The 57,671-nt window shown below is 50.4% G+C and carries 49 protein-coding genes, 1 pseudogene and 1 riboswitch (1 of these 51 running past the window's edge); of the genes and pseudogenes, 18 read left to right on the top strand and 32 right to left on the bottom strand.

Features of this window, described 5'->3' with window-relative positions:
* The 7 genes from KK083_RS01910 to KK083_RS01880 all read right to left on the bottom strand — a co-directional run.
* Positions 1–102: the 5' portion of a LytR/AlgR family response regulator transcription factor gene (locus tag KK083_RS01910; protein WP_254160113.1), read on the bottom strand. 609 nt of this gene lie to the left of the window's left edge; the window shows 102 of its 711 coding nt (coding positions 1–102); the start codon lies at positions 100–102; its stop codon lies beyond the left edge, outside the window.
* Positions 77–1,168, bottom strand: a complete 1,092-nt coding sequence (locus tag KK083_RS01905) for a sensor histidine kinase (RefSeq protein WP_254160111.1) — start codon at positions 1,166–1,168, stop codon at positions 77–79. The genes KK083_RS01910 and KK083_RS01905 overlap by 26 nt, the downstream gene beginning before the upstream one ends.
* Positions 1,169–1,361: 193 nt before the next feature.
* Positions 1,362–2,027 (bottom strand): phosphate signaling complex protein PhoU, encoded by a 666-nt coding sequence (gene phoU / locus KK083_RS01900; protein WP_254160107.1) that lies wholly within the window; start codon positions 2,025–2,027, stop codon positions 1,362–1,364.
* A gap of 47 nt (positions 2,028–2,074) precedes the next feature.
* Positions 2,075–2,827, bottom strand: coding sequence for a phosphate ABC transporter ATP-binding protein PstB (gene pstB / locus KK083_RS01895; protein WP_254160105.1), 753 nt, complete (start codon positions 2,825–2,827; stop codon positions 2,075–2,077).
* A gap of 13 nt (positions 2,828–2,840) precedes the next feature.
* Positions 2,841–3,698 carry a phosphate ABC transporter permease PstA gene (pstA, locus tag KK083_RS01890; protein ID WP_254160101.1) on the bottom strand — a complete coding sequence of 286 codons (858 nt, stop codon included), beginning with the start codon at positions 3,696–3,698 and terminating at the stop codon, positions 2,841–2,843.
* The gene (gene pstC, locus KK083_RS01885) at positions 3,691–4,569 is read right to left on the bottom strand and encodes a phosphate ABC transporter permease subunit PstC (RefSeq protein WP_254160100.1); all 879 of its coding nucleotides are present in this window, start codon (positions 4,567–4,569) and stop codon (positions 3,691–3,693) included. The genes pstA and pstC overlap by 8 nt, the downstream gene beginning before the upstream one ends.
* A gap of 57 nt (positions 4,570–4,626) precedes the next feature.
* Positions 4,627–5,580 (bottom strand): PstS family phosphate ABC transporter substrate-binding protein, encoded by a 954-nt coding sequence (locus KK083_RS01880; RefSeq protein ID WP_254160099.1) that lies wholly within the window; start codon positions 5,578–5,580, stop codon positions 4,627–4,629.
* 508 nt (positions 5,581–6,088) lie between these two features.
* Here KK083_RS01880 and KK083_RS01875 point away from each other — a divergent pair.
* The 3 genes from KK083_RS01875 (at position 6,089) to KK083_RS01865 (ending at position 8,849) form a co-directional block, all read left to right on the top strand.
* The gene (locus tag KK083_RS01875; RefSeq protein WP_254160098.1) at positions 6,089–6,940 is read left to right on the top strand and encodes a UDP-2,3-diacylglucosamine diphosphatase; all 852 of its coding nucleotides are present in this window, start codon (positions 6,089–6,091) and stop codon (positions 6,938–6,940) included.
* Positions 6,937–7,935, top strand: coding sequence for a glycosyltransferase family protein (locus KK083_RS01870; protein ID WP_254160097.1), 999 nt, complete (start codon positions 6,937–6,939; stop codon positions 7,933–7,935). Before KK083_RS01875 ends, KK083_RS01870 begins: the two co-directional genes overlap by 4 nt.
* 224 nt (positions 7,936–8,159) lie before the next feature.
* Positions 8,160–8,849 carry a response regulator transcription factor gene (locus KK083_RS01865; RefSeq protein WP_254160096.1) on the top strand — a complete coding sequence of 230 codons (690 nt, stop codon included), beginning with the start codon at positions 8,160–8,162 and terminating at the stop codon, positions 8,847–8,849.
* 91 nt (positions 8,850–8,940) lie between these two features.
* Here KK083_RS01865 and KK083_RS01860 read toward each other — a convergent pair whose 3' ends face one another.
* Complete coding sequence (locus tag KK083_RS01860; RefSeq protein WP_254160094.1) at positions 8,941–10,119, bottom strand: glycoside hydrolase family 1 protein; 1,179 nt, start codon at positions 10,117–10,119, stop codon at positions 8,941–8,943.
* Between the two features lie 659 nt (positions 10,120–10,778).
* Here KK083_RS01860 and KK083_RS01855 point away from each other — a divergent pair.
* A complete protein-coding gene (locus KK083_RS01855) occupies positions 10,779–13,985 on the top strand; it encodes a SusC/RagA family TonB-linked outer membrane protein (protein WP_438834717.1) in 3,207 nt (1,068 codons plus the stop codon).
* 86 nt (positions 13,986–14,071) lie between these two features.
* On the top strand, positions 14,072–15,757 hold the full coding sequence (locus tag KK083_RS01850) for a RagB/SusD family nutrient uptake outer membrane protein (RefSeq protein WP_438834716.1): 1,686 nt from the start codon (positions 14,072–14,074) through the stop codon (positions 15,755–15,757).
* 126 nt (positions 15,758–15,883) lie between these two features.
* Here the strand turns inward: KK083_RS01850 and lepB are convergent, their stop codons facing one another.
* Both lepB and KK083_RS01840 read right to left on the bottom strand, forming a co-directional pair.
* Positions 15,884–17,011 carry a signal peptidase I gene (gene lepB / locus KK083_RS01845; protein WP_254160088.1) on the bottom strand — a complete coding sequence of 376 codons (1,128 nt, stop codon included), beginning with the start codon at positions 17,009–17,011 and terminating at the stop codon, positions 15,884–15,886.
* A 246-nt stretch (positions 17,012–17,257) separates the two neighbouring features.
* On the bottom strand, positions 17,258–17,647 hold the full coding sequence (locus KK083_RS01840) for a DUF1801 domain-containing protein (RefSeq protein ID WP_254160086.1): 390 nt from the start codon (positions 17,645–17,647) through the stop codon (positions 17,258–17,260).
* Between the two features lie 200 nt (positions 17,648–17,847).
* On the opposite strand from KK083_RS01840, the gene KK083_RS01835 reads away from it, so the two are divergent.
* Entirely contained in the window at positions 17,848–20,265 is a 2,418-nt protein-coding gene (locus KK083_RS01835) for an ABC transporter permease (protein WP_254160084.1), read from the top strand.
* 80 nt (positions 20,266–20,345) lie between these two features.
* Here KK083_RS01835 and KK083_RS01830 read toward each other — a convergent pair whose 3' ends face one another.
* The 5 genes from KK083_RS01830 to KK083_RS01810 form a co-directional block, all read right to left on the bottom strand.
* Complete coding sequence (locus tag KK083_RS01830) at positions 20,346–21,122, bottom strand: tail fiber protein (protein WP_254160082.1); 777 nt, start codon at positions 21,120–21,122, stop codon at positions 20,346–20,348.
* Positions 21,123–21,127: 5 nt separating this feature from the next.
* Positions 21,128–22,348, bottom strand: a complete 1,221-nt coding sequence (locus KK083_RS01825; protein ID WP_254160080.1) for a hypothetical protein — start codon at positions 22,346–22,348, stop codon at positions 21,128–21,130.
* A 451-nt stretch (positions 22,349–22,799) separates the two neighbouring features.
* Positions 22,800–23,708 (bottom strand): class A beta-lactamase, subclass A2, encoded by a 909-nt coding sequence (gene bla, locus KK083_RS01820; RefSeq protein WP_254160078.1) that lies wholly within the window; start codon positions 23,706–23,708, stop codon positions 22,800–22,802.
* A gap of 2 nt (positions 23,709–23,710) precedes the next feature.
* A complete protein-coding gene (locus tag KK083_RS01815; protein WP_254160076.1) occupies positions 23,711–24,766 on the bottom strand; it encodes a hypothetical protein in 1,056 nt (351 codons plus the stop codon).
* Between the two features lie 197 nt (positions 24,767–24,963).
* Complete coding sequence (locus tag KK083_RS01810; RefSeq protein ID WP_254160074.1) at positions 24,964–27,387, bottom strand: TonB-dependent receptor; 2,424 nt, start codon at positions 27,385–27,387, stop codon at positions 24,964–24,966.
* Between the two features lie 194 nt (positions 27,388–27,581).
* Between KK083_RS01810 and KK083_RS01805 the strand changes: the two genes are divergently transcribed.
* From KK083_RS01805 to KK083_RS01790, 4 genes are all read left to right on the top strand, one after another.
* Positions 27,582–29,858: a PAS domain-containing sensor histidine kinase gene (locus tag KK083_RS01805; RefSeq protein WP_254160072.1), complete on the top strand. Its 2,277-nt coding sequence runs from the start codon at positions 27,582–27,584 to the stop codon at positions 29,856–29,858.
* A 1-nt stretch (position 29,859) separates the two neighbouring features.
* Positions 29,860–30,294, top strand: a complete 435-nt coding sequence (locus KK083_RS01800) for a response regulator (RefSeq protein ID WP_254160070.1) — start codon at positions 29,860–29,862, stop codon at positions 30,292–30,294.
* 191 nt (positions 30,295–30,485) lie between these two features.
* Complete coding sequence (locus KK083_RS01795) at positions 30,486–31,385, top strand: hypothetical protein (protein WP_254160068.1); 900 nt, start codon at positions 30,486–30,488, stop codon at positions 31,383–31,385.
* A 271-nt stretch (positions 31,386–31,656) separates the two neighbouring features.
* A riboswitch (TPP riboswitch) is annotated at positions 31,657–31,749 on the bottom strand.
* A gap of 196 nt (positions 31,750–31,945) precedes the next feature.
* On the top strand, positions 31,946–32,404 hold the full coding sequence (locus tag KK083_RS01790) for a DUF6841 family protein (protein WP_254160066.1): 459 nt from the start codon (positions 31,946–31,948) through the stop codon (positions 32,402–32,404).
* A 23-nt stretch (positions 32,405–32,427) separates the two neighbouring features.
* Here the strand turns inward: KK083_RS01790 and KK083_RS01785 are convergent, their stop codons facing one another.
* From KK083_RS01785 to KK083_RS01760, 6 genes are all read right to left on the bottom strand, one after another.
* A complete protein-coding gene (locus tag KK083_RS01785; RefSeq protein WP_254160058.1) occupies positions 32,428–32,949 on the bottom strand; it encodes a GNAT family N-acetyltransferase in 522 nt (173 codons plus the stop codon).
* Positions 32,950–33,051: 102 nt separating this feature from the next.
* A complete protein-coding gene (locus tag KK083_RS01780; RefSeq protein WP_254160056.1) occupies positions 33,052–33,189 on the bottom strand; it encodes a hypothetical protein in 138 nt (45 codons plus the stop codon).
* Positions 33,186–33,569: a toxin-antitoxin system YwqK family antitoxin gene (locus KK083_RS01775; protein ID WP_254160054.1), complete on the bottom strand. Its 384-nt coding sequence runs from the start codon at positions 33,567–33,569 to the stop codon at positions 33,186–33,188. Before KK083_RS01775 ends, KK083_RS01780 begins: the two co-directional genes overlap by 4 nt.
* Before the next feature lie 16 nt (positions 33,570–33,585).
* Positions 33,586–33,888, bottom strand: coding sequence for a hypothetical protein (locus tag KK083_RS01770; RefSeq protein WP_254160052.1), 303 nt, complete (start codon positions 33,886–33,888; stop codon positions 33,586–33,588).
* A gap of 261 nt (positions 33,889–34,149) precedes the next feature.
* Positions 34,150–35,481, bottom strand: a complete 1,332-nt coding sequence (locus KK083_RS01765; protein WP_254160050.1) for a sigma-54-dependent transcriptional regulator — start codon at positions 35,479–35,481, stop codon at positions 34,150–34,152.
* 236 nt (positions 35,482–35,717) lie between these two features.
* A complete protein-coding gene (locus KK083_RS01760; RefSeq protein WP_254160048.1) occupies positions 35,718–36,851 on the bottom strand; it encodes a sensor histidine kinase in 1,134 nt (377 codons plus the stop codon).
* A gap of 184 nt (positions 36,852–37,035) precedes the next feature.
* Between KK083_RS01760 and KK083_RS01755 the strand changes: the two genes are divergently transcribed.
* Positions 37,036–37,443 carry a GreA/GreB family elongation factor gene (locus KK083_RS01755; protein ID WP_254160047.1) on the top strand — a complete coding sequence of 136 codons (408 nt, stop codon included), beginning with the start codon at positions 37,036–37,038 and terminating at the stop codon, positions 37,441–37,443.
* A gap of 137 nt (positions 37,444–37,580) precedes the next feature.
* Here the strand turns inward: KK083_RS01755 and KK083_RS01750 are convergent, their stop codons facing one another.
* From KK083_RS01750 to KK083_RS01710, 9 genes are all read right to left on the bottom strand, one after another.
* Positions 37,581–40,118, bottom strand: coding sequence for an aconitate hydratase (locus tag KK083_RS01750; RefSeq protein ID WP_254160046.1), 2,538 nt, complete (start codon positions 40,116–40,118; stop codon positions 37,581–37,583).
* 32 nt (positions 40,119–40,150) lie between these two features.
* Positions 40,151–40,666: a MarR family winged helix-turn-helix transcriptional regulator gene (locus KK083_RS01745; protein ID WP_254160044.1), complete on the bottom strand. Its 516-nt coding sequence runs from the start codon at positions 40,664–40,666 to the stop codon at positions 40,151–40,153.
* A gap of 254 nt (positions 40,667–40,920) precedes the next feature.
* A complete protein-coding gene (locus tag KK083_RS01740; RefSeq protein WP_254160042.1) occupies positions 40,921–41,166 on the bottom strand; it encodes an HTH domain-containing protein in 246 nt (81 codons plus the stop codon).
* Between the two features lie 68 nt (positions 41,167–41,234).
* Positions 41,235–42,335 carry a monodechloroaminopyrrolnitrin synthase PrnB family protein gene (locus KK083_RS01735; RefSeq protein ID WP_254160040.1) on the bottom strand — a complete coding sequence of 367 codons (1,101 nt, stop codon included), beginning with the start codon at positions 42,333–42,335 and terminating at the stop codon, positions 41,235–41,237.
* A 4-nt stretch (positions 42,336–42,339) separates the two neighbouring features.
* Positions 42,340–42,738, bottom strand: coding sequence for a hypothetical protein (locus KK083_RS01730; protein ID WP_254160038.1), 399 nt, complete (start codon positions 42,736–42,738; stop codon positions 42,340–42,342).
* Between the two features lie 488 nt (positions 42,739–43,226).
* The gene (gene folE / locus KK083_RS01725; RefSeq protein WP_254160036.1) at positions 43,227–43,928 is read right to left on the bottom strand and encodes a GTP cyclohydrolase I FolE; all 702 of its coding nucleotides are present in this window, start codon (positions 43,926–43,928) and stop codon (positions 43,227–43,229) included.
* Positions 43,888–44,298: a 6-pyruvoyl trahydropterin synthase family protein gene (locus KK083_RS01720; RefSeq protein WP_254160034.1), complete on the bottom strand. Its 411-nt coding sequence runs from the start codon at positions 44,296–44,298 to the stop codon at positions 43,888–43,890. Before KK083_RS01720 ends, folE begins: the two co-directional genes overlap by 41 nt.
* A 232-nt stretch (positions 44,299–44,530) precedes the next feature.
* The gene (locus tag KK083_RS01715) at positions 44,531–45,445 is read right to left on the bottom strand and encodes a PorP/SprF family type IX secretion system membrane protein (RefSeq protein ID WP_254160032.1); all 915 of its coding nucleotides are present in this window, start codon (positions 45,443–45,445) and stop codon (positions 44,531–44,533) included.
* A gap of 6 nt (positions 45,446–45,451) precedes the next feature.
* Positions 45,452–48,640 carry an FG-GAP-like repeat-containing protein gene (locus KK083_RS01710; RefSeq protein WP_254160030.1) on the bottom strand — a complete coding sequence of 1,063 codons (3,189 nt, stop codon included), beginning with the start codon at positions 48,638–48,640 and terminating at the stop codon, positions 45,452–45,454.
* Between the two features lie 518 nt (positions 48,641–49,158).
* Here KK083_RS01710 and KK083_RS01705 point away from each other — a divergent pair.
* From KK083_RS01705 to KK083_RS01695, 3 genes are read left to right on the top strand one after another with little or no spacing between them, the layout of a single operon-like run.
* On the top strand, positions 49,159–49,815 hold the full coding sequence (locus KK083_RS01705) for a phosphoadenylyl-sulfate reductase (protein WP_254160028.1): 657 nt from the start codon (positions 49,159–49,161) through the stop codon (positions 49,813–49,815).
* A 6-nt stretch (positions 49,816–49,821) separates the two neighbouring features.
* Positions 49,822–50,751 (top strand): NAD-dependent epimerase/dehydratase family protein, encoded by a 930-nt coding sequence (locus KK083_RS01700; protein WP_254160026.1) that lies wholly within the window; start codon positions 49,822–49,824, stop codon positions 50,749–50,751.
* 30 nt (positions 50,752–50,781) lie between these two features.
* Positions 50,782–52,371 carry a Na+/H+ antiporter gene (locus KK083_RS01695; RefSeq protein ID WP_254160025.1) on the top strand — a complete coding sequence of 530 codons (1,590 nt, stop codon included), beginning with the start codon at positions 50,782–50,784 and terminating at the stop codon, positions 52,369–52,371.
* A 259-nt stretch (positions 52,372–52,630) separates the two neighbouring features.
* On the opposite strand, the gene KK083_RS01690 is transcribed toward KK083_RS01695, so the two are convergent.
* Complete coding sequence (locus tag KK083_RS01690) at positions 52,631–53,434, bottom strand: class I SAM-dependent methyltransferase (RefSeq protein WP_254160023.1); 804 nt, start codon at positions 53,432–53,434, stop codon at positions 52,631–52,633.
* Between the two features lie 333 nt (positions 53,435–53,767).
* Between KK083_RS01690 and KK083_RS01685 the strand changes: the two genes are divergently transcribed.
* Positions 53,768–54,271 carry a DinB family protein gene (locus tag KK083_RS01685; protein WP_254160022.1) on the top strand — a complete coding sequence of 168 codons (504 nt, stop codon included), beginning with the start codon at positions 53,768–53,770 and terminating at the stop codon, positions 54,269–54,271.
* A gap of 152 nt (positions 54,272–54,423) precedes the next feature.
* On the opposite strand, the gene KK083_RS01680 is transcribed toward KK083_RS01685, so the two are convergent.
* The gene (locus tag KK083_RS01680) at positions 54,424–55,554 is read right to left on the bottom strand and encodes a glycoside hydrolase family 18 protein (protein ID WP_254160021.1); all 1,131 of its coding nucleotides are present in this window, start codon (positions 55,552–55,554) and stop codon (positions 54,424–54,426) included.
* A 295-nt stretch (positions 55,555–55,849) separates the two neighbouring features.
* Between KK083_RS01680 and KK083_RS01675 the strand changes: the two genes are divergently transcribed.
* From KK083_RS01675 to KK083_RS01670, 3 genes and pseudogenes are all read left to right on the top strand, one after another.
* On the top strand, positions 55,850–56,191 hold the full coding sequence (locus KK083_RS01675) for a PadR family transcriptional regulator (RefSeq protein WP_254160020.1): 342 nt from the start codon (positions 55,850–55,852) through the stop codon (positions 56,189–56,191).
* A 137-nt stretch (positions 56,192–56,328) separates the two neighbouring features.
* Positions 56,329–56,388 (top strand): annotated as a pseudogene (locus KK083_RS32815) (hypothetical protein); the annotation flags it as partial.
* An 87-nt stretch (positions 56,389–56,475) separates the two neighbouring features.
* A partial coding sequence (locus KK083_RS01670; protein WP_254160018.1) for an ABC transporter permease occupies positions 56,476–57,671 on the top strand: 1,196 nt, incomplete at its 3' end.

Raw genomic sequence — 57,671 nt, 5'->3', positions numbered from 1 at the left:
CAGCTGGCCGGCCACGCTCAGCAGGTCTATCCTGTCGATGTAGGAGCGCAAGATCTCCTGGGCGATAGGCTCGTCCTCAACGATAAGACACTTTACCTTCATATTGCTCACTTTGTTTTCGCTCCATCCGGACCAGTGCGATCTTCAGGATCACGAGGAAGCTCTCGGCATCGTCAACGATCTCCAGCGAATGATCGGGCCCGTAGACCAGTTCCAGCCGTCTTTTTACGTTGGTGAGCCCTATGCCGTGGGCGGAGGTCGAGACCGGCCGTGGCCCTTTACCATTCGCGATCTTGAATACCAGGTCGCTCTTGTATACCGACAGATCGATGTTTACCCAGGCATCCTTAATGGTCTCCGAGGCCCCGTGTTTAAAACTGTTCTCTACGAATGGAAAAATTACGAGTGGGGTAATGGCCAGTTCTTCGATGCCTTCCTGTACGTTGATGGAAACGGAGAGCCGCTCGGTGTACCGGAGCTTTTCCAGCGCAATATAATCGTGGATACATTTCAGCTCGAGCTGCAGCGGTATGGTAGCGCGATTGCTTTCGTGCAGCATGAACTGCAGGATGCCGGAGAGCCGGAGAATGGATTCCTGAGCATGCGCCGGATTTTTGGTTACAAGTCCGTAGAGGTTGTTCAGCGTGTTGAACATGAAGTGGGGATTCACCTGGTCTTTCAGCATTTTAAGTTCCGACTCCAGCTTGCTGTTCTCCATGGCGGCCACGCGCTTTTCGTTGTCATACCACAGCAGGCCGAGCTTCACCAGTATAAAAAGACATGCTTTCAGAAAGCAATACATGGCGCGCAGCATAATAGCCCGGTAATCCCACAGGCCGGCGTTAGTGGAATATGCGGAAAAAGCGATGAAAAGGAAATTACCAAGGATGCCGGAAAGAATGAACGCGATCACGCTAAGGCCGATGGCTTTCAGCGCGTTTTTGTCGCGCATGTACCGGGGCATCACCCAATACATCATGAAGTATGCGAAGAAGAGCTGGCTGGGCATCTCCAGCAGCGCCATTTTGAAGAACGCCTCAAAGTTCTCGTACCCCAGGCCAAAGACCACTACATCCAGCAGGTAAACCAGGATCCAGAAGATCACATGGCGCAAGACTCTGTTGCGGGGGAGAAGTATCGAAAGATCGTTATTGCCTGGGAAACGCATAGACTGTTCTTATCCAAAGATAATGAATTAGGAGTCTAAAGCTAGAAACCAGAAGTCAGGAGAAGCGGTCTATGTTTGGAATTTCAGTGTAACGAGCCTGTGAGCCAATGAATCGAAGCCATCCGGGGTAAGTATTCTCAACCCCTCCTGACTCCTTACTCCTGGCTCCTTACTCCTAGTCCTGACTCCTTCTTTATTTCTGGTCTTTCTTATGCTTCATCACCTTCGCCTCAATATGAAAGACGATCTCTTCGGCAATGTTCTTGGTGAGGTCGCCGGCGCGCTCGAGGTCGCGTGTGAGGGAGAAAAGGGTCAGCAGGATCTTTCCGCTTTCAGGATGTTCTTTGATCAGTTCAGCAGCGGTCTTGTAGGCTTCACGGTTGTATTTGTTGAGCTGCTCATCGTGCTTGGTGGTGTGCCGGGCCAGCTTGGTATCGGCTGTGTGGAGCGCTTCACCCATGTCTTTGAGCATGGACGTAAGCACGTCGAGCATGGCTTCAATGTTGTACTTTTCAATCCAGGTACCTGGAATGTCCCTGAGGTTATCTTTCAGGAATCTCGCCAGGCTTTTGGCGTTGTCACCGATGCGCTCGAGGTCGTTGGTGATCTTCAGCGTTGCCAGTACGAGCCGCAGGTCCGTGGCCACTGGTGTATAGAGCGCCAGGATGCTCTCGCAGTCACGGTCAATGGCCAGCTCCTGCACGTTTACCTTCCGCTCATCGGCGATGACCTCTTCGGCGATCGACAGGTCTTTTTTCTGGATGGCTTTTTTACACTTTGTCAACTGGTTCCTGACCAGCGAAAGCATGTCGAGGAGGTTCTCTTTTAATGCTTGTAATTCCGGTTCTATGGCTGGCATGATGATGCGTGGTTGGAGTGAAAAAAATGAATTTTGTTTTTTGTCTGTTATCCGAATCTGCCCGTGATGTAGTTTTCAGTTTGTTTGTTCCTGGGGTTGGTGAACAGCTCAGAGGTCTTGCCGTATTCAACGAGCTCGCCCAGGTAGAAGAACGCGGTGCGGTCGCTGATGCGTGAGGCCTGCTGCATGTTGTGCGTTACGATAACGATGGTATATTTCTCTTTCAGCTCGAAGATCAGCTCCTCGATCTTGGCGGTGGAGATCGGGTCGAGCGCCGAAGCAGGCTCATCCATCAAAATGATAGAAGGTTTCACCGCCAGGGTTCTGGCGATGCAAAGCCGTTGCTGCTGACCGCCGGAAAGGGAGAGGGCAGGCTTGTCAAGCTTGTCTTTCACTTCGTTCCAGAGGGCGGCCTGCTTGAGAGATTTCTCAACAGTGTCGTTGATCTCGTATTTGCTTTTGATGCCATGGATCTTTAACCCATAGGCTACATTCTCGAAGATGGATTTTGGAAAAGGGTTCGGCTTTTGGAACACCATGCCTACTTTGCGCCGCAGCTCCTCCACCCGCACTTTCTTGTCGTAGATATCTTTTCCGTCGATGTAGATCTTTCCTTTCTTGCGGAAGCTGTCAATGTAGTCGTTCATACGGTTCAGCGTGCGCAGAAAGGTAGACTTGCCACATCCGGAAGGACCGATAAAGGCGGTAACGGTATTCTCCTTGATGGTGATATCAATATCCTTTAATACGTGGTTGTCGCCGTAATAAACATTGATATTTTTAGCCTCTATCGGTTTCATGTGTCTAAGATACTTACCAGCTTACTTTTTTCTGCCACCTGTTCCGCAGGTAGACGGCAATACCATTCATTGCAAAGGTAATGATGAGCAGGATAATAATGGCGGCCGCGCCATTGACCAGGAACTCCTGCTGTGGCCGTGAGACCCAGTTGAAGATCTGGATCGGCAGCACTGTAAATTCATCCATGGGACTGTCTGCTACAAAGGGCACATAGGCAAGGGCTCCGATCACGATCAGCGGTGCGGTTTCTCCTACAGCGCGGGAGAGCGCGAGGATGATGCCGGTGAGAATTCCCCCGGAGGCGGCAGGCAACACCTGGTACCAGATGGTTTGCCATTTGGTGGCGCCCATGCCGTAAGAAGCTTCGCGTAATGAGTTCGGTACAGCCTTGATCGCTTCTCTCGTGGCTACAATGATAATGGGCAGGATGAGCAGCGCGAGTGTCAGGGCGCCGGCCAGCAGACTGCCACCGAGGCGCATCACACGGACGAAGATCTCGAGTCCCAGCAGGCCATAAATGATCGACGGAACACCGGCCAGGTTGGCGATGTTCAGCTCGATGATGTGGGCAAGCCTGTTCTTTTTTCCATATTCCTGCAGGTAGATGCCGGCAGCAACACCCATCGGAATGGCGATGATGGCGGTGAGGCCGAGGATCCACGCGGTGCCGGTCCAAGCCGTGAGGATCCCCGCTTTGGAGGCTCTGCGCGATGGGAGGTTGGTGAGGAAATCCCAGTCGATGCGCGTCAGGCCGTCGACGAGGATATTGCCGATGAAGATCAGCAGCATCACAATACCGAAGAAAGTGCAGCCGATGCCCACGTATTTGAAGGCGGTGTCGATGTTCCGGTTACGCTGGATGTTACTCATATTTTTCCTGATACTTTTTCTTGATCCAGAAGCTGACGTTGTTCAGCAGAAAGGTGAAGAAGAACAACGTGATGCCGGCGGCAAAGATGGTCTTGTATTCCATAGAGCCGTGCTCGACGTCGCCGAGACTCACCTGCACAATATAGGCGGTAATGGTTTCCACGGCCTCGCGCGGATCGAGGGTCAGTGTAGGTTGCTGACCTGCCGCGATGGCCACCACCATGGTCTCGCCGATAGCGCGTGCTATTCCCAGGATGATGGACACGAGGATACCGGAAGAGGCCGCGGGCACCACGACTTTAAAAGAGGTCTGGAATTTGGTGGCACCCATGCCATAAGAAGCTTCGCGCAACGACTTGGGTACTGAATACAGGGCATCTTCGCTCAGCGACGAGATCACGGGAATGATCATGATGCCCATCACAATGCCTGCCGACAGCGCGTTGAAGCTTCCTACCCCAGGAATGAACGACTGAAGGAAGGGCGTGACTACCGTCAGGGCAAAGAAGCCATACACTACGGTAGGCACCGCCGCCAGGATCTCGAGGATTGGCTTCACGGTTTGCCGGAAATTTTTGTGGGCATACTCGCTCAGGTACACGGCGATGATGATACCAACCGGCACAGCGGTGAAGATGGCGATGATGGTGGTGAGGAAAGTACCGGAGAGCAGCGGAAGGATGCCGTAACGTTTTTGTGTGAAGAGGGGAGTCCATTCGGTGTCGAACAGGAAATCTGCCAAAGATACCTCGCGGAAAAATCCCCACGACTCAGAGATCAGCACCCAGATGATACCGATGGTGGTGAGGATGGTGACGAGCCCGCTGAAGGCAAGACCATACTCGATTACTTTTTCACCTGATCTTTTCACAATATTCTGTAAACGCCTGCTATATCTTTTCCCACTGATGCGATCTTATGCAAGGCATTATTGCGCGGTGGAGAAGCCCTTGAACTTTGCCGACTCACGCTGATATTCTTCTGCTGTCAGCGGAATATAACCCACATCGGTCACCAGCGTGGCGGCATTGTTCAGGTAGAAGTTCACAAATGCCGATACTTCTGCGCGTTTTGCTGCGGCGTCTGCTACATAAACAAATACAGGCCTTGCCAGCGGTGCATAGGTGCCATCCTTGACCGTTTCAACAGAAGGTGTCACAGCGCCTTTTCCATTGTCGACAGGCACGAGCTTCAGCCTTTCTTTGTTCTCTTCATAATATGCCAGGCCGAAGAAAGCGATACCGTTCTTGTCGCCCGATACACCCTGCACCAGTACATTATCGTCTTCGCTTGCCGTATAGTCGCCGCGGCTCGAGCCGCTTTTTCCAACGATCGCTTCAGTGAAATAGTCATACGTGCCTGATGCAACGCCAGGGCCATAGAGGTGAAAATCCTCTGCGGGCCACGAAGCCCTGATCTGGTTCCATTTGGTGATCTTTTCCTGCGCTTCGGGCTCCCAGATCTTCTTGAGCTCTGCCACCGTGAAATGATCTACCCATGTGTTCTCTTTGTTGAGAACGATCACGAGGCCATCATAGGCTACTTTCAGGTCCACATACTTGATATTATTTTCATTGCAGGTAGTGGCTTCCTGCTCTTTGATAGGTCTCGAGGCATCGTTGATATCGATCTCACCACGTCCGAATTTTTTAAAACCGCCACCCGTTCCAGAAACGCCCACGGTCACTTTCACCTCGGGTTGTTCTGCCCTGAATTCTTCGGCAACAGCTTCGGTGATGGGATATACTGTACTTGATCCGTCAATTTTTATTTCACCCTGAAGCTTTTCCGTTTCACTTTCGGAGCTGTTTTTAGATCCGCAGGCGGTCAATAGTAAGCTCATCCCGATAGCGATCAGATAGTATCCTGGCCGAAAATTCATAGTGTTTGTTTTTTTAAATTCCTGGCAAAGGTACAGGCTCTCCCAGCATCGTTAAAGTTCCAATGTTAAGTTTGTGTTAAGTCAAAAGCGTAACATTAAGCTTCTGTTAAGTTAAGGCACCGTTAAAGAATAGTTAAGTATTTATTATTTCTTTTGCATTCCATTCAGAAAACAGCCCCAATTCAATGATTCTTTCAAACGGCTGTTCTTTAATGGTAAGCCTGGATTCAGTGTCCTTGCCTTTAACCATGTTGTATTGGTAGTGATTCAGGCTTGCGGTCATGAGATGTTAAGCAGCTGTTTATTGAGCTCATATACTGCCAGCGCGCTTTTCTTTCGAATGAACTGTCTTCGTTTTTGTGCAGATTTAATCGAGACGCTCTGTTCAGATATTAACAATTCCATAACCAAAACAAGGCATGCTGTTCTACACTAACCCGGTATATTTGAAACGTGAAGTTCCTCTTATTTTCAGCAAGTCTTTTAGCTGGTTATAACCCCGGTAACCATGGGAAGAAAGAAGCGTGATGTAGAGCTGGTTATATTGTCAGACATTCACCTGGGTACCTACGGATGTCATGCAGAAGAGCTGCTCCGGTATCTCAAATCCATCCGGCCCAAAAGGCTTGTGCTCAATGGCGATATCATCGATATGTGGCAGTTCAGCAAGCGTTACTGGCCCAAATCGCACATGCAGGTGATCAAGCACATCACCAGCCTGCTCACCAAAAATACCAGGATCACCTACCTCACCGGCAATCACGATGAAATGCTGCGGAAGTTTGCCGGCTTCAGGCTCGGGTCTTTCCGCATAGACAACAAAGCGCTGCTGACACTGAATGGAAAAAAAGCATGGATCTTTCACGGTGATGTATTCGACGTAACCATGCAGCACTCCAAGTGGCTCGCCAAGCTCGGCGCCATCGGATACGACACCCTGATCCTGATCAATACTATCGTGAACTGGATCATGAACAAGATGGGTCGTGAGAAGATCTCGCTTTCCAAACGGGTGAAAGACAGTGTGAAAACAGCGGTGAAGTTCATCAATAACTTTGAAAAGACGGCGGCTGACATCGCCATAGAGAACCAGTACGATTATGTGATCTGCGGGCACATCCACCAACCCGAGATGAGAAGGATCACAACAGAGAAAGGTGAGGTGATGTACCTTAATTCCGGCGACTGGATCGAAAACCTCACCGCCCTGGAATTCGATGGCACAGACTGGCGGATCTACCGCTACCAGGACGATAAACACGCACAATCTGTAAAACTTCCTAAACGCCTGAAAAATAATCTGGACAACGATCTTATATTTAAGGATCTTGTAAACCAGTTTTTAACGGTAAAGAAGTGAAAATACTCTACGCTATTCAGGGCACAGGCAACGGTCACATCGCCAGGGCCGAAGACATTGTACCTATCCTTCAACAGCTTGGCAACCTTGACCTTTTCGTGAGCGGTGCCCAAGCTGACATCAAACTTTCCTACCCCGTAAAATACAAGTCGAAAGGGCTCAGCTTTTATTTCGGTAAAAGTGGTGGCGTAGACCTGGTTAAAACATTCCGGCGCAACAGCTCCAAGGCGGTGTACAAGGAGATCAGGGATTTTCCCGTTGAGAAATATGACCTTGTGATCAACGATTTCGAGCCGATCTCGGCGTGGGCGTGTAACAGGAAGCAGGTACCCTGCGTGGCGCTCAGTCACCAGTCGTCATTGCTGTCGCCACAATCGCCGCGGCCCAAAAGCTTCGATCCGGTGGGAGAGTGGATCCTGAAGAACTATGCGCCCGCCAAAGCGCACGTCGGTTTTCACTTCGCCCGTTTTGATAAGAACATTTATACACCGGTGATCCGTGCCAGGGTGCGCGAGGCCAAGGTTCAGGATAAGGGACATTACACCGTTTATCTTCCGGCGTATGACGACAAGAAGCTGGTTCCGTTGCTCACCAGGTTGTCTAAGGTAAAATGGCACGTTTTCTCCAAACATGCCAAGAAGCCTTATCACGTGGGCAAGCTTTCGGTTTACCCTGTCAACAACGAAGAGTTCACCATCAGCATGGCTACTTCCAGCGGTGTGTTATGCGGCGCTGGTTTTGAGACACCTGCAGAGGCCCTGTACCTGGGCAAAAAGCTGCTGGTGGTGCCGATGAAAAGTCAATACGAACAACACTACAACGCTGCAGCCCTGAAGCAGATGGGGGTGCCTGTGCTGAAGAAGGTCAAGAAAAAGAACATGGACAAGATCGAGGCATGGCTGGCTACCGGCGACAGGGCAACCGTTGAGTACAACAACATTGCGGAAGAAGCCGTGCAGCAGGCGCTCGCGCTCGGAGAAGCGATGCAGCATTAAAAAGTCCATAGTCGATGGTCCATAGTCCATAGTTAGGTGGAGTCGATTTTGACAATCGGGTTAATAGTCGAGCTTTGGAATGACCTTCGTCAATCACACTATGTGCCATGGGCTATCGACCATGGACCATGGACTAAAAAGATTAACGCCACCATAATCCTCCCATAAACGTCGCTTAATCATAACGTTGTACCTTCAGTCAATTGTTATGACAGGTACTACCTATGGCTGACCAGAAGCTGCTGCGGATCCTGGTTGTGGATGATGACGGCGATATTCTTGACCTCCTAAAATACAACCTCGAGAAAGAAGGCTTCAAGATAAAGACCCTGGCCAACAGCAAAAGAACGATTGCCGTTGCGAAAGAATTCTCCCCCGACCTCATCATACTGGACATCATGATGCCACACCCCAACGGCATCGAGCTCTGCCGCGAGCTTCGCAGCATGAAACGTTTTGAGAACACTTATATCTTCTTCCTTACAGCACGGTCTGAACGTTACTATCAGCAGGCAGCCCTGAACACAGGCGGCGACGATTACATTGAAAAAATGATAGGCCTGCGCGCCCTCACCTACAAGGTAAGCGCTGTGCTGAAGAACAATTTCATCATCCGCAAAAGTATACCTGAGCTCAGCATCGGCAGCCTGAAGATCAACCAGCGATCGGGGGCAGTGTGTTATCAGGATAACCAGATCCTCCTGAGCAGGCCCGAGCTGGAGCTGCTGTTCTTCTTTGCCCAGAACTCCAACAAGGTGATCACGCTGGATAACCTCGTTCACATCATCTGGGGCTCTGAAGTTTACCTGCACGATTCATCCGTTGAGCTCTACATCGATAACCTGAGAAGAAAGATCGGCCTCAACATCATTCAATGCCTGAATGATCACCGGTATAAGTTTATCATCCATTAAAAATGCATGTCCCGCAGATTTCGCAGATAACCGCAGATAAAAACGCATGCAATGATCTCGTTGATCAGCGTGATCTGCGGGAAAAAAAATGCTACAACTCTATTTCCCTACTGTACGCCAGCTTCGAGAACACATCGGCGCTTGGCTTCTTAAACCTGTCTTTGGTGACGGGGTCGCATCCATAGAGTCCGAACCGGTAGGTGGGGCCAAGGCTCCATTCGAAGTTATCCCAGGTGCTCCAGTGGTAATATCCACGCACGTCTACACCTTCCTGGATGGCCTCGTGTACCTGTCCCATGTAATCGTGAATAGCCTGCACGCGTTTGGTGTCATCGCCGGTGCAAATGCCGTTTTCTGTGATGATGATGGGTTTCCTGAACTGCTTCCAGTAGCGGAGCATACATTGCTTCAACCCTTGCGGGTAGTATTCCCACATGTCGTCATGGGGTTTGCCCAGCTTTTTCACTTTTTCAGGTGTGAGCAGATAAGTGATGGGGAAGGGATCGTGGCCTATTCTGGCGTAATAGCTCATGCCGAAGAAATCGGTCTGTTTAAAAAGAGACGGCGCATATTCCATATAGCACCAGTCGATGAACTTTGATGGCAGGTAACCTAATATATTCTCTGGTTCAAAAACGGTGCAGTTGTGCGAGATGCCCACCAGGGTGTTGGGATACTTATCTTTGATATAAGTGTACAGGTGCTCGTGTGCTGCCGCAATGTTTGTGATCACCCTTCTTGCTACGAGCATGTTCCTTCTGAAAGGTGGAAATTCTCCGGCCACCCATCCCATGCTCGTGTACAGGTTGGGCTCGTTGAAGGTATTCCAGCTTGAAACATAACCGCCAAACTCATCCACCACCTTCTTTGCGTAATCTACCCAGAGGGCGATGTTCTCTTTTTTTTGCCAGCCGCCTCGTTCGGCAAACCAGGCTGCGTTGGCAAAGTGATGGAGCACCATCATGATCTGCACGCCGCGCGATGTGAGCTTCTGCAGCAGGCTGTGGTACTCGCGTGTGGTCTCCGGATGCAGTTTTCCGAATGGTTCGCGCTGAAGGCGGCTCCACATCAGGCTCATCCTGTAATTGGGCGCCAGCGAGGCGATGATGGCGATGTCTTCATCATATCTTTTCTCATGGTCTGTGGTGCGGTCAAAAATATGTCCATCGCGGGCGCGTACGTTGTTCCAGTCATGGGCATAGGGCGTTTCGATCTGATAGGCCGAGGTGCTGGTGCCAAAGCGAAAGTTATCCGGAAACACAATTTTCATCGGCCGCAAAGATAGAAAAAGTCCACAGTCGATAGTCCACAGTCCACGGCCGGGAGATGTGACGTCGAATATGCGTACTTCGTATCCCGATAGCTATCGGGACATACCTCGTACTTTAAAGAAGTAGGCAGTAGGCAAATAAACAATAGGCAAACGCGAACTTAATACTGTACAGCCGTGTTCTGTGGATCCCAACACACACGCACATACACGCACTTATCTTTGCCATCACTTACCGTCAAAAAAAAGGCGACTATCGGAGAACGTGCAAAATTTGCACGCAATCGATTTAAATTTCTAAAGTAATCCTTATATTCCGGTAGGAAAGACTCTGTTGGTAATCCGTTGGCTAATACTTTCTGTTAGTCCTATTTCTTTTTTTCTCTAGTGTAGTTGATTGAACCGGGCTTGCATGCCTGGAAGTGTTCCGTATTCAGTTTTGTCGAACATGAATTGCACTTATGTTATACTATTAACCATTTTAATCTAGCCCTATGAAAAGAAAATTACGAATGACATGTGCGATCGCGATGTCGATCGGGTTCAGCTTTCTTCCCGGCGTGATGCGCGCAGGCACCGCGACGGGAAATCATCATGGTGACCCACCATCAGAAATGTCGGGTACCATTCCAGGACATGAATTTACCGCCCCTTCTTCCATGAATTACTTCCAGGAATTTACTATCAAAGGCAGGGTCACGGAAGAGGATGGCCAGGGGATACCCGGCGTGAACGTTCTCCTGAAAGGTACCTCCACCGGAACCACATCAGATGCCAATGGCGATTATACGTTGAACGTTTCCGACAGAACGGGTACACTGGTATTCTCCTTTATCGGCTACACCACGCAGGAAGTGAATATTGACAACCGCACCCAGATTAGCGTAACCCTGTTGGCGGATGTGATCTCGCTTTCAGAGGTTGTGGTAACGGGTTACGGATCTCAATCGAAACGTGATATCACCGGCTCCGTAGCCACCATCGACAACAAACAACTGCTGTCCACACCTTCTACCAACCTGGGGCAGGCTATGCAGGGTAAAGTTGCCGGTGTAACGGTAGGCAATGAGAACAGCCCCGGTGGCGGTGTTATGGTGCGGATCCGCGGCTTCGGTACCATCAACGATAACTCTCCGCTCTACGTGATCGATGGCGTACCCACCAAAGGCAACCTGAACACCCTTAACCTGAACGATATTGAATCCATGCAGATCCTGAAGGATGCCTCGTCTGCATCGATCTACGGTTCACGCGCAGGGAACGGCGTGGTGATCGTCACCACCAAAAAAGGAAAGTCAGGCAAGCCTGTGTTCACCTATGATATGTACGTTGGAACACAGCGGCCGGGCAAGCTCCTGAACATGCTCAACACCAATGAATATGCACAGCTTGTGTGGGAATCGCGAAGAAATGCGGGTGTTGTAGGCACCAACGGAAACCCAACGCATGCACAATTCGGTAACGGCGTTGATCCCGTGATCCCGGATTACATTTTCCCTGCCGGTGCTATGGAAGGAGACCCACGCGTAGCCCAGGATGCCAATGGCAATTATATCAACTACAGCGCGAACATAGACGGTGCCGATTTCAACAAGACCAAATGGCTGATCACCAAGGCGAACAAACAGGGTACAAACTGGCTGGACGAGATCTTTAACCCGGCGCCGATCCAGAACCACCAGATCGGTGTTTCCGGTGGCAATGATGGTGGACGTTATGCCCTGTCACTGAACTATTTCGATCAGAAGGGCCTGATGATCTACACCAATTTCAAACGTTACTCGCTGCGCGCCAATACGGAGTTCAATGTGAACAAACGGATCCGCGTCGGAGAAAATTTTCAGATCGCCTATAGCGAGAGGGTTGCCCAGCCCAACGGCAACAACCACGAAAGCAATCCTACCTCATTTGCATACCGCATTCAGCCGATCGTATCGGTGCACGATGTATCAGGTGTGAACTTTGGCGGTACCCGGGGCACTGACCTCGACAACTCGCGCAACCCCGTGGGCGACCTGTGGCGTAATAAAGACAACATCCAGAAAGAGGTACGTCTCTTCGGAAATGCCTATGCAGAGGTCGATATCCTCGAGAACCTGACCGCCAAGACCAGCTTTGGTGTGGACTACAATCTTTACAACTTCCGCAACTACACCATCCGCGACATCGAATCGGCCGAAGCAAGGGGATCCAACACCCTGCAGACCACCAACAACTATGAATGGACGTGGACGTGGTACAACACGCTGACCTATAGCCTGTCACTGGGCGATGCGCACCGCCTCAATTTCCTGATCGGAACGGAAGCCATCAAGGATTACTTTGAAACGTTCGACGCTCAGCGCACCAATTTTATCAATGACGCCCTCGACAACCGTTACCTGAACGGCGGTGCAGGCGGCCTGACCAATACCGGAACATCTTCCAACTGGGCGCTGGCTTCGGAGTTTGCCAAGGTCAACTATGCGTTGAAAGACAAATACCTGCTGGAAGGAACCATCCGCCGCGACCGTTCTTCACGTTTCGCACCGGAGTTTCGCTCGGCCGTATTCCCTGCTGTGAGTGCCGGCTGGGTATTATCAGAAGAGCGCTTTGCTGACAACTGGAGCTCATGGCTCGACAGGGCGAAGCTTCGCGTGGGTTGGGGACAAACCGGTAACCAGGAGATCGGTAACTACAACCCGTTCACCATGTTCGCGCTCAATCCCATCACATCGTACTATGATCTGAACGGATCACGTTCTTCGGCAATCCCCGGTTATGAGCTCGTCCAGTTCGGATACGTGAAAGCGAAGTGGGAGACCACTACTTCCACCAACATCGGCGCCGATGTGAACCTCTTTGGCGGAAAAGTAGATGCCGCCATCGACTGGTATACGCGCGAGACCTCAGACATGCTGTTCCCCGTGCAGGCTCCCCTCACAGCAGGTGTAGCCACTGTGCCGTTCCAGAACATCGGTTCAATGCGGAACCGCGGTCTGGATCTTTCCCTGAATTACAATGGCCAGGCTATGGGCAGCGATCTGACCTATACCATCGGTGGTAACTTCAGCACCTACCGTAACACCGTGACCCGTACCACTGGCGATGCCAACACACAATACTTCGGCATCAACGACGAACGTATCCAGAACTTCGTGGTAACCCAGCAGAACTACCCCATCTCTTCATTCTTCGGTTATACCATAGACGGTATCTTCCAGTCTGACGATGAAGCAGCAGCAGCGCCCGTGAACAACCTGGGCACCAACCAGAACAGGGCAGGAAGGTTCAAGTTCCGCGATGTGAGTGGCCCCGACGGTGTGCCGGATGGCGTGATCAACACGAAAGACCTGTCCATCATCGGCAACCCGCACCCCGATTTCACTTATGGTATCAACATCAATATCAACTATAAGAACTTCGGGCTGGTGCTGTTCGGCCAGGGTGTGCATGGCAACGACATCTTCAACTATGTGAAGTACTGGACCGACTTCCCCACCTTTGCAGGAAACAGAAGCACCCGCATGTTGTATGAATCATGGAGACCAGGCAAGACAGATGCTGTGCTGCCGCAGCTTACTTCCAGCGACCAGGTCAGCATCCTGCCTTCAACATACTACCTGGAAAGCGGTTCTTATTTCAGGATGAAGAACGTGCAGCTGACATATAACCTGCCGAAGACTTTATTGTCGAAAGTAGGTTTGGGCACTGCCCGCATCTATGTTCAGGCACAGAACCTGTTTACCATCACCAATTATTCGGGCATGGATCCTGAGATCAACCTCCGTACCTACACTTCCGGCAACGACCGGCAGATCGGTGTTGACGGTGGTGCCTACCCGACGGCGAAGCAGTATCTCGTAGGATTGAACTTAAGCTTCTGAGACCGTTTATGTGTTTAGATCATTCACAGAAAAAAATTACAGCGATGAAAAGAACAGCAATCATAAGTAGTATAATCATACTGAGTATGCTCGGCTCATGCTCGGATTCATTCCTCGACGTGAAGCCGAAAGCAGCGCTGATAGGCTCCAGCCTCGAGAACAGGGCTGTGGTGAACGCGCTGCTGGTGGGGGCCTATTCCCTGCTGGATGGCTGGGCAACAGCTGAAGGTGCATACCGCTCATACCAGGTGGGCGCAGATAACTGGGTGTATGGCAGCGTGGCGTCTGATGATGCTTACAAAGGTACGATCGCCGGAGATCAGCCGCCCATCTCGCTTATCGAGCAACACAACATTGCTTCCGATAACATTTACTTCCGCGGCAAATGGCGTGGCATGTACGATGGCATTGCCCGCTGCAACGATGTTTTGCAGATCCTGCCCAAAGCGCTCGATGTAACGGATGCAGAACGTGCACAGATCATTGCCGAAGCGCGGTTCCTGCGCGGCCACTATCATTTCGAGCTGAAGAAGATGTACAACATGGTGCCTTACATCGACGAGACCATCTACGATCCGAATAACCTGGAGAGCACCAAGATCCCCAACGATGTGGATATCTGGCCCAAGATCGAGGCTGACCTGAGGGCTGCCTATGAAGTGCTTCCGCCGAAGCAGACCCAGCCAGGCAGGGCAAGCAAGTGGGCTGCTGCCGCCACGCTGGCAAAAGCACACCTGTTTCAAAAAGAGTATCCTGAAGCCAAGGCGTTGCTCGAAGAGATCAAGAACAGCGGCCAATACAAGCTCGCAGACCGCTATCATGACAACTTCAGGGCGGTGACCAACAACAACGTCGAGTCCATTTTTGAAGTGCAATACTCCGTGAACGACGGCGCTTCTGGTGGTGAGAACGGCAACATCGGTTCAACGCTGAATTACCCTTACGGCGGTGGCGGTGTAACTACCTGCTGCGGATTCTTCCAGCCCTCGCAGAACCTGGTCAACTCCTTCAAGACCGGTGCTGACGGCCTGCCTTTGCTGACCACGTTTAACGATGCCGATGTCACCAGCGACCAGGGCATTGAAGCAACGGCACCCTTTACGCCTTACGCCGGCACACTCGATCCACGCCTCGACTGGACTGTTGGCCGCCGTGGCATCCCTTACCTCGACTGGGGTGTTCACCCGGGCAAGACGTATGTGCGTGATCAATCATACGGTGGCCCTTACTCGCCGAAGAAACACGTGATGTATCGTTCTGATGTAGGCGGTTATACATTCTCTGGTAATCCACGCCTCAACGCCAACAACTACCGCATGATCCGCTATTCTCATGTGCTGCTCTGGCTGGCAGAAATTGCCGTGGAGCAGGATCAGCTTGAAGTTGCACGCGGTTATGTGAACGACATCAGAAGAAGGGCAGCAAATCCCGATGGTTTTGTGAAGACAGCGGCAGGAACTCCCGCGGCCAATTATCTGATCAACGAATACACAACGGTGTGGACAGACAAAGACCTGGCCAGGAAAGCCGTGCAGTTCGAGCAACGCCTGGAGTTTGCCATGGAAGGCCACAGACGTTTCGACCTCGTGCGCTGGGGTATTGCGGCTGAAACCCTCAACGCGTACTACCTGGTGGAAGGTACCAAGCGTGCTTACCTGAAAGGTGTACAGTTCGTGAAAGGCAAGCATGAATACTTCCCTATCCCGTTGCAGGAGATCCTCAACAGCCAGGTGAAAGGGCAGGCTACACTTACGCAGAACTTCGGATATTGATTATTCAGTCGTCGAACGACTACTACAACAAAAAAAGCCGTCTCAAATGAGGCGGCTTTTTTTAGTCGTCGGACCACTGCCGGGCGCGTTGCCGTGGGCGCAGTGGTCTGACGACTATTTATCCGACTATTTCACCAGTCTGAACATTCTGCTCCACCTGATCTTGTGGAGAAGATCCGCTTCCTGGTCAACCGAGAACCAGGTGAACAGCGGTTTGCCTACGATGTGGTCTGCGGGTACAAAGCCCCAGTAACGCGAGTCGAGCGAGTTGTTACGATTATCGCCCATCATAAAATAATAATCCTGTTTGAAAGTATATTCTTTCACAGCTTTTCCGTCGATTGTCAGTGTGTTATCGCTGATCACAACATTGTCGTGATGCTCATACTGGCGGATGGTTTCACCGTACAGGCCAAGCGTTGAATCATTGATGGCGATGGTCATTCCCTCGGCGGGGATGGTGAGCGGTCCATAGTTGTCGCCATTCCAGGCATTGTTCATCGCCGCAGGAAAAATATCCCTGTCGGGTCCATCGTGGGTGGTATAATCATCATCGACAGAAGCGATAAAAGGGGCGGCCTTTACAGTGTTAAGCTGATCGGTAGTGAGCCAGATCTTGTAGATCGCCTTATCGTCTCTGGTTTTCCCCAGGTACATGTAATCATCTGAGTCGAGCCCCAGCTTATCGAGGTTGCGTTTTTTGATCTCGTCCTTTGCAGTAACCAGGTAACTGAACTTCATGCCGGGGTAGGTGCTGAGCGTTTTGCCATTCACGGTAAGCAGGCGGTCTTTGATCACCAGCTGATCGCCGGGCACACCTACACAACGTTTTACATAGAACGTTTTCAGGTCGATGGGCCGCTCTTCTCCTTCGTTCATGCTGGCGGCAGGTGTGTTAAACACTACCACATCTTCTCGTTTTACATGGCTGATGGAAGGCAATCGCCATGAAGGCAGCTGGATCCAGTCGAGGTAGGAGGGGATCTCCGTGCCCCAGATCTTCTGGTGCGTAAGCGGGATCTGCAGGGGTGTTCTGGGGGTACGCGGTCCATAGTGCAGTTTGCTCACAAACAGGTAATCGCCCACCAGCATTGAATTTTCCATTGACGGTGTAGGGATCACAAAAGCTTCCACGGTAGACCAGCGGATCAACGTTGCCACTACCACAGCGAATACGATGGCCTCGCGCCACTCCCGAAGCTTCGACTTCGGCTTCTCCTCTTTCTTTTTCTTCGACAGGAATTTCCAGTTCATAGGCTATGAATTTATACTGGGATTAGTAGGCGGGAGAAGGGATAGAATTACGTGTTTAGGAAGAAATTTTAAAATGTGAACGCCCAATAAATTGAACCGTCATTCTGAACGATGCATGTGGGATGGCTTGCGGGAGTGAAGAATCCCCGGATGACGAAGTGCATATGCAAAGGTAGGTGCTCGAATTAGGTACGCAGTAACGATCAGGGGATCCTTCGCTCGCACACCCCATCACAATACCACCTCTCAGGATGACGGTCTTCGAAGAGAAAATTCCGTGGACCGTGGACTTTTATATAAACTCAACACTTCTTTCAATATTGAATTGACCATCCTCACCGGCACATCCTTATCAGGATCGAATAAGAGGATCTTCATGCGGGCGCGTTTTTCCTGGATCAGCTTTGGGTGGTTGATCTTCTTTCCTTCTACGATGCCAATGTACGGCTGCTTGTACTTTTTGTGAACCCACAGGTAGCAGAACATCTTGCCGTTGTAACAATAGAACGGCATTCCATATTTCCAGGCCTCTGTAACATGCGGGTCTGCTTTCAGAATGTAGTCCCTCAGAAAGAGGAGGCAACTTTTTACAGGCTCTTCCTTTTCCTGAAAATAGTGATCGATGGGTTTAAGCATGCGGGTTTATTCGTGCAATTATATACGATAGAAACCCTCGGACGTTGCCGGCCGCAAATCGCCCGGATCGTTCCAGACCGGACTCAGATGTCCGATACCGGATAGTAACAGGCCTGAAATACCCGTTTTTTAAGCCTGATACTCCAAAAGTCACCTCTGGTGAGATATTTGCCGGAGTCCACATGTTTGATATACACCTTATGTTCAGAAACTACTTCAAGGTCATCTATCGCAATCTCATCCGGCAGAAGACGTACTCCGTCATCAATATCCTGGGGTTATCGGCGGGACTCGCTGTGGCCATGATCATCATGCAGTATGTTAGCTACGAAAAGAGCTATGACCGCTTTCATCACAACAGCGCCAATATCTACCGGGTGGCGCTTGCTTACAGAACAGATTTCGATGCTGCGGCCAACGCGCCCACGGGTGATGCACTGATGCACGAATATGCTGAAGTACGGCGTTATGTACGCATCACGCCGGAGTACGGCAGGGTAGTGCTGAACTATGACGGAAACATCTTCGAGGAGCAGAAGGTCTACTATGCCGATCCCACCTTCTTCACCATGCTCGATTTCAAGCTGATTGCCGGCGATACCAGCACCGCGCTGCGCGAGCCCGGCAGCATTGTGCTTTCCCGTTCCAGCGCAGAGAAGTATTTCGGCACCATGGCACAGTGGAAGGAGAGTCCCCTCAACAAACTCGTGCGGATCAACAACGGAGCGCTGATGAAGGTGACGGGCATCATGGAAGACATCTCTGATAATTCTCACTTCAAGGCCAATGCCATGATCGCGTTTGCAGAGTTCGAACGGCAAAATCCGCAGATCAAAGACCACTGGCAATGGAACGACTTCTATACTTATATCGAACTTGCACCCGGCACTGATTACAAAGCTTTGGAGGCCAAGCTACCTGCTTTTGTGAAGAAGTATATGGTGAAAGATCCGCAGGCAAGACTGATGCTTCAGCCATTGGAAGATATCCACCTGCACTCCAATATCGCATATGAGCTGGATGTGAACGGCAGCGCCCAGTCTGTTTATTTTCTTACGGTGATCTCTGTGATGATCCTGCTCATTGCGTGGGTCAATTACATCAACCTGTCAACCGCACGGGGCGAGGGCAGGAGCAAGGAAGTAAGCATCCGGAAGGTGAATGGCGCCAGCAGGCGTGAGGTGATGATGCAGTTTTTGCTGGAAGCGTTCTACATGAACCTGATCGCCGTTGTTCTCGCCATCGGTATTGTGCAGCTAACCATGCCGTTGCTCGGCGCCCTGCTGGAGAAACCGCTGAAATTCTCACTGCTGTCGGATATGCGATTCCTCGGCGGACTAGGATTGTTGTACCTCGCAGGAAGCCTGTTGTCAGGACTTTACCCGGCCATCATCCTTTCGGCCTTTCAACCGTTGCGTGTATTGAAATCTTCGTCTGCCAGCCTCACCAAAGGTAAATCAGTTTTGCGTCAGGCCCTGGTGGTGTTCCAGTTCATCATGTCTGTGGGGTTGATCACCGGCACCATGATCGTGATGAACCAGATGCAGTACATGCGCACTAAAGACCTGGGCTTTTCTTACGACAAAACACTGATCGTCAATGCACCGAGCACGTTGCAAAACGACACTGTTTTTTTGACTCGTTACCGTTACTTTGCGCAGAAAGCCAAGGAAGATCCGGCCATCGGTGAGATCGCTGTGTCATCGGCTATTCCAGGCAAGTCATACAACGATGTGGACACACACGGTGGCATTGCGTTGTGGGGGAATAATGAGAACGACGCGCGTCTTGCGTTCCTTTCTTACCGTGTGGATGAAAATTTTATCGACGTCTATGGCATGAAGCTGATCGCCGGCCGCAACTTTACGGATGTAGCGGTAAACACAGACAGCTTCCTCATTGTGACCCGCAAAGGTGCTGAGCATTTTGGCTTTAATGATCCGGCCGAGATCATTGGCAAAAAGGTGAATTACTGGGGCAAGAAGAAAGAGATCGTTGGCGTGGTGGAGAACTATCACCATAAGTCGCTCAAGAACAATTTCGAGCCCATGATCTTCAGAAACACTGTCAACGGGCCGCTCTACATATCTTTGAAGCTTTCGTCCACGAATGTTCCGATGCAGCAAGTGATCGGCAGGCTCGAGCAGCATTGGCAGGCGATCTACCCTGAGAATCCCTTCATCTATTCTTTCCTCGATACACATGTAGCGAACCAGTACAAGGCCGATTCACAATTCACCAGGATCTTTACAGTATTCGCATTCTTTTCCATTGCCATCTCATGCCTGGGCCTTTTCGGACTGGTGTCTTATACGGTAACCGTGCGCATCAAGGAGATCGGCATTCGCAAAGTGCTTGGCGCATCGATCACCAACATCATGCTGCTGTTCTCGAAAGATTACGTAACGCTGCTGCTGGTAGCCAGCGTCATCGGCATCCCGGCGGCCTATTACCTGCTGACGATGTGGTTAGAGAATTTTGCCTATCGTGCACCGCTGAGCTGGTGGCTGTTTGCATCACCTGCATTGGTAGTGGGCATCTTCGCCATGATCGCCGTCAGCGGACAGATACTTAAAGCAGCGCTCGTGAACCCGGTGAATACACTGCGGCAGGAGTAGTTGCTTCCTCTCAGATCAAATAAAAACGTCCCGGTGAAAGTCGGGACGTTTTTGCTTTATCAGTTTTCAGTATCTGAAGTTTACCTGGTGTGATCTTTTTTAAGCGACTGAACTTCCTTATCCAGATTTTCAATCTTTTTGTTTGCTTCGATCAAATGCAACGTCAGCTCCTCCACTTTTTTCAGCAATAACAAATTCATCTCTTTCAAATTAAGCCCATTGGCTTCCATCTCTTTAGCCGAAGGCACTTCAGGTAGATGTTTGTTCGCGTTGATGTAAGCTTCAACTTCGGAGAGGGGCAGCAGGTTGTAGTCTTTTTCGAAGACGTAGTCTGGCGGCACAAGTGGACCAGTCATATCAACACGCACTTCGCGGGTGTGGATATCGCCTTTCACAGTTAGCTTCGCGTCTGCGTCTGTGGTTCCAATGCCAATGTTTCCGTTCTGTTTGATCAGCATTTTGACATTGGCAGCCCCGCCTGTTGAGGTTGCGAACAAAAAGTCGTTGGTGTTATAGTCGTTATAGAAGCTCCATTTCAAATCGTCGTTTGATGAAAAACGTAAATAAGGGTTTACACCGGGGGCACGACTCGCAATGTTCAGTACAGTATGCGTTTGAGATCTGAACTCCAGAAACCCATTGGCATTCATGATAATATTTGACTGAGCGCCATTTGCGGTACTAATGCGAAAATCATCATTGGTCTCGTTAAAAATGTTCCATTTCACGGTTCCTGACCTGGCTAAACCGATCTTGCCATTAGTGGTTGTAGTGGTTCCGATCCATGTATCCTGGCTCATGGCAAATTGTGAGCTTATCAACATCGTTGTAAACAGTGCTACCTTAATAAGTTTCATGTGGATTAATTGTTTAGCTTTCTTATTTCGTTCTTTATCACTTCGCTTTCTTTTTTGAGCATTTCATTCTCTTTTTTGATCTCGATCACATGGAGTGTAAGCTCTTCTATCTTTTTCAACAGAATGAGATTCATTTCTTTCAGATTCAGTCCATTGGCTTCCATCTCTTTAGCCGAAGGAACTTCCGGTAAATGTTTGTTGGCATTGATGTAAGCTTCAACTTCAGAGAGGGGCAGGAGATTGTAGTCTTTTTCGAAGACGTAGTCCGGGCCAGGGACGTCCATGTCTACTTTTACTTCCTGGGTGTGGATGTCGCCTTTTACGGCGAGCTTAGCATCAGGAGAAGCGGTACCAATGCCTACGTTGCCATTCCCGGTCAGAACTATTTGATCGTTGTGATGCCCGGCTGTTGAAAAGACTCCATTTCCAATATAAAACCTGAGCCTGGTATTGGCCAATGTTGGACTATTGTCCATTGATATCACCGCATCGTAATTTGTGTTATCGGAACCCAGCACCAGTTTCGAATACTCATTTCCAGAATTAACGAATTTAGCAACGGGTTTGGTGGTTTGCTGAGTTCCCGTTTGAGTGTCCACCACTGCGATCTTGTTCGCCGGATTGGTAAGTCCAATGCCTACATTCCCCGCAGCATCAATGATCATTCTTCCTGTGTTGGAAGTGCCGAACGTCAACGGTTTTGCATTCACGTTGATGATGGCAGCAGAACCTAGCCCTCCGCCGTAGCTCATAGCCGGATCAGCCGGGTAATTGTTATTTCCAAAATAATCAATCTCTAGGCCGTGCGTGTAGTCGGGGCCCTGAACCCTGAGCGAGGTGTAACTGCCCGAAGCAGTTGCAGAATTTCTAACCCGGGTGTTTCCATCGACATCAAGTTTAAACGTAGGGCTGATGCCAATTCCTAATTTGCCGTCGTAGGTCAGTATCATTTTATCGCCGCCTGACCAGAACTTCAGGCTGTTGGAACTGTTAAAGATAGACCAACGCTCTCCTGCTGTAGGCGATTCGACGAATGAAGATGCCGCACGGCTGAGTATTGATAACTCGCCGAGACTACCACTGATAGAAAGGCGTCCTTCATTTTGAGTTGAGGACGATAACGGCCCTACGTTAAGATATTGTTGCGCCTTGAGGGTGCTCGGTAAAAGGCATAATAAACTTGCCCATACGGGCAGCGTAAGCAAGGAGATAATGTGTCTGATCATAGTGAGTATATTTTTATTGTAGTTTGATCTTAGCGGGACTAAGCTATATCCGTCCATTGACAATTTGTGGCAATAACAGGCAGGCTATGTGGAGGCGCTATTTGTAAAGGATAGAAATGAATAGGAAATGACGGAGCAATCCTTTGCGGGATTCTTTAAAGATATTTTCAGCATTTGAGAGGTATAATGGGGTGCGCGAATATACGAATTGCCCAGGCAGGAGCAGGCAGGGCTGTTGAACTTTTTCAAAAACGGCTTGAATACGCCCCGGAAATGAAGAAAAGTTTATGCTAAAGGTATAAATACTAATGTGAAGGGTATCACTGGCCTGCTGCCATACCGTTGCCACGGGCTTAACGAAGTTCAGTACAGGTTCAAGAAAAACGCTATTACGGCATTATATGATGGACAAATTGCCCGAATTTCTCAAAATCTCCTGGCTCCTTGATTCTTACTCCTTACTCCTTAGTTCTCCACCCTCATAGTAATCATAAACCCTCCTGGCGATCTTTGCGATCACCTCTTCCAGCTTGCTGTCTTCTTCGCTGGCCTGAGTGACGTACACCGTAATGGCTATGTGTTTTCCGTCAGGCAACACCATGATGCCCGTATTGTTAACGGCGCCGGCAATGCCTTTATCGTTACGGGCCCCTGTACCCGTTCTGTGGGCAACAACAGTTCCCTGTGGCAGCAAACCTTTTATTCTTTTGCCACCCATAGGCACTTCCAGCATCGCCTTCCAGAGAAAATCGTGGCTTTGTTTTGAGAGGATGTTGCCCTCATGAAAGATCTCGAGTAATTGCGTCATGGCTACAGGAGTGCTCCAGTTATCGAACTGTACATTCCATGACTGGTGCAATTCCCTTTCGGTGTTAATGATGGCGATATCTTTTACACCAAGCCCATGAATGTAACGGTCTGCTGCCGCAGGTCCACCCAGCATGCTGAAGAGAATGTCACAACCCGCGTTATCGCTCTGCGCGGCTGTAAAGTACAGGATCTCGCTCAGGGGAACGTCTACGTTAGCATCAGGATATTTTTTCATCAGCGGGCTCCAGGTGGGAAAATAATCATCTTTGCTCATGTGCACTTTCTGTTCCAGCGAAAGCTTTCCCTTATCCACCTGGTCGAGTATAGCCAATGCCAGTGGAAATTTATAAACACTCTGCATCGGAAAGTGACTGCGGCCATTCACACTTACAGTGTCGTTGTTTTCAAGGTGTTTTATGGCTACACCAACGCTACCACTAATGGAGCTCGCGACCTGCCGGAGCTCTTTCCTGAGTTGGTCTTTTTGGGCGTGGCCAGATTTGGCTATTAGGATAATGATAATGCTGATGAGGTATGTGATACGATGCATGGTTATTTATTTTTTTCAAGTTGCCCGATCCGATCTTCCAGCGCGGTCATCTTTTTTTCCTTTTCGATCAAATGCAGTGTCAGCTCTTCTACTTTCTTGAGTAACAGCAAATTCATCTCTTTCAGGTTAAGCCCATTGGCTTCCATCTCTTTGGCCGATGGCACTTCAGGTAAATGTTTGTTCTCATTGATGTAGGCTTCAACTTCAGAGAGGGAAAGCAGATTGTAATTTTTTTCGAAGACGTAGTCGGGACCTGCGCCCTGGATAAGCTCAACCAGAACCTCTTCTGTACGAATGGTGCCTTTGACGGTAAGTTTATGACTCGGATTTGAAATGCTTCCAATGCCCACATTGCCTGCCGGATTCAGAATAATGCTCCCGATATCAGTAGAAATAATTCCCTGGCTGCCATTGTGGGTCAGTTCCAGGTAACGCCCCCAGTTGTCGGTTCTTCCAAAGATCCTCAGCACAGCATCGTTATTCCTGACCTGACTGAACTGACTATAGAAAGTGAATTGCTTCGAACCTGAATCATCACTGTCGAAAACGAGTTGCGTGTTTCCGACGAATCGCAGCAGCGGACGGTCACCTCCGCCGTCTGTGTCGCGGATCAGTACGCCCGGCGCCCCAGCAGCCTTGATCTCCAGGTTCAATGCAGGTGTCGCAGTTCCGATGCCTACGTTCCCACCATTGATCGAAAAGTTATATCCGTTTTCAAGCGTCAGGCCCAGGGCATCAGTTCTCCATCCCATATATCCCAACCTTGTTCCTGCGCTATTGTGCCAGGCTACATAGGGTACGTTGCTAAAACCTGATTTTGCCTTGAGACTCAGGGAATGCTTGCTGAATATCATTTCTGCATAGGGCGTTGTAACGTTCACCGGGGGATCCTCGGTAGAACTGACAATATGCAGTAAATGTGCAGGGTCTGACTTACCGATGCCCACGTTTCCATTCAAATAATAGACGGGAGAGGTACCCTGCCATTGGGCAAACAAGCCATAAGACTGCAACATTGACCACGTCAGTGCGATAATTGTTTTGTAGTGTGCTCTCATTATTGTGATAGTCTTTCTAAAAAATGGTATTCCTAACTAGATTTGATATAGATGCTATTTAATGGCTGGCGCGGACAATTAGTGACAATGATGCCGGCGTCGAAGAGCGCGCTCCTTACTCCTTAATTCTTACTCCTTACTTCTTCTTATTCTCTTCTGACTCCTGGCTCCTGACTCCTGACTCCTGACTTCTTATTCTACTCCTCCATCTTCTTTGCCACCTTCGCCTGCCTGATCCGGTAGGTCATGGTGAAGTTGATTTGTCTTCGGCGTTGTAAAAAATTACTGTCAGTGTAAAAATTCTCTCCACGGGTGATAGTCCTCATGCGGCGTGAATTGAAGATATCGAGCACGCTGAAGTACAATGTGCCCCTTCCTTTCAGTATATCCTTGCTTGTGGAAAAGTCAGTAAAGTATAACGACTTGCGCCTGCCCTGCGCGGTTTTCTGGGGGGCTTCGTAGTTCGCCCGCAGTTGTATATCGAAGTTGCCAGGCAGGGTGAAGCGTGAGGTCTGGCGGGCAAACCAGCTATAGGTAGTGGCCTTGTAGGTCTCGATGATGTTGCTGCCATCGATATCGGCATGGAAAAAATTAATGTTGAGGTCGAGCTTCCACCACCGGGCGGGAGAATAATCGCCGGTGAGCTCGATGCCGTAAGCGTTCTCCGACTTCAGGTTCTCGGTGATGGTAACAGAGTTGCCTTGGTCGTTCACCGTTCTGATACGGTCTATTTTTCCGTCGGTGCTGCGGTAATAGACAGACGACGAGAGCGATCCTTTTTCAAAATATTTAAGATGACCCACCTCGAATACATTGCTGAACTCCGGGTTGAGGTCAGGGTTGCCACTGAAGAAATTGCGGCTGTCAGAGAAGGTCATGAAGGGACTGAGGTCGTTATAGAACGGCCTGCGCACCCTGCGGCTGTAGCTGAGCTGAACGGCGTTTTCGCGGGGCAGGTCAACAGTGAAGTGCCCGCTCGGAAAAAGGTTGGTATACTTTCTCGGGTTCACTTCGTTGGTTTCGCGTAGCGTTGTTTTTACATCGGTCCACTCTGCGCGCAGGCCAGCCTGGTAAGAGATCTTTTTCTGCTTGTTGCCAAGAATACCGTACACGGCGTGGATGTTCTCATTGTAAACAAAAACGTTGTCGAGCCCTGCCATGGGCACGTACTCACCGGAGGCATTCCGTTCGCTCACCACGTAGTCGTTCACCATGTCGCGGAAGCTGCTGCGCACACCCGTTTCGAACTTACCCTCTTTGCCAATGGGTTGTATGTAGTCGAGCTGGAACAACCAGGTTTTTTCGAATTCATCGTTCAGCGAAGTTTGCACGGTGCCCGCTTCGGTTCCGTCGTTCGCAAAGCGATTTTGCGTAAATAGCTGGTCAGAGCTTTCCCAGTTGTCGAGGAACTTCACTTCGGCAATCAGGTCGTGGTCTTTTTCCCCGAATGATTTTTTGTAGATCAGGGAGTATTCAGAGTTGGGCTCGGTCTCGTCTTCGTCCTGGCGGCGCAGGGTGTAGCTTCGGAGATTGCCTGGGTCATTGAGATAATCCTCATACCGGATGTCGGTGATGCGGTTCACATCGCTTCTCCTGAAGAGGTATGAGCCGGTGAGGATGCTTGTTTCGGTGAAATAAAAATCAAGGCCGCCACGGATGTTGTTATTGAAGCCCGTGATGCTGTTCTTGTTACTTTGTTTCAGTATGAAGAGCGAATCTTCACCGTTCACTTCCTGGTAGAGCTTGCCGGTGCCGGGTGTTACGCGGTAGGCAATGCCATAGTTGATGAAGAAGTTCACTTTTTTGTGGCGGTAGTTAAGGTTGGCGGCCCCGCCGAAGTTGGTAGGTGTGCCGGTGATGAGCTCGAACGAGCCATTGAAACCCTGGTTCCTTTCTTTTTTGAGCACAATGTTGATGATGCCGGCCATGCCTTCGGCCTCGTAGCGGGCAGAGGGATTGGTGATCACCTCCACACGTTCTATCATGCTCGCCTGCAGCTGTTGCAGCCCGCTTCCACCCTTGAAGCTGACGAGCCCGGAAGGTTTTCCGTCAATGAGAATACGCACGTTATCGCTTCCTCGCAGCTTGATGTTGCCTTCGGGATCTACCGATACAGAAGGCACGTTCATGAGCACGTCTGTGGCTGATCCCCCGGTATTGGCGAGGTCCTGCCCCACGTTGAAGATCTTCTTGTCCAGCGAAAGCTGCATCATGCTTTTTTGCGCTTCCACCGTCACCTCTTTCAGCGTGCTGGTATTGGCCGAAAGCCGTATGATGCCCAGGTCATGTTCGGGAGTGGCTGCTGACAATATAAACGAGCTGCTTGTGTAAGCCCCGTATCCCATAAATTCAACTTCGCTATAATAATGTCCGAAGGGTAAGGTGATGGAAAAGGCCCCGGCCTCTGACGTGATGTTGCCGTTCACAAGTTTTTTCTCCGCTGCGCTGAATACCCTGATGCTAGCAAAACCCAGTGGTGTGGCAGAAAGCGAATCGAGCACCTGGCCTTTCAGCGTTGCCTTATTGTCGCTTTGCGCTGCCACCTGCTGGAGTGACAACAGCGTAAAAACAAGAATAATAACATTGAAATACGGCAGGGTCTTACAGATACGATGGTTCATGACAGATCAGCAGTGATGAGGGTGATGGTCCTGTTTAACAAGGTCGTATCTATTGACGGGAATAAAAAGCACAATTTTATTAAAAACCCTATTTTTTTGATGAGCAATGTGGCACTACGCGTTTATCAGAGCGGGTTGGCACGCAATTGATCTGCTAGTTTGAAAGTCTTCTCCGGAGTGAAATCATCATCGCCATGGGCGACACCATTGATCTCGATATTTTCACACAGTGTTTCAGGAACCTGTTCAGGGAGGCGCCATTTTCGGCTGCTTTATTCGCGGGCGATGATCTTGTTATCGAGATGGCCAATGAAGCTTCCTTGAAGCTCTGGGGAAAAGACAGCAGCATCATCGGCAAGAAGTTGCTGGAGGGCATGCCTGAAGTGAAGGACCAGTACCTGTACGAGATCCTGCGGGATGTTTATGCTACCGGCGAGACCTATGAGGGAAACGAAAGGAGCGTTTACATAGAAATAGGGGGTGTGCTGAAAAAACATTATGTGAATCTTGTTTACAAGGCCATCCGCGATGAAGATAATAAGATCATGGGTGTTCTTGGCGTGGGTTATGATGTTACGGACCAGGTAACATCGCGGCTGAAGCTACAGGAGTTGGAAGAGCGCACCCGGCTGGCCATTGAATCCACAGGGTTGGGCACTTTTGACCTGAACTATAAGACGGGAGATATTTTCACCTCCGAGCGGTTTGGCGAGATCTTCGGTTACGCCGAACCCCGGCCTCGTTCAGATTACATTGCGAGGGTTCATCCGGAAGACCGGGCCAGGAGAGAAGCCGCCCAGCAGAAAGCGCTCAAGACAGGAAAGCTTTTTTATGAAGTCCGCCTGCTGATGCCCGACGGCTCTATCCGCTGGGTAAGGATCAATGGCGCGGTGATCTTCGATGAAGCAAGGTCTCCCGTCCGCCTCATTGGTACTGTGCTTGACATGACAGACGAAAAGCAGGCGATCAGTAAATTGCAGGAAAGCGAAGAGCGGTTCCGTACGTTGATCACCGAAACTCCCGAAGTAGGTGTGGGCCTTTATCTTGGCCGGGAAATTCGCATACAGTATGTGAACGATGTGATGCTGCACTTTTGGGGTAAAGATCATTCGGTGATCGGAAAAACGATGCTGCAGGCACTTCCTGAACTGGAGGGTCAGCCATTTCTGGAGCAGCTCGATCAGGTATTTACCACCGGTGTTCCGTTTACGGGAAAAGGTGTGGCAGCATGGCTCGAGTCGGGTGGTAAACTGAACAAGCGATATTTTAATTATACCTACAAGGCTTTGCGCGATCACAGTGGCGAGATCTATGCCATCCATCACATGGCCATTGATGTTACCGAGCAGGTCACCAATAAGCTCGAAGTAGAAAAGAACGAAAAGCGTTTACAGGACATGGCCAATTCCATGCCGCAGCTGGTTTGGATCGCCAATGAGGAGGGGGCCGTTACCTATTACAACAACAGGATCAACGAGTTTGCCGGCGCAAAAAAAAGTGAGAACGGCATCTGGAGCTGGCAGGGTATGATCCATCCTGACGACTTCCGGTCAACGATCCATGCCTGGCATAACGCTGTGAAGAACCTTACTATCTACCAGGTAGAGCATCGCATACTGATGAGGGATGGAACTTACCGGTGGCATTTAAGCCGGGCCTATGCTTACCAGGGCGAAGGTGATGGCGGCATCAAGTGGTATGGAACAGCTACCGATGTGCACGACCAGAAAGTGATGGAGATGAACCTGGAAAAATCGGTGCGTGAGCGGACGCTGGAATTGCAACGCTCAAACGACGACCTGCAGCAATTTGCGCATGTTGCCAGCCACGACCTCAAAGAGCCGATCCGCAAGATCAAAACTTTCAGTCACAGGCTGAGAGATGAATATCAAACCTCGCTGGGCGACAAGGGTAACACATTCGTGAGCAAGATCATCCAATCCACCGACCGCATGTATTCGATGATCAATGGCGTGCTTAACTATTCTGCCATGTCATCTACGGCTGGCCCCATGGAGATAGTGGATCTCAATTCGGTGATCAGGAGCATACAGACTGACCTGGAGATCCTGATACACGATAAGAAGGCAACCATCATCTTCCATGGGCTGCCCCTGATCAAGGGTTTGCCAGACCTGATCTATCAGTTGTTTTATAACCTGATCAACAATTCGCTTAAGTTTTCAAAAGAGAATGTTGCCGCAGAGATCGCGATCACCAGCAACCAGGTAGAGGCCAACGGTATCAGGTATGCCGAGATAGTGCTTACCGACAACGGAATAGGATTCGATGAGGACCATGCCGAGCAGATCTTCGTTACCTTCTTCCGTCTTAACTCCAAAGATAAATATGAAGGCACCGGGCTTGGCCTGGCGTTGTGTAAAAAGATCGTGGAGCGCCATGGCGGTACCATCTATGCCAGGGGACAGAAAGACAAGGGCGCCCAGTTTGTGATCTTGCTTCCGGAATAACATGGGCAAAACAGTTCTTTTAGCGGATGATGACGCCGATGATGCAGAGATCTTCCAGGAGACACTGGGGGAGGTAGATCCTTCCGCCAGGCTTCACAGGGTGGAAAGCGGGGCTGCCATACTGCAATATCTGAAAGACAACATCAAGCCCGATATTATTTTTATGGATCTCAACATGCCGCTGATGAACGGATGGCAATGTCTCGCCAAACTGAAGAACACCAAAGGCCTCGAAGACATCCCCGTAGTTATTTATACAACGTCATCCAATCCCCGCGACCGTGAGATCGCCCAGACGCTGAATGCCCATGGACTGATCACTAAACCCACGGATCATAAAGTACTGAAAAAGGTGCTGCAGATCATCCTTCCAAACCTTAATACCGTGCAGCTGAAAGAGGCTATTAGGGAAGCTTATACCCTTTCAAAGGATTAGAGATTCCACGGTCTACCGTTGATGGATCAACCCTTTGAGGGTTTTCCAAGAGCATCATCATTATTATGGTGGGCACGCACTTGCATAACCCTCAGAGGGTTTGGCATCCCATTTGAATTGACTGGCAAAGTTGATACTTTTATCTGGCGAAAATAGCGCCCGGCAAAAGATCCACTCCAACTAACCCCGCTATGAACCTAACCCCAGGTGCGACAAGTATTGTCTGCATGTTGTCAATTGTTATTTTGTCAACTGTCAACTGTTTCACTGCATTGGCCCAGGAACCTGCACCGAAGCGTGTTATGGTGGAGATCCAGAAAAAGGATGCCACAACGCTCAAAGGAAAGTTGCTGGGCATCGCCCGTGATACTGTCAGATTTCTCGATGCCGATAATCGTGAGCGAAGAATTGCCATGAAGGATATCCGTAACATCGAATATGTAGATAGCCTTAGCGTGAGAAGTCAGTGGTTCGATTCTCCAAACACCACCCGTTATCTGCTTACCAATTCGGGTGTTCCGCTGCGAAAAAAAGACATTGTAATTCAGGCTACTTACGTTGTACTGGCCTCTGTTCAGTATGGCCTGAGCGATCGGGTGTCCATCGGTGGCGGCACTGAACTGTTTACGCACAGCACCTATTACCTGAACACAAAAGTAAACCTGGTCAATCATGCGAAGTACAAGTTCTCGGCGGGCGCAAGCTATTATCGCCTGCCGAAGGAATTTCTGACAGATGTTTACAATGATGACATCAGGAACCTCGGGATGTTGACGGCGGCCAGCACCTGGGGAGGAGAGAACCATCACCTCACGCTGGGCGCAGGTTACATTGTTACAGAAGGAACACTCACACCACCCATTGTAACGCTGAGCGGCACCACGCGGATCGGGAAACATTTCGGACTGGTGACCGAGAACTGGTTTCTCTTTGTAGGCGAAAAGCAGGTGGAGCTCCCCGTGCTCTTGTCGTTGGGCCTGCGATATATCAGCAAACGCAGCTCGCTCGATTTCGCATTATTCACCGATCACAAGTTCAATGACCTCAACATGTTTCCCTATGTTGGTTATGCACTTCGACTGAGGAAATAGTAGGCAGTAGGCAATCCCGGTAGCTATCGGGACGATTGCAGGCGATCGGGCAGTAGGCAAGTACGTCGGCACTTTCAACCAGCGGTATTCACTCCATGCATTTTGCAATGTTAATCGTAGCACTGGTCTCCAATTTCAACGCCAACACGTTGCTTACTGCCCTTTGCCTACTGCCTATTTTTTTTGGGGAGTGTGGAACGATGACACCGCAAAATTTCGCGGCCGCTGCCACAGATCGGTATAAAAGACAAAGCCCCAACCTAAAGACTGGGGCTTTGGTTAATCTCTTTCCTTTCGCTGGCATTGCCCAGAGCAAGTTTTAAGGATATGTTCTCAGGTCTTACGACCACTCCTAAAGAGGCTAACACACCTATTGCTAAAATTATTATGCCATCGAATGGAGATGTTGCACAGCGCCGCTTTGCAGAAGATAAAATTTGTCTTTGCAATTTATACTGTTGCCTACTGCTGCCGACAACTATCGGCGTCGCCAACTGCTTACTGTTTGTGGCCGTGCGACGGAATAATTATTTAGCGGGAGCAGTGAAAAAAGAATCCCTATGGAAACTATCGCTATGGACAAGAGAGCGCAGACATTGGATGATTTCTTCGCCCGCTATGAAGCCAGGTTCAACGATGCGATAACCGGACAAGAAACCAATGTTGACGAAACTGCCGATGCCTTTGCAGAACAGTTTATCGAGGCCAGCCCGAGAGGCGTTATTGCCGGTGCCAATGACGCCCGGTTCAGGGATGTGATCCCGCAGGGTTGGGAATTCTACCAGAAGATCGGCGTTCAGTCCATGAACATCCGGTCAAAGGATATCATCATGCTCGATGAGATGCATGCCATGGTAAGGGTGCAGTGGAATTGTGCCTTCACCAGGAGAGACAATAGCAAAGGTGATATCTCATTTGAAGTGATCTACATGGTGCAGCTCCGCAAGGAAGGTCCTAAGATCTTTGCTTACGTCACAGGCGATGAACACAAGGCTCTGAGCGAAGAAGGACTGATCTGATCGTGCCTTCGCCTTCTCATAAATTACAACGGTAACCGAAAGCCGAAAACAGGCAGCTCGCCCTGCATGAAGTCCAGGTCTTGTGACCGTTTAAAACCCATGCGCTCATACATCTTCCACGCAGTTTGCATCGCCATGGTGGTATGAATGATCAGTTGACGAAGCTTTTGCGCGCTGGCTTTTTTTATGCACGCATTGGTAAGCAGCTTGCCAACGCCCTGGCCCCTGGCAGCCTGATCAACGGCCAGCAGTCTGAAGCCCGCCGAGTTTTGCTCTTGCGTGGCAGTTCCGCCGGATCCGTAGAATTGCATATCGCCAAAATAAACAACCGCACCGGCGATCCTGTTCTCCACGGAAACGGCTACAAGGATCTCGGTATACGGCTTAGCAGTGAGCTCGCCCACGTTGGCAAGCATCCGGTAATAATTCGGTTGCTCCGATTCCTTGGGAAACCCTTCGAGCTGCGAATAGGTCTGAACCATAAGCTTGCCGATCTCCATAAATTCAGAAGGTTGCGCGTTTCTCACGCTGTACGGTTTGTTCATAAGGTTCAAAGATAGGTTTTCCTGTCTTCTTTTCCTTCACGTTAACCGCGTGAGCCTGCATTTTGAAACTTTCCTAACCTTCGCCACGGGTGGGCTGAAGCATTATTTCACGCGTGTTTCCGTCCTGGTTTTTTCAGCACCATTCCGGTTCCAGCATGACTGCAGTGGATGTCCAATGATATACAGGATCAGCAGCACGATAAGAATATAGTCGGGTGTTCTTTCACTGATATGTTTCATGCCTGTTTCAGCTGCGCCCGCTGCGGATCAGCTACCTCCTCCTTTACCAAAGTGTTGTTTACAAACTGCATTTCTTTTACCAGGTTGTGATGTTCATCATACACGTAAAAATAACCTTCGCGCATATCGCTGGCGTAGTGCCCTTCACTCATCAGGCTGCCATTGATGTGGTACGACCTGTAGTCGCCATGGAGCTTGCCGTGCAGATAATGCTCTTCGATGGCCAGCTCGCCCGTATCATAGAAGTATTTCCATCGGCCATGCTTGAGGTTGTTGAGGTAAAAACCTTCGCTCACCAGCACGGCATTCTTGTTGAATTGTTTCCATTTGCCGTTTCTCGCCTTCTTTCGGCTGAGTCTTTCAAAAAATTTCTTCATCATATCTGTCAATGTTTTGTTATTCATATTCATCGCAGTGCCACACTCCCGACGGCTCTTTCTGCAACACACAATGATTTGCCCTGGAACAGTTGGCGCAGAGTCCTTTCACATTGACGGGTTGTTGCATCACAACGCGATCGGCAGATGTTGTGCTGCTCACGAGGCCGGCATCATAGAGCTCGCATTGTACGATGGTCTTTTTTGTACGCTTCCGGTATTTGCAGTAGCTGGCATGTACGCAGTTAGAACAAATGCTGTTCATCGCCTTTGAAAAGAGTCGATGAAGCATATCTTCGGGTAATGTTGCAAGGGTAACCATGACGCTTGTTATTTTCACAAGCGTTTGCGAAAAGCATACCAGTCTGGAATCGCTGTTTTGAACGCGTAGTCGATGAATGACAGCGCGCAGGGTGGAGCGCTTTAGAACAGGTGGGGTGAAATGCACCAGTGGGGTTGCCAGTTACCGGTTGCCGGTTTAGGACCGTGTACTTTGATAGTTTCGGACCTCAATCACTAGATAGTTGGACATGACGTCGATTAACACTGCACCAACTGGCAACTGGCAACCGGTAACTGGCAACTATTTCTTCATCTTCTCTCTCAGCGTTTTCCGGTCAATCCCCAGAACCCGGGCGGCCTGTGATAGGTTGTTCGCGCTGGCGGCAAGCACATTGGTAATGTATTCTCGTTCCACTTCTTCGAGTGTTCGGTCAAGCCCTTTTGACCGCAGCGCAGAGTAACGGAACGACTCGGGGAGGTCTGGCGCATCGATGGAATTATCGTCTGCGAGGATCACCAGGCGATGAATGAGGTTTTGCAGCTCCCGCACATTGCCGGGCCAGCTGTAGGCTTTCATGGCCTGCGTGGCCTTTGACGTAACGTGGATCATATCTTTGCCCAGCTCGCGTGTGTAGCGGGTAAGAAAAAAGCTGATCAGCAACAGGATGTCGTTGCCGCGCTCGCGGAGGGGAGGCAACTCGATGGAAATGATGTTGAGCCGGTAGTAGAGGTCTTCGCGGAAAAGTCCTTTTTTCACAAGCTGCATCAGGTCTACGTTGGTGGCTGCTATCACACGCACATTCACCTTGTGCGGTTTTTTGGAGCCGATCATGTAGAACTCCTTCTCCTGGAGCACGCGCAGCAGCTTGGCCTGCATGGCGAGGCTGGTGTTGCTGATCTCATCGAGGAAGATGGTGCCTCCATCGGCGGTCTGAAAAAAACCGGCACGTGTTTCCGTTGCTCCTGTAAAGGCGCCCTTCATGTAGCCGAACAGCTCACTCTCGAGCAGCGAGTCAGGAATGCCGGCACAGTTCACGGGAACGAAGGGTGCGTTTGAGGCGTGGCCGCCATAATGCAGGGCGCGTGCCACCAGCTCTTTTCCCGTTCCGCTTTCGCCGGTGATCAGTACGGTGGCCGTTGTAGATTTCACTTTGGCAATGGTCTTGAACACCTTCAGCATTTCTTCTGATTCACCGATGATGCCGAAGTTCTGCGGTACAAGCCTGCCCGGCTCCGCTCTTTTGAATTGCCTGGTCTTTGACAGAACACGTTCAACGGCGCTGAACAGCTCCTGGTCGGTGAAGGGTTTTACCACGTATTCTTCAGCGCCCACCTTGATAGACTGCACGGCGCCTTCAATGGAGGGAAATGCCGTGATCACCAGGATGCCAACCCCCTTGAAATTTTCCGATACGTGCTGAACAAGCTGCACCCCATTGCCATCGGGCATCTTGAGGTCCGTGATCACAAGGTCAACACGGATGGATTCAAGCATAGCGATGGCGCTCTGCACCGCGTGTGCCGTATACACCTGGTAGCCCGCCGAGACCAGGTTGCGCCTGATCAGCTCCACCGTCTCAATCGAATCATCTACTACGAGTACGCTGGCATTGACTGGTGTTTTCTTTTTCATGTTGTTATTTTTTTAGCCATAGGCACAAGCTTTTTCAAGTACGAAGTACGATTTACGAGGTACGAAGTTAGAGCTGTGATCAAGACTACTCGTTTCTTTGATTCCCTACGTATCCCTATTTTCTCATCTCAATGCAAAACACTATCACTTGACCCTTGCCTGCGCTCTTCTGACTCCTGGCTCCTGGCTCCTTACTTCTTACTACTTGCTACTTACTCCTTACTCCTTACTCCTTGCTACTTACTCCTTACTCCTTTTCTCCTCCCCGCCGGCAGTGTAATATCGAACCTCGTTCCTTTCCCCGGCGTACTCCTGACAGTGATGCTGCCGTGGTGTGCCACAACAATGCCGTGAACCACAGAAAGCCCAAGCCCTGTACCCTGGCCGGGAGGTTTGGTGGTGAAAAAAGGCTCGAAGATCTTTTTTCTGACCTCGGGCGTCATACCGTGCCCGGTATCTTTTACGGTCAGGGTAACCTGGTTCCCTTTTTTTCCGGTCTCGATCAGCAGCGCTCCGCCTCCGGACATGGCGTGAATGGCGTTGGTGACCAGGTTCACCAGCACCTGGCTTAGCTGTACGGCGTCTGCCTCGATGTTCGGCAGGTGGCGGTCAAGCTTCCGCTGGATCTTGATCTTCCGGCTCTGGTACCGCACATCCATGAAGTAAAGAATGTTCTCCACGATGTCGTTCAGGTTTACAGCGGTGATCTGGCTGGGCAATTGCCGCGAAAAGATCATAAGCTTTTTAATGACCTCGCGTGCATACAGCGATGCCTTGAGGATCCGTTCGATGTCTTCGTGCTGCTGTTCATTGAGCGAGCCTTCCTTTTTGATGAGCTGGGCAAACCCCAGGATCCGCCCGAGCGGTTCGTTAAGCTCGTGGGCGATGCCGGCGGAAAGCTCGCCAACGAAGGCCAATCTTTCCGAATGCCGGAGCTGCTGTTGAAGATTGTGCTTCTCTTCTTCTACCGCGGTCCGTTTGATGATGAGTGAAAGCTCCCGGGCTACCGCTTTGATCAGCCTTTTTTCTTCTGTAAGAAATGTATGGGAGGTCTGTGGCTTCTTTACTGCCCGGTAGCCTATCTCCAGCGTGCCTCTTTTCTTCTGATCGATGATCAACGGAGAGGAGATGCGTCGCCTGGTAAGTTGAAAGCCCGCAGTGGCAAAAACCTGGTCATCTGCAACGATGCGCGCTTCCGCGAGGGTGGGGTGCTGCATGGCCGAGGGAAGTATGCCCAGGGTCTTCTGTAATATATCGGCAATGTTGTTGCCGGCTTCCCAGGCGATGCTGGAAAGCTCATACAGACACTTCAATTCTTTCAGGCGCTCCTGAAGCTTGAACTCGACGCTGTTTAGGGGTGCTTTGATCATAACAATACAAAAGTAAGAACAGGAACGTCACCCTGCCCGAATTCTTTGTCAGGTTCCGGGGTATTTCCCCCTGGTGGGTAGTTTCTCCCCAGTGATCGTTGGCCGAATATGCTCATAACAGCGCTGATTCCGGGCTTTGAATCTGGCACGGATCCTGCAAAGAACAGTTTTGATTTTGTAAGGAATGGAGAATGCAATTTGTGTTACGAGGACTGATTACCAGCGCATCCTGAACGTGATAGGAACAACTTCAGGTAAGCCGGCCGGTGGTATTGCGGGTGTTTTGATTCGGGAGCTCGAGCGCGCCAGGATGGTGGCGCCAGCCCATGTTCCCGGAAACGTGGTAACGATGAACTCGCGTGTGCTGGTGAGAGAAGTTATCAGCGGCCGTGTTACGGAGATCACCGTCACTTACCCGGATGAGGCTGCAGGCGTCAACGGCAAGGTATCGGTGCTCTCGCCTATAGGTATTGCGTTATTCGGAGGCCGCGAAGGGGATATTGCGCGGTGGAGAACGCCATCAGGTATCGGAGAATTCAGGATCGAAAAAGTGGTATATCAGCCCGAAGCCTCAGGACATTATCACCTGTGACGTATATATGCTTTGCGCGTGGGGGCGCGCAAGTATAGTGATTTGTGAAGGAGAATGGTGATAAAAAAAGCTGACCAGTGATGGTCAGCTTTTTGTGCTTTTAAAGTTGAATCTATTCTAAATTCTAACTTCTACTCTTAGCGCTTCTTTTTAGCGGGTTTAGCTTGTCCTTTCTTCGCGATAACCTTCTTCACAGCTTTCACCACTTTAGCTACTACTTTTTTCACCAGTCCTTTTTTCGCCGGTTTCTTAGCAACCACTTTCTTGGCTACTTTTTTTGTAGCGGCTTTCTTGGCGGCTTTTACAGGCTTCTTCGCTGCTGCTTTGGCCGGCGCTTTTTTAGCGGGCTTCGACGCCTTGGCGCTGGGCTTCTTCGCGCTGGTCTTGGGAGACTGCTTGAACGTTGTAGCTGCTGCGATCTGCTTCGCCATCAGATTCAGTGCAGAACCTGCTTTGAACCATTCGATCTGGCCAGCATTATAAGTATGGTTAACTTTAATGGTGTCTTTGGATCCGTCCTTGTGGTTCAGCACCAGTGTGAGCTGCTTTTCGGGCGCAAAGCTGGTCAGGTCGGTGATGTCGATGATATCATCTTCCTGGATCTTGTCGTAATCAGCTTCGTTCGAGAAAGTGATGGCAAGCATGCCCTGTTTCTTCAGGTTGGTTTCGTGGATCCGGGCGAACGACTTCACCAGGATCACCTTGATGCCAAGGTGGCGGGGTTGCATAGCAGCGTGCTCGCGTGAAGAACCTTCGCCGTAGTTATGGTCGCCCACCACGATCGAAGAGATTCCGGCGGCTTTGTAGGCGCGCTGGGTTGCCGGCACTGGGCCGTATTCACCGGTGAGCTGATTTTTAACGCTATCGGGCTTGTCGTTGAAGTTGTTGATAGCACCGGTCAGCGTATTGTTCGAGATGTTATCCAGGTGTCCGCGGAAACGCAGCCAGGGACCTGCCATGGAAATATGGTCGGTGGTACACTTTCCTTTAGCCTTGATCAGCAGGCGCAGGCCAGTGTAGTTCTTGCCGTTCCAGGGTTCGAAAGGGCTCAATGCCTGAAGCCTGTTAGACTTCGGATCGATCTTCACCCGCACGCCGCTGCCATCTTTGGCCGGAGCGAGGTATCCGGGATCCTTCACGTCAAAACCTTTTGGCGGGAACTCAACGCCCAGCGGTTCGTCGAGCTTCACAGCCTTGCCTTCATCGTTGAGGAGGGTATCCTTCATCGGGTTGAAGGTGAGGTCGCCGGCAATAGCGAACGCCGTGGTGATCTCCGGTGAGGCCACGAAGGCGTGGGTATTGGGGTTACCATCGTTGCGTTTCGCGAAATTGCGGTTGAATGAGGTGATGATGGAGTTCTTGCGGTTGGGATCGTTGGTATGGCGTGACCACTGCCCGATGCAGGGACCACAGGCGTTGGCCAGTACTACACCACCCATTTTTTCGAAGATCCCCAGGTATCCATCGCGGTCTACCGTATACCTTACCTGCTCGGAGCCGGGGGTAATGGTAAATTCTGCCCTGGCCTTGATCTTCTTGTCAACAGCCTGCTTGGCCAGTGATGCCGAGCGTGAGATATCTTCGTAGGATGAGTTGGTACAGGAGCCGATAAGACCTACTTCCAGCTTTTCAGGCCATCCGTTCTTCTTCACTTCAGCGGCGAACTCAGACAGCGGTATGGCGCGGTCAGGTGTGAAAGGTCCGTTGACGTGGGGCTCGAGTGTGGACAGGTCGATCTCGATCACCTGGTCGAAATATTTTTCAGGATCGGCGTACACTTCAGGGTCGCCGGTGAGGTGCTCCTTCACTTTGTCAGCGAGGTCGGCAACTTCTTTACGGCCTGTGCCACGCAGGTACTGGGCCATTTTTTCGTCGTAACCGAAGGTCGATGTGGTTGCACCGATCTCTGCACCCATGTTACAGATCGTGCCTTTGCCGGTACAGGAAAGGGTAAGTGCACCAGGACCGAAATATTCTACAATGGCTCCGGTTCCGCCTTTTACGGTCAGGATGCCGGCCACTTTCAGGATCACGTCTTTGGCTGACGACCATCCGCTGAGTTTGCCGGTGAGCTTCACACCGATCAGCTTGGGCCATTTCAGCTCCCAGGGCATACCTGCCATCACGTCTACAGCGTCAGCGCCACCTACACCGATTGCAATCATGCCGAGGCCGCCCGCGTTCACGGTGTGGGAGTCGGTACCGATCATCATGCCGCCGGGGAACCCGTAGTTCTCGAGCACCACCTGGTGGATGATACCAGCACCCGGCTTCCAGAAGCCGATGCCATATTTGTTTGAAACAGATTCAAGGAAGTTGAACACCTCGCCGCTGGCCGTCAGTGATTCAGCAAGGTCTTTTTTAGCGCCATCCTTGGCCAGGATGAGGTGGTCGCAATGTACGGTGGAAGGCACACGCACTTTGGGAATGCCCGCAGACATGAACTGGAGCAGCGCCATCTGTGCTGTGGCATCCTGCATGGCCACACGGTCAGGTGCGAAGTTTACGTAGGTTTTGCCACGGCCAAAATTCCCCACGGTCTGCTCTTCGTGAAGGTGAGCATACAGTATTTTTTCTGAGAGTGTGAGGGGCTTATTAACGGCTTTCCTGGCCTTGGCAATACGTTCCGGTAGCTGCCTGTAAACGGCCTTGATCATATCTAAATCGAATACCATACATTAGTGTTTATAAAAGCGGTGCTAAAGTACTAAATTTTTTCTGGTTGATTCACGTGTTCCAGAGCAGGGGAGAGATTTTCGTCCTCGGGTAAAGGCACGGCCCTGAGCTTGTCCAGGAGGGCATTGAGCTGGCGGGCCTCCTCCATCGTCAGGTTGCTGATCATGTTCTCCAGCGATTGGACCGGCTCTTTCATCTTCTGGAGAAGCTCCAGCCCTTCATCGGTGATGCTGATGTCGACAGACCGTTTGTCCGTTTTGCCTGACACGCGGCGGATCATACCCTTGATGCGGAGCCGTTCTACGATGCGGGAAGAATCAGACATTTTTTCGAGCATCCTTTCCTTGATCAGGTTCACGGAGGCAGGCTGTGGATACCGCCCCTTGAGGATGCGGAGAACGTTGTATTGCTGACGGGTGATGTCGAATTGTTTAAAAACCTCGGCCATGCCGGCCACCAGGTGATTCTGCGTGTGAAGTATGTTCAGGATCACTTTATGGTACTCGCTGCCGAATGACTTCTGCTGAATATCCTCCTCCAGAGACATAACAAAATGGGCTTAGTGAATGGGCTTAATTTTTAGACAGCCCTAAAGTAACCATTTATTGAGAAAATTGCAGGAATTTATACACTTCCGGGCCTGGAAGGAAGCATCCGGTCAACAATTCACTGAAAACAGGGATGGTAGGATAATTGACAGTTGACAACGGACAGTAGACAAGGGGTGAGGGCACTGGGTGCCGGTTGGGTAACCGTTTACGTATCAAGCATGTTGTCAATTGCAACATTGTCAATTGTCAACTACTCTTTGGTTGTTAATGTCAGGTTCTCGAAGTTCAGCTTTTCGTTCTCACGGGTATAGACGTAGCTGTTATACTCCTTGCTGAAAGTAACCGAGAGCTTCATATTTTCCTTGAGGATCCTGACGATGCGGTATACGGTACTTTCCGAGACGTTCAGCTTCTCGGCGAGTGCCTTGGGTGAGCCGGTGGCCTTGCGCCTGATCAACTGGTCTGTCTTGATAATACGGGTAATGTACTTCTCCATGGGTTAATTTGCAGGTCTAATCCGTATCCGGGAGGATGCCGGTGTTTTGTAAAAAAGATGCCCGGGGTTTAGAATTTAACTTTGGCATTGGCCATCGCGGCCTGAAGCGACGTAAATTTTTCGGCCTGGAGCCGGATGATGTGCTGAAGGATGTCAACGGTATAGCCACCGCTGCCGCTGTTTCTATGATGTTCATCACTGTGGGCGTAGGCCTGTTCTGCCATTCTCTTATGAGGCATGCGAAAGCTTTTTAAAACGGTAAATAACTCCAGGGCTGCCTGTGCTGCCCGGTAATTTTGAAAGGTAGGAGAATTCCTTAAATTTTTTTCTATCCTTGAAATAAGCGAAGGCTTGTCTTTGAAACGCCAGTAGATCTCCCGTATGAACGGAAGGTTGTAGGGAAGATATCCCTCCTTGAAATTGGTATAAAGCACGTCTTCACAATCACAGTTCCAGAGCAGGTGGTCGAAAACAAACATGGGCATCTCAACAGCACCTGGGCCCATATAGCTCTTGTTGTAGTCTACCTTGATGGGATCGTAATAGAACCTGAGCTCGTTGGCGAACACCGAAGGCGATACGTGCCGCTTGGCATGCACCACGCCCCGTACCATGCTCTCCATCTTTTCACGAAGCCGCAGGCAATGCAGCTCGAAATCCTCGCGCTCCAGGTCCATGGTGTGCATCGCTTCCAGTTGTATGATCGACTCCATCAGGTCTGGCAGGGCGATCTTTACACTTTCGATCAGCGCTTTTTCGTCGTCGAGACCGGTGTAGGTCCTGATCCTGCTGCCACCGGGATTCCAGATAGAATAATGCAGCAGGGTATCGCGCGGGGGCAGGTCAGTTTTTACCATGAGCACCAGCAGCACGTACTCCAGCTCGGGCACAACCTCCACCGGTTCGATGCCGTGCTTTTTCAGGATGCCGATAAAGATGCCGAGGTCGCGCATGGCTGCAATGGCCTGATCATAGGTGTACAGATCGAGCGCGTCGGGCATGGGCAGCAGCCGGTATAAAAGCTGTATGATCGCATGCGTATCACCGCTCCTGTTCAGCTGATGGAGCTGCGCCAGCTTATCGTCGAACAGGAGCGGGTCTAAGGCATGGATGGTTTCGTTGTTACGAAACCAGTGCTGCATTACAAAGTAAGAACTTCCGGTCTTCATCACACTAATTCAGGAGCCACTTCAGGCATTCAGGTTCGGAGTTGAACATATTGATCTGCAGGTTTCCCACGCTGGCCTCCTTGTTCACTTTGTTCACCGTTGCAGCGGCAAAGACATCGTCGGCCACCACGGCACCAACTTTTTTAAGGCCCAGCTTCTCGACTTCCGGGAACCACTCGCGTGTGAGATAATCCTGCACTTCTTTGGAAAGGACCTTGAGCTGGCGGTGATCGCTCAGGTGATTTTTCAACAGGTTGTCTTTGATGTAACGCGTCATGAAAGAACATCCTTTGCGCACATCTTCCGGTTTCAGGAAACCGATCCACTGGGCAACGATGACGTTATTGTTTTTGTCAAGGTAGATGTCAACGAAGGGTTCCTTCATCAGGTTTAATTTACTCATGTTTTTGCGGGTTAGGGTACTTTAACAAATGTGCATTTCCAGACTTTCATTTTTTGACAGTGGACTGAAGCAACGGTAACGGTGGCTGCGTCGCGCACAACGATTTCGCTATCTGGCGTGTGAAATATTGTCTATTCTGCAAATTCTTTACATCTTTTTTTGCAGGCAGGTATACCGTTGGTCACGTAGTAACTGGCAATAGCCATAAAGTTGTACCGATCTGTGGTACAGAATGTTAAATGGGTATAAATGAAAAGGATATAACGGTAAGATTACTGCTTTCTTAAATTTAAGAAGGGCAAATGCTGGTCAAAGTATAAAAAACTTACAGGTGTACCCAATAGGTAAAAATGCAAAAAGATCGTCTCGGCGAAGGGCGCGAAAGACTACCTGACCGGTTGTTTTTAGGGGGGCCTGACAACGGGCAAGGGGCGGAAAAGATCTGCCACCAAACAGAATATTACAGGTGAAGGCGTACTGCTTTCGGCCTACTTGCTGTTGATGCTGTTGATATAATTCAGGAACTCGCGCTTGATGTTCTCATCGGTGAATTTACCCGAGAAATAAGCAGTTCCCGTTTTGCTGTTGGTGTCGCCAACGCCGCGGGAAGCCACACACATGTGGTTCGCGTCAAGCACCACACCTACGTCTTCGGTATGCAGCACGCGCTGGATCTCTTTGCCGATCTGCACCGTGAGACGCTCCTGCACCTGCGGACGTTTTGCAAAATACTGTACGATGCGGTTGATCTTCGACAGACCGATCACCTTACCCGATGAAAAATAGGCTACGTGCGCTTTGCCGTAGATGGGTACAAAATGATGCTCGCAGTGTGAGTAGAACGTGATGTCTTTCTCCACCAGCATCTGGTCATAGTTGTATTTATTTTCGAAGAGGCGTGCATGGGGCCGGTTCAACGGATTGAGCCCGCTGAAAACTTCCTTCACATACATCTTGGCTACTCTGCGCGGTGTGCCGTTGAGGCTGTCGTCGGTGAGGTCGAGCCCGAGAATGTGCATGATCTCCCGGAAATGTTTTTCGATGCGCACGATCTTCTCTTCGTCATCGAGCTCGAAGGCGTCGGCGCGAAGGGGCGTATCGGCAGAAGAACCAACGTGGTCATCACCTATGTCTTCCTGGTCGTTGGGCTTAAGAGGCCGGATATTCAACGAAATTTCTTTCTGTCTCATACAAGGTGATTTTCAGTTCTAAGTTGGAATCTATCTTCTGCCTTAAGATCCTCCAGATGACAACGGCAATGTTCTCAGCAGTAGGATTGAGGTTCTTAAAATACTCTGTGTCCAGGTTCAGGTTCCGGTGATCGAATTTACGCAAAACGTTTTCTTTGATCAGGTCGCTCAGCACTTTCATATCATACACATAACCTGTTTCCGCATCGGGCTCGCCAATGACGCTCACGATCACTTCATAGTTATGCCCGTGATAGTTCGGGTTGCTGCATTTGCCGAACACCTTTGCGTTTTTCTCGTCAGACCATGCAGGGTTAAAAAGCCGGTGTGCCGCGTTGAAGTGCTCTTTACGTGAAACCTTTACCTTCATTCAGTAAAAGTAACAGGATTACGGTTAAAAGGTTCCGGAAGAGGGTGAAACCTGGCCGATTTTGTAGAAATAACTGGTTATCAGCATCGTTGCCGGTTGGCAGTTGCCTGTTACCGGTTCAATCGTTGTTGAATCACTTTACCGGGCTACGTTCACAGGAATAGAAATCATCACGGAAAGCAATATACGCCCCTGAACTGGCTATCCGGCATCTGGCAACCTGGTAACCATTTCAGAAATTCGTTACTGCCAGCGAATCGTGCGACCTCAGCAACGCCAGGTTGATACCGAAGGTCAGCTCGTGGCTGGTGAACCTGGCACCCACTGAATTGTTGGTGGGTACTTCGAACACATACCCGAAGCGATACTGGTCTCCGAGCTTCATCTGCACCAGCAGGCCATAGGTGTTGAAGTTGCGCGTGAAGACGCCCGCAGTATATTTTTCATTGAGGTTTGCCGCGAAGTTCAGGTCGGCAGAGAGCCGGGAGCCCTTTACACCTTTGAGCAGCACCGATGGCTTTAAACGGATGTGTTCGTTGAGGAAGATCACGTATGCGCCCATGGCATAGAAGTGCCTGTTGTACAACGTTGCTTCGGTGGTGTCGGTATAAGACGCCGTGGCTTTCAGCAGGCGCGGTACAGATACGCCGAGGAAATAACGATCGCTGTGAAAGATGGCACCAGCGCCGAAGCTCGGCTTGGTGGTGTTAAAAGTTCCTGTAAACAGCGGGTCACCGGGGTCATAGGGATTGAGATCGCCGTTGTTGCTTCTGAAATTGACAACGCCCGCCTGCAACCCGAAAGAGAGATACTTGTTCTTCAGGTCGAGCTTGTAGGCATACGTGGCATGCACCTCGGTGTTGCTATTGGCACCAACCTGGTCTTTCACCACCATGAGGCCAGCACCCATTTTGTTATCGAGCAGCGAAGTATGACCATTCACATTGAAGGTGGTGGGGCTTCCGTCGAAGCCCGCCCATTGCTTCCGGTACGAGGCAGCTGCCGTAAAATGATTGTTGAGACCGGAATACGCGGGGTTGATCAGCAGCGGATTGTTGAGGTACTGCGCATACAGCGGATCGGTCTGAGCCCATGAGCATATGGAGATCACGGAAAAGAATACGAGCAGGAGTAAAGATCGTCTCATGATGCTTTATTGTTTTAAGTTAAGGAAGCCTGTCAGTGTTTGCCGTTTCTGCGCCTGGTCTGTAAATTCTACTTTGTAAAAATAGGTGCCGGACTCAAGTGATTTTCCGTTGTCGTTGTTGCCTTCGAAACGTTTGCCAGGCACTTCACTATCGTAATTGTTCATGACAAAAACGGGGTCGCCCCATCGATTGAAGATACTGACTTTGTTGGTGCCCGGCAAATTAGCGATGTGCATATAACGATTCTTTTCGTTGCCGTGGGGTGCGATGGCGTTGAACACTTCCACCGTTGCTGTCACATCCACTTCAACGGAGAGAATGCTTTCTGTACACACGCCGGCATAATCGCAGGCCTTTACGATCAGCTGATCCGTTCCGCTGAAGGAGATGCCATCGTAGTTCAGCCTGAGCGTTACTTGCGTATCGGAGACCTTTTCAATGGTAGCTGTGGCGCCGCTCGAAGGTGATTGCACGATCTGGATGGTAGAGGCATCGAGGTTGCCATCGGCATCGGAAGTGATCTCCAGCATGTTGATGGTCTTGATGGTTCCCTCCGGCGCGTCAATAGGTTCGGGCTGAATGACAGGTGCTATGTTGGTTACGTTCACTGTGATAGTGGACTGGTCACAGGCTGCGGTAGCATCACATACTTGCAGCACCAGCGTTTCCGTTCCGGTGAAGTTCGATTTGTAGTCGATCGTGAGGGAGGTTCCATTGAGAATGGTTGTACCGATCTCGGGTTGCTGAAGAATGGCCAGCGTGGCCACGTCTATATCACCATCTGCGTCTGACATCAGCGTGGCAAGGTCGATCGTCACAGCATGCCGGGTCACAACGCTCACGGTATGGTTGTTGAATACGGGAGCTTCACCGGGCGTTATCGTGATGGTCCTGGATACCGGTGCCGAAAGGGTACCATCCGCATCGGAGACACGGATGGTGATCGTTCTGGAGATGGCTTGCGTGCGTCCTGAGATCACACCCGTGTATTGCAACGCTACCGTTCTGAGCAATGACTGGTATTGCGGCACCGGCGCTTTTCCGCGGAAGCTGAGCACACCGGTAGTGGCGTTGAAGGTACCTGTGATTCCCGTTTGAGTGGTAAAGGCCAATGTTTCGATGCCGGGCTGAAAACCGCCGATCGAGACCGTGGCCTGAACGATCGAGTCATTATCTGCATCGGTCAATAGCAGCTCCGGATCGATCACTACAGGACCAGCTCCGGGCAACGCCTTGCGGGGTGTAGTGTTGATGGTTGTAACTGCCGCGGGATTCATATTCCTGAAGTACATCATATATCCCGATAGGCCTCCCTGGAAGATATCGAGATCGCCATCGTTATCCTGGTCAACGAAGGAAGGTGCGGGTTCGTAATGATTGTCGCCCTGCTGGATCAAATCGCCTCTGTACCTGAACACGGGCGCCGATGCTGATCCGGTATTTTCATAATAAGAGAACTCGTTTCCGTCAGAAAGCTCCACAACACCTCCGCCTTCACCGATGATCGCATCCAGATCTCCGTCGTGGTCGATGTCATTGAAACGTGGTGCAAGCACAAAGTTCTCGGAAACCTGCGCCAACGGGTTGGCGGTTCCGGTAACTTCCGTGAACACCGGTGATTGCGCGGTTCCCGTATTTTTAAAGTAGCGGATGAAGTACACGTCATCAGAGGTTCCGGAGATCACATCGGAAACAAACAGATCGAAGTCACCATCGCCGTCCATGTCCGCAAAGTCGCTTTTGCCTTCTTCGATCACCAGCGCGGCAAAGGGGCCACTGCTGAAAAGCTGATGTACAAAAACACCGTTCTCATTCTTATAATATTCGATCTTCGTAGTTGTTCCTGCAGACACACTTCCCACCAGGTCTTTGTCGCCATCGCCATCGAGGTCGATGAGCGAGGGTACAAATGTGCCGGGTATTGCAAGGCCAGCGAAAGGATTGTTGCTACCGACCTGCTCCACGTACGATCCATTAACATTGGCGTAGTAACGAAGCCCGTTGTTGTTAGAGCCGATGAGCAGGTCCTGGTCACCATCGGTGTCAACATCCGTAAAATAAGGTGCAGAGTCCGATCCGGTGGCCACACCATCGAAGGGACTGTCAAAGCCGTTCTTTTGTTCGAAAGCGCCATTGCCCTTGTTCTCAAAATAGAAGATGCCCGTGGTGGTGTTGTTTTCCGTGCCGACGATCACATCGGCATCTCCGTCATTGTCGAAGTCCGCCGATGAAGGTGAGCTGTTGGTGCCGATGCTGATGCCATTGAAAGGATTTGCTGTGCCGGTCTGTTCCTCGAAAGTAGTTGGACCTGTGCGTTTGTAATAATAGATCTTTCCGTCAGCCGCACCCAATAGGAGGTCGAGGTCACTGTCCTTGTCGAGGTCGATGAACGAAGGTGTGACTTCTGCCAGCGCGGGGTTGATGCTTGTGAGCGTGCCGGGTGTAAAATTACCAGCGCCGTCATTGATATAATAATGGATCGATTTATTGTTGGGAAGGTATGAGGTGCCGATCACCACGTCGTCATCGCCATCTCCGTCCATGTCTGCAAAGGCTGGACTGCTGTAGTTACCAAGGTACACGCCATTGAATGGATTTCCGGTTTTAGTGGCGGCGTTCCAGGCTCCGGTCTCCTGTTTAAAAGGAGGAGTTGCTTCACCTTGATTCCGGTAATAGCGGAACCCACCATCTTTGGAGCCGATGAGCATGTCATGGTCACCATCTTTATCGAGATCGCTGAACGCCGGTGTTGAGCCAATGCTGAACACGATGTACTCGAAGGGATTTGCCTGGTAGCGCATGCGGTCAAATACAGGCTTTGCTGCAGTGCCCACATTTTTCAGGTAATGAAACCCGTCGGAATAGGCGCCATCGCCTGCGGGAAGGTGGGCCACTACCACATCTTTGTCGCCATCCTTGTCAACGTCAAGCACCACCGGTGTAGGGTGGCTGCCTCCGTTGATGGGCTCGCGGAGGGGATTGAGTGACCTCGGCTGTGCTTCGAAGGGACCAAGCCTGACAGCAGGCCCGTTTTGCGCTTTCGCCACGTTCATCCACAGCAACATGGCGATGAGGGCTGTTGCGGGTTTGAGCAGAAGGCGGAAAGTTTGAAAAATGAGTCCCGGGAATTGTGTTGTAAAGGTGTTGCGGAGTGCCTGACCTGCGAAATTCAGGGCGCCAGCGGTTTTTTTCATTGAGCCAACGAACAGGTTATGTTGAAAAACTTCAGGCGTTAACGGCTTGTCTGCGATTATGTTACCGTAACACACCAAATTTTCACGAAGATAGGGGGATGCGATCGTTGCAGGGATCGCATGTTTGTGCGATTTCAGGGGGGTGTTCAAGGGATGACATCCTTTGAAAGGATGTCATCCCTTCAAAAACTTACATGGTAAACCACCAACACAATCGATTGAAACTGCAAATGTCAGTGCAATTTTAAAATCTACTGAATTGGTGGAACTTAATTATCCGGAAAGGTCTTACCTTGTATGCCGGATTGAGATTAAGCTCTGGAGCTGGCTAACCAAAAATGGCCTGGGTGCTAAAAACCAGGACTGTCAGCAGTAAAGCTAAAAGTAAACGATATTTTAAGCTCACGGGTAACGGGGTTTAGTTTTTTTAAGGAGTTCGAAGATAGAAGATGAAGTGTTTATTCACAACTTTAGACTAAGCTGCTGATCTTCAATTTTTAACAGAATATTACAAGGGAATGAATTTTGATGAAATCAAGGGCCGGATAGAGGCCTACAAAGGGGAGGGGAAGAAACTTTTCACGACTTCTTCATTTCAGTCGCACAGTCTGGTCCTGCTCCACATGTTAAGCCGGATCGATAAGACCATTCCGGTATACTTCATCAATACAGGCTTTCATTTCCCTGAAACGGTTCAGTTCCGCGATCTGGTGACGGAGCGGTTCGGCATCAATACCATCGATCTTAAATCAGACGTTCCCAAATTCATGCAGCGAGACCCTGACGGCAAGCTCCTGTTCACATCAGATCCTGACCATTGCTGTTATCTCAATAAGACCCAGCCCATGGATGCGATCCTGCTGGCCCACAACATCTGGATCAACGGTGTGCGTGCCGACCAGAGTGCTACGCGCGCAGCCATGAAAATAGAACAACCCGCCAAGCATGGTTGTGTCCGCTTTCATCCCATGCTTGACTGGAACAGTAAAATGATCTGGCAATACCAGAAAGAATATAACCTTCCCAAACATCCCCTGGAAGAAAAAGGCTTCGTCAGCATTGGCTGTGAGCCCTGCACCCGTAAATTAGACCCCGAAATGCAGGAACGTGAAGCACGCTGGTTTGGCCTTAACAAAGTTGAATGCGGCTTGCACACAGACTTAATCAATAAGTAAAAGGAAATGAAAGTACTTGTTACGGGTGGCGCCGGCTACATCGGCACTGAGCTGGTGAGTCTTCTGATCGCCAACCCCGAGGTTGACAAAGTAATTGTCTACGATAATTTAAGCCGTCCCAACTATAACCTTTTCCTGGGGCTCAGGTTGCAGAAACATCAGAAGATAACCTTTATCAAGGGAGAGTTGCTGGATTCACGCGCCCTGCGAAAAGTGCTGAAGGATGTTGATGTTGTGTATCACCTGGCAGCAAAGGTAACAACACCTTTCGCCAATGCAGACTCCCATGCCTATGAGCAGGTGAACCACTGGGGCACCGCCGAGCTGGTCTACGCGGTGGAAGAGAGCAACTCGGTGAAACGGTTCATCTATACCAGCAGCACCGGCGTGTACGGCTCGTCGAAGATCCCGGCCCACGAAGATACGCCGCCCGATCCGCAGACATTCTACGCAGCCTCGAAGCTTCGCGGCGAACAACATGTGCGGCGACTGATCAACGGCGGAAAGATCGACACCTTCCTCATGCGGTGTGGCAATGTGTACGGCTACAGCAAGAGCATGCGCTTCGATGCTGTGATCAACAAGTTCATCTTTGAAGCCAACTTCAACAAGCTGGTGACCATCCAGGGAGACGGAAAACAATCACGCACGTTCATCCATATCGACATGGTAGCCAAGGCGCTGAACAACCTCCTGACGGCAGACCTGCCCAGCGATGTGTACAACATCGTTGACCGCAACCTCAAGGTGATCGATATCCTCGATGTTCTCAAGGAGCTTATTCCCGACCTGGAGTTCATATTTATCAATCAGCACCTGCGGCTGCACGAGCTCAATGTAAAGGTGAATCCACTGATCAGTGACACCTTGCATATCAGAAATGACCGGAGCCTGAAGGAAGAACTTTCCGAATTTCTCACTAAGTTTAGTTTTTAACCTGTTTTACTAACCCTGTAGTTTTACCGCATGCAGAATATTGCTACGGTCATTATTTTATTGGCTGTTGTCACAGCCCTGTCACAGCTCACTGACCTGGTCAAGATCCCGTACCCGATCCTACTGGTGCTCACGGGCATGGGCATTGGCTTTTTCCCCGGCCTTCCGGTGATCCATCTTTCGCCTGAGACGGTGTTTCTCATCTTTTTGCCGCCTATTCTTTACCAGGCGGCGTGGACAACCTCGTGGCCCGACTTCAAAGCAGCCAAGAGACCGATCACGCTGCTGGCGATAGGCTGCGTGATCTTCACAACCTGCGCCGTTGCGTGGGTAGCCCATACCTTTATCCCGGAGCTCGGCTGGGCAGAAGCTTTTGTGCTGGGCGCCATCATTTCACCACCGGATGCAGTTGCCGCGGCGGCTGCCACCAAAGGCTTGAGTGTGCCCAAACGTGTGACCACCATCCTGGAAGGGGAGAGCCTTGTGAACGACGCCACTGGCCTGATCGCGTACCGTTTCGCGCTGGCGGCCGTGATCACGGGAACGTTCAGTGTATGGGAGGCAAGTTACAAGTTTGTGATCGTGGCGGCGGGTGGTATCTTTCTCGGTCTGGCCATGGGATATCTTTTCAAATGGATCCATAAGATCACACCCAATAATCCCACAGCAGACACGGTACTGACGTTTATAACGCCTTATATCATTTACCTCTTTGCAGAGAACATCCACATCTCCGGCGTGCTGGCGCTGGTTTCCTGCGGACTTTTTCTAAGCTGGAACTCTTCCGAGATCTTTTCACAGCAAACCCGGTTGCAGGCTTACAACACATGGGATACGGTGATCTTTATGCTCAATGGTATCATCTTCATCCTGATAGGCCTGCAGCTGCCGGAGATTTGGGGGCAGATCAACAATGAAATTGCGCCGGCCACACTCATCAAATATGGCGCTATTGTCAGCGTTGCCGTTATCATCGGCAGGATCATCTGGGTATATCCGGGCACGTTTGTTCCGCGGTGGCTCAGCAAAAAGATCAGGGAGCGTGAGCCCGGCGTGAATGTCAGGCTTGCCACCATTGTTGCCTGGGCCGGGATGCGTGGTGTTGTATCGCTCGCCGCCGCGCTGGCCATACCGCTCACCCTGGATGGCGTGAATCCCTTTCCGAACAGGGACCTCATAATCTTTCTAACGTTTTGTGTGATCTTTTCAACCCTGGTGGTTCAGGGGCTCTCCCTGCGACCGCTCATCAAGCTGTTGCGCATCAAGGCAGATGACCATGAGCAAGCCAAGGAACAGGCGATCCGCATGCGCATTGCATCGGCAGTGATCGAGCATATCGAAGAGAATTATTCATTGAGCCTGACGGACGAAGTGCTCAACCAGATCAAGACCAAATACGAGATCAGGATCCAACGGCTACGCAAAGACAACACCCAGCAGAAGCTGACCGAAGCAGAGATAGACCAGCTCCACAGCATTCAGCAGGAGCTGCTGGCCGCGGAACGGAGTCAGGTGATCGCGCTTCGCAGACAAAGCACCATAAGCGACGAGATCCTGAGGAAGCTGGAATACGAGCTCGACCTGGAAGAGACAAGGCTGATGCTGGAACGGGGAGTGTGAGAACACCGGTCCATAGTCGATGGACCATGGTCCGTGGCCAGGGATTGAACCGTCATTCTGAACGAGGCATGTGAGGTAGGCTTCAGGGAGTGAAGAATCCCCTTAAAGCGAAGTGCACGTTTTAAGACATGCCTTCGAATTAAGTACACAGCAAGTTTCAGGGGATCCTTCGCTCGCACAAACCCACCGCAGCTGTCACCGCTCTGGATGACGGACCTTCAATGGGACATGCCGTGGACCGTCGGCTGTAGTCCGTGGACTATTTCTGCATCACAAATCTGTAATAATGACGTGTGCCGTTCTTCAGCGTGAGGTGAAACGGTGAGCCTACCACACCTGCGAATTTACAGAAGAGCTTTTGCCATCTGGGCGGCACCAGGGTCTTAATGCGCGCTTGTTTTATGTCATCTTCGGCTTCGATTGACCTGATCACATTGCTGCTGATGTCTTTCTCTTCGATCATCTTCATGCCTGTATCAAAAAGATAACTTCTCAGCACGTTCATTTTATTGTCTCCTCTGAAATCCACCATCAGCAGGTGTCCGCCGGGCTTCAGCACGCGTTTTACTTCACTGAGGAATTTTGATACCGAGCCGTAAGCGTGGCAGGATTCGACATTGATCACCACGTCTATGCTGTTGTCGGCAAAAGGAATTTCTTCGGCACTGCCCTGAATGAACTTCAGGTTGTTTGTTGCGTGGAGGCTGTTGGCAAGGTCCACGGCATTTTGAGCGAGGTCAAGTCCGGTATAAAAGGCTGGCTTGAAGAACCTGGCGATATGGCTTGCACCACCACCACGGCCACTGCCTACCTCTAGCACCTGCTTTCCGGTGATTGTCACCCTTGACGCGAGGTAGTGGTACATCTGCATGGGATACTGCTGCACCGTTTTTTCGTTGTCCAGCTCCGGAAGTCTTTCATTGTCGTCGGGAATGAACCCATAGTTCATGAATTGCCATTCAGCTGCGGGAATCCGTTTGGCGAGAAGTTCATAGGTTACTTTTGCATTGAGCCGTTTGAACCAGGCAAACCGCTTCAGCGGGTACATAATAATTTTAACCATTGCGGTCGGGGTTTAGGTTAAGGGTGACTCAAGATAAGATTTTAACTCCAATATCCGTCAAATCGGGATACTTTAACGTGAGCATTGGGCTTGGAAGGTACATGGGTGTGAAAAGGGAAAGAGTCCACGGTCGATGGTCCACAGTCCACAGCCGTGCAGCATGACACCGCTTATCGTGCCGCGTATCTCGATCGCTATTGGGACGTACCTGTCCAAGACAACGCTGCTCTGCCGTGGACTGGGGTCTGTGGATCGTGGACTCTTCCAACCAGGCGGGCGAACTTATTTTTAACAATCGCAGTTTTTCCAACATCTGAAACTATAAACCACCAAATGGAAACAACAACGAGTTCTGAAACAGCCCTTTTTATAAAAATGGCTGTCACCGCATGGAAAACACAAAACGAACGTGTAGACAAGCTGCTCGACAAGCTTTCTGACGATCAGCTCCGCAGCGATATCGCCCCGGGCAAGAACAGTGGCGCTTACCTTCTGGGCCACCTCACTGCCGTGAATGATAACCTGCTTCCGTTATTCGGCTTTTCTGATAAGCTTTATCCTGAACTTCAGAATATTTTTCTAACCAATCCAGACAAGTCAGGCCTTGCGCAGCCTTCCGTGGCAGAGCTGAGAAAATACTGGCACGAGGTCAATAAAAAACTCGTCAGCCATATCGATGCGATGAAGTCCGCAGAATGGTTCACCAGGCATAACTCCGTATCGGAAGAAGACTTCGCCAAAGAACCTCACCGGAACAAGCTCAATGTGTTATTGAACAGAACCAGTCACCAGGCTTACCATGTGGGACAACTGGTGTTGCTGCAGAAGAAGAGTTAAAAAGTTGCCAGTTGCCAGTTACCGGTTGCCAGTTTAGGGAGGCAAGGTATCACTACGCCGTTTTCTTTTCAGATGATAATGCTGCGGAGTTCAGTTAGTGAAAGGTTAACCGCTCGGAACCGGCAACTTGTAACCGGCAACTGGCAACCATCCTACCGAAGATTTTCATTGATCGCATCCAAAAGATATTCCTTCGGGTCGCTGGCGTATTGCCAGAACATAACCCCGGCCATGTTATGGTCCTTCACATACTGGCATTTATACCTGATGGATTCTTCGTCGTCGTACGTGACGAGTTGTTTGGTTGAGTCATTGAACAGGTAAGGTGCTTTGGCTTTTTCATCCCAGTGCCTGACAAAACCAGGCTTTATTGAAAGGCTGTCTTTAATATAAGTATAACCTCCGCCTTTGGTCACAGAATCTACCGGCCGGTTGATACCACGGTTGTCGAGGCTTTTCATAAACCAGCTTCTTCCGTAAAAAGGCAGCCCCAGCACTAACTTTTCAGCGGGCACGCCGGCTTTGGTGTAGTCCCTGTATGCCTTGTCGCCGGAGAGCTCGGTGGCATCATTTTCAGATGCAAAAAGATTGGAGTGATGTCCAGCGGTATCGCCAGCCACATAGAAGTCGTAGGCCATCAGGTTTACATAATCCAGGTAGGCTTGCGCTTTTCCCATTTCTGTGATCCTGATGAACTCATAGAAGCAGGGGATGGCGGTGGTCAGCTGATAGGCCTTTCCTGTTCTCTCTGAAACGGAATTGAGCGCTTCGCGGATAGCCTTGAACATGAGTGTAAAATTTTCGCGGTCTTCCGGCCTGAATACGTTGTCTTCACCTCGTAATCCGGGGTACTCCCAGTCGATGTCAACACCATCAAGACCGTATTGCTCCACGATGGAAGCGCTGCTTGCCGCGAATTTTTTGCGTGAGCTTTCTGTGAGCACGGCGTCTGAGAAATTTTCGCTCCACGACCATCCACCGATGGAGATGAGGATCTTCAGATCAGGATTGTCTTTCTTCAGGTAGCCAAGCTTCCTGAAATTGACAGTGTCCGTGGCAATATTGGTGAGCCATGCCAGGCTGTCTTTTACATCCACAAAAGCATAGTTGATATGCGTGAGCTTGGTGGCATCGATGGTGGTCTCATCCAGCAGCCCGCGAAACCCCGGCACATACCCGATCACAACCCGTTTGTTTTTCCCCTGGTCCGTGAGCTCTTTCTCACTCTTGCAGGATGCCACCAAAAGGATGAGTGCGGCGAAGAATAGTAGTGTTCTGATCATAACGTTTATGGATGAATGCCAATTATAAGCATGTTGTTTCGATAACACGTTGCCGCTCGTAAAAATCGTTGCCAGTTACCAGTTGCCGGTTTACCTGCCGAAGCTTTAGCGTAGGCATGGATAGCCGGTTGAGAGCAGTCCTCTCATGATGTTGTTCCTTGAAAATATAACGCCATGGAGTGGATTAGCACCGAAACGAAACGGGCAACTGGTAACCGGCAACCTGAAACATTTCTTACTAAATCGTAGAACATATCATATCTTTTTCCTTATTTGGTATACAATTTAGAAACAAATGAAAGAAACAGGTTTGGGTGAGTTCGAAGAGGTCATCCTGTTGCTGGTAGGCATTTTGGGCGAGGAGGCGTATTCATTCAGGATTGCCGAAGAATTTGAGACGCAGACCACGAGGCCTGTATCCATCGGGGCGGTACATTCTACACTGAGCCGTTTGGAGGATAAAGGGTTTTTGAATTCGAAGATGGGAAAGGCTACCGCAGAACGGGGTGGAAGGAGAAAGCGGATCTACACCATTACTGCCTATGGCCGGCAGGCATTGATTGCTGCACGCGACTTCAGGGTGTCGTTATGGAGCCAGTATCCTCCCTTTGCAAACAATTTCAAATTTGAGATCTGAAACTACTGAACCAAAGGCAGGTATCCAGATAAATCGTAAATCTCTAAATCATAGATCTGAAATCGATCAAACCCATACCGCCAAGACTTGCGCAGCGAATACTGCTTGGTTTTCTCAGAGACGACCTTGCCGAAGAAGTGCTCGGCGACCTGCAGGAGAAGTTTGATTCGACGGTGGCAAAAGGATCACCGCTGAAAGCAAAGCTGAATTACTGGTACCAGGTTTTTCATTACCTGCGGCCTTTTGCGTTGAGGAAAGCACGACTGTCATTTAATCATTATGCTATGTTCGAGAACCATTACAAGATCGCCTGGCGAAACCTGTTCAGGCAAAAAATGTATTCCGCTGTAAAGGTCGGCGGATTCGCTATCGGCATCGCGGCCTGCCTCCTGATCGCGCTGTTCATTCGCCAGGAGCTGAGCTATGACCGTCACTATACAACAGCAGATCGCATGTACAGGGTCATCAGGGAAAGCACCCGTAATGGTGAAAGGAGCAAGGGGTTGTACTTCCCGGCTCCTTTTGTCAAGGCTTTGGAAGAAGACTATCCTGAGATAGAGAAAGCGGGCCATTATATCGGCAACGTGAATTTCGGCGGAGGAAGTAATGAGATCAGGCGTGTGGATGAGATCGAAAGTACGCACGAAGAAGGATTTCTGTTTATGGACCAGCACATGTTCGAGATCCTTGAGTTGCCATTGATCTACGGCAGTCCGAAAAATGCGCTTACGGAGCCGAAGACCATGCTGATCACCCGGCGTAAAGCGGATAAATATTTTCCTGGCGAAGACCCCGTTGGCAAGCTGTTCATTCTGAATAATGATGAGAACAGGCAGTACAAGGTGTCCGGTGTTGTTGAAAATTTTTCAGTGACGTCGCATTTACAATGTGATTTCATCATGACCATGGCGGGCCAGGAGTTCTTTCCCGGCGAGCAATCAAACTGGGGTGCCAGCAACTATATCGATTACGTTGTAGTGAGGCCGGGCACTGACGTGAAAGCACTCGAGCAAAAGCTATCGGCCATTGTGGAGAATCATTATCTGCCTGCGGAGATCCAGAACGGCAGAGATGCAGGCGCCCTTGCCTGGGTGAAGAGCCTGCAATTCAAGCTGCAGCCAGTACGTGATATTTACCTGAATGAGGAGGGCATCGGAGATGGTCTGGACCATGGGGACATCCGCTACATCTGGTTGTTCGGTTCGATCGCGGCGTTCATCCTGCTCATTGCCTGTATCAATTTTATCAACCTGTCAACGGCACGTTCGGCCAACCGGGCAAAGGAAGTCGGCCTTCGAAAGGTGGTGGGCTCCCATCGCGGTAGCCTCATCAGTCAGTTCCTTACGGAGTCAGTGATGCTCAGCCTGTTTTCATTTGCCCTGGGGCTGTTGCTGGCGTGGGCCATCTTGCCATATTTCAATCAGATGCTGGCCAGGTCGCTCACTTTTCCCTGGAGGGAGTGGTGGTTACTGCCCATGCT

Source organism: Chryseosolibacter histidinae (assembly GCF_018598225.1).
Classification (GTDB): Bacteria; Bacteroidota; Bacteroidia; order Cytophagales; family Cyclobacteriaceae; genus Chryseosolibacter; species Chryseosolibacter histidini.
This window is presented reverse-complemented; position numbering and strand designations above follow the sequence as displayed.

Excerpts from the sequence above, each read along its gene's own strand:
- KK083_RS01905 (WP_254160111.1), bottom strand. The coding sequence starts at position 1,168 with ATGCGTTTCCCAGGCAATAACGATCTTTCGATACTTCTCCCCCGCAAC.
- phoU (WP_254160107.1), bottom strand. The coding sequence starts at position 2,027 with ATGCCAGCCATAGAACCGGAATTACAAGCATTAAAAGAGAACCTCCTC.
- pstB (WP_254160105.1), bottom strand. The coding sequence starts at position 2,827 with ATGAAACCGATAGAGGCTAAAAATATCAATGTTTATTACGGCGACAAC.
- pstA (WP_254160101.1), bottom strand. The coding sequence starts at position 3,698 with ATGAGTAACATCCAGCGTAACCGGAACATCGACACCGCCTTCAAATAC.
- KK083_RS01880 (WP_254160099.1), bottom strand. The coding sequence starts at position 5,580 with ATGAATTTTCGGCCAGGATACTATCTGATCGCTATCGGGATGAGCTTA.
- KK083_RS01875 (WP_254160098.1), top strand. The coding sequence starts at position 6,089 with ATGGGAAGAAAGAAGCGTGATGTAGAGCTGGTTATATTGTCAGACATT.
- KK083_RS01865 (WP_254160096.1), top strand. The coding sequence starts at position 8,160 with ATGGCTGACCAGAAGCTGCTGCGGATCCTGGTTGTGGATGATGACGGC.
- KK083_RS01860 (WP_254160094.1), bottom strand. The coding sequence starts at position 10,119 with ATGAAAATTGTGTTTCCGGATAACTTTCGCTTTGGCACCAGCACCTCG.
- KK083_RS01855 (WP_438834717.1), top strand. The coding sequence starts at position 10,779 with ATGAATTACTTCCAGGAATTTACTATCAAAGGCAGGGTCACGGAAGAG.
- KK083_RS01850 (WP_438834716.1), top strand. The coding sequence starts at position 14,072 with ATGCTCGGCTCATGCTCGGATTCATTCCTCGACGTGAAGCCGAAAGCA.
- lepB (WP_254160088.1), bottom strand. The coding sequence starts at position 17,011 with ATGAACTGGAAATTCCTGTCGAAGAAAAAGAAAGAGGAGAAGCCGAAG.
- KK083_RS01840 (WP_254160086.1), bottom strand. The coding sequence starts at position 17,647 with ATGCTTAAACCCATCGATCACTATTTTCAGGAAAAGGAAGAGCCTGTA.
- KK083_RS01835 (WP_254160084.1), top strand. The coding sequence starts at position 17,848 with ATGTTCAGAAACTACTTCAAGGTCATCTATCGCAATCTCATCCGGCAG.
- KK083_RS01830 (WP_254160082.1), bottom strand. The coding sequence starts at position 21,122 with ATGAAACTTATTAAGGTAGCACTGTTTACAACGATGTTGATAAGCTCA.
- KK083_RS01825 (WP_254160080.1), bottom strand. The coding sequence starts at position 22,348 with ATGATCAGACACATTATCTCCTTGCTTACGCTGCCCGTATGGGCAAGT.
- bla (WP_254160078.1), bottom strand. The coding sequence starts at position 23,708 with ATGCATCGTATCACATACCTCATCAGCATTATCATTATCCTAATAGCC.
- KK083_RS01815 (WP_254160076.1), bottom strand. The coding sequence starts at position 24,766 with ATGAGAGCACACTACAAAACAATTATCGCACTGACGTGGTCAATGTTG.
- KK083_RS01810 (WP_254160074.1), bottom strand. The coding sequence starts at position 27,387 with ATGAACCATCGTATCTGTAAGACCCTGCCGTATTTCAATGTTATTATT.
- KK083_RS01805 (WP_254160072.1), top strand. The coding sequence starts at position 27,582 with ATGGGCGACACCATTGATCTCGATATTTTCACACAGTGTTTCAGGAAC.
- KK083_RS01800 (WP_254160070.1), top strand. The coding sequence starts at position 29,860 with ATGGGCAAAACAGTTCTTTTAGCGGATGATGACGCCGATGATGCAGAG.
- KK083_RS01795 (WP_254160068.1), top strand. The coding sequence starts at position 30,486 with ATGAACCTAACCCCAGGTGCGACAAGTATTGTCTGCATGTTGTCAATT.
- KK083_RS01790 (WP_254160066.1), top strand. The coding sequence starts at position 31,946 with ATGGAAACTATCGCTATGGACAAGAGAGCGCAGACATTGGATGATTTC.
- KK083_RS01785 (WP_254160058.1), bottom strand. The coding sequence starts at position 32,949 with ATGAACAAACCGTACAGCGTGAGAAACGCGCAACCTTCTGAATTTATG.
- KK083_RS01780 (WP_254160056.1), bottom strand. The coding sequence starts at position 33,189 with ATGAAACATATCAGTGAAAGAACACCCGACTATATTCTTATCGTGCTG.
- KK083_RS01775 (WP_254160054.1), bottom strand. The coding sequence starts at position 33,569 with ATGATGAAGAAATTTTTTGAAAGACTCAGCCGAAAGAAGGCGAGAAAC.
- KK083_RS01770 (WP_254160052.1), bottom strand. The coding sequence starts at position 33,888 with ATGGTTACCCTTGCAACATTACCCGAAGATATGCTTCATCGACTCTTT.
- KK083_RS01765 (WP_254160050.1), bottom strand. The coding sequence starts at position 35,481 with ATGAAAAAGAAAACACCAGTCAATGCCAGCGTACTCGTAGTAGATGAT.
- KK083_RS01760 (WP_254160048.1), bottom strand. The coding sequence starts at position 36,851 with ATGATCAAAGCACCCCTAAACAGCGTCGAGTTCAAGCTTCAGGAGCGC.
- KK083_RS01755 (WP_254160047.1), top strand. The coding sequence starts at position 37,036 with ATGGAGAATGCAATTTGTGTTACGAGGACTGATTACCAGCGCATCCTG.
- KK083_RS01750 (WP_254160046.1), bottom strand. The coding sequence starts at position 40,118 with ATGGTATTCGATTTAGATATGATCAAGGCCGTTTACAGGCAGCTACCG.
- KK083_RS01745 (WP_254160044.1), bottom strand. The coding sequence starts at position 40,666 with ATGTCTCTGGAGGAGGATATTCAGCAGAAGTCATTCGGCAGCGAGTAC.
- KK083_RS01740 (WP_254160042.1), bottom strand. The coding sequence starts at position 41,166 with ATGGAGAAGTACATTACCCGTATTATCAAGACAGACCAGTTGATCAGG.
- KK083_RS01735 (WP_254160040.1), bottom strand. The coding sequence starts at position 42,335 with ATGAAGACCGGAAGTTCTTACTTTGTAATGCAGCACTGGTTTCGTAAC.
- KK083_RS01730 (WP_254160038.1), bottom strand. The coding sequence starts at position 42,738 with ATGAGTAAATTAAACCTGATGAAGGAACCCTTCGTTGACATCTACCTT.
- folE (WP_254160036.1), bottom strand. The coding sequence starts at position 43,928 with ATGAGACAGAAAGAAATTTCGTTGAATATCCGGCCTCTTAAGCCCAAC.
- KK083_RS01720 (WP_254160034.1), bottom strand. The coding sequence starts at position 44,298 with ATGAAGGTAAAGGTTTCACGTAAAGAGCACTTCAACGCGGCACACCGG.
- KK083_RS01715 (WP_254160032.1), bottom strand. The coding sequence starts at position 45,445 with ATGAGACGATCTTTACTCCTGCTCGTATTCTTTTCCGTGATCTCCATA.
- KK083_RS01710 (WP_254160030.1), bottom strand. The coding sequence starts at position 48,640 with ATGAAAAAAACCGCTGGCGCCCTGAATTTCGCAGGTCAGGCACTCCGC.
- KK083_RS01705 (WP_254160028.1), top strand. The coding sequence starts at position 49,159 with ATGAATTTTGATGAAATCAAGGGCCGGATAGAGGCCTACAAAGGGGAG.
- KK083_RS01700 (WP_254160026.1), top strand. The coding sequence starts at position 49,822 with ATGAAAGTACTTGTTACGGGTGGCGCCGGCTACATCGGCACTGAGCTG.
- KK083_RS01695 (WP_254160025.1), top strand. The coding sequence starts at position 50,782 with ATGCAGAATATTGCTACGGTCATTATTTTATTGGCTGTTGTCACAGCC.
- KK083_RS01690 (WP_254160023.1), bottom strand. The coding sequence starts at position 53,434 with ATGGTTAAAATTATTATGTACCCGCTGAAGCGGTTTGCCTGGTTCAAA.
- KK083_RS01685 (WP_254160022.1), top strand. The coding sequence starts at position 53,768 with ATGGAAACAACAACGAGTTCTGAAACAGCCCTTTTTATAAAAATGGCT.
- KK083_RS01680 (WP_254160021.1), bottom strand. The coding sequence starts at position 55,554 with ATGATCAGAACACTACTATTCTTCGCCGCACTCATCCTTTTGGTGGCA.
- KK083_RS01675 (WP_254160020.1), top strand. The coding sequence starts at position 55,850 with ATGAAAGAAACAGGTTTGGGTGAGTTCGAAGAGGTCATCCTGTTGCTG.